50 protein-coding genes (1 of these 50 running past the window's edge) are annotated in these 57671 nt (G+C 69.9%); 22 read left to right on the plus strand and 28 right to left on the minus strand.

The genetic code is table 11. From position 1 onward, the window contains the following. The 9 genes from ABZV58_RS20435 to cofD form a co-directional block, all read right to left on the minus strand. Positions 1 to 566 (minus strand): adenosylhomocysteinase (locus ABZV58_RS20435; protein ID WP_355001732.1); only part of this gene is annotated, 566 nt, incomplete at its 3' end. Between the two features lie 105 nt (positions 567 to 671). Next, complete coding sequence (locus ABZV58_RS20440) at positions 672 to 1727, minus strand: alkane 1-monooxygenase (protein WP_355001733.1); 1056 nt, start codon at positions 1725 to 1727, stop codon at positions 672 to 674. Between the two features lie 340 nt (positions 1728 to 2067). Further along, the gene (locus ABZV58_RS20445; RefSeq protein ID WP_355001734.1) at positions 2068 to 2715 is read right to left on the minus strand and encodes a TetR family transcriptional regulator; all 648 of its coding nucleotides are present in this window, start codon (positions 2713 to 2715) and stop codon (positions 2068 to 2070) included. Between the two features lie 40 nt (positions 2716 to 2755). After that, positions 2756 to 2938 (minus strand): rubredoxin, encoded by a 183-nt coding sequence (locus ABZV58_RS20450; protein ID WP_068061951.1) that lies wholly within the window; start codon positions 2936 to 2938, stop codon positions 2756 to 2758. Next, the gene (locus ABZV58_RS20455; RefSeq protein ID WP_355001735.1) at positions 2935 to 3108 is read right to left on the minus strand and encodes a rubredoxin; all 174 of its coding nucleotides are present in this window, start codon (positions 3106 to 3108) and stop codon (positions 2935 to 2937) included. The genes ABZV58_RS20450 and ABZV58_RS20455 overlap by 4 nt, the downstream gene beginning before the upstream one ends. Beyond that, entirely contained in the window at positions 3105 to 4340 is a 1236-nt protein-coding gene (locus ABZV58_RS20460; RefSeq protein ID WP_355001736.1) for an alkane 1-monooxygenase, read from the minus strand. The genes ABZV58_RS20455 and ABZV58_RS20460 overlap by 4 nt, the downstream gene beginning before the upstream one ends. A gap of 176 nt (positions 4341 to 4516) precedes the next feature. Then, positions 4517 to 5035, minus strand: coding sequence for an NUDIX domain-containing protein (locus ABZV58_RS20465; RefSeq protein WP_355001737.1), 519 nt, complete (start codon positions 5033 to 5035; stop codon positions 4517 to 4519). Then, positions 5032 to 6375 (minus strand): coenzyme F420-0:L-glutamate ligase, encoded by a 1344-nt coding sequence (locus ABZV58_RS20470; protein ID WP_355001738.1) that lies wholly within the window; start codon positions 6373 to 6375, stop codon positions 5032 to 5034. Before ABZV58_RS20470 ends, ABZV58_RS20465 begins: the two co-directional genes overlap by 4 nt. Then, the gene (cofD, locus tag ABZV58_RS20475; protein ID WP_355001739.1) at positions 6372 to 7511 is read right to left on the minus strand and encodes a 2-phospho-L-lactate transferase; all 1140 of its coding nucleotides are present in this window, start codon (positions 7509 to 7511) and stop codon (positions 6372 to 6374) included. Before cofD ends, ABZV58_RS20470 begins: the two co-directional genes overlap by 4 nt. 348 nt (positions 7512 to 7859) lie before the next feature. On the opposite strand from cofD, the gene ABZV58_RS20480 reads away from it, so the two are divergent. The 7 genes from ABZV58_RS20480 (at position 7860) to ABZV58_RS20510 (ending at position 14545) form a co-directional block, all read left to right on the plus strand. Further along, complete coding sequence (locus ABZV58_RS20480; RefSeq protein WP_029901515.1) at positions 7860 to 8093, plus strand: WhiB family transcriptional regulator; 234 nt, start codon at positions 7860 to 7862, stop codon at positions 8091 to 8093. Between the two features lie 62 nt (positions 8094 to 8155). Beyond that, a complete protein-coding gene (locus ABZV58_RS20485; protein WP_355001740.1) occupies positions 8156 to 8641 on the plus strand; it encodes a metallopeptidase family protein in 486 nt (161 codons plus the stop codon). A gap of 157 nt (positions 8642 to 8798) precedes the next feature. Beyond that, complete coding sequence (locus ABZV58_RS20490) at positions 8799 to 9185, plus strand: DUF3499 domain-containing protein (RefSeq protein ID WP_185757013.1); 387 nt, start codon at positions 8799 to 8801, stop codon at positions 9183 to 9185. 230 nt (positions 9186 to 9415) lie between these two features. Further along, entirely contained in the window at positions 9416 to 10792 is a 1377-nt protein-coding gene (locus ABZV58_RS20495) for a phosphomannomutase/phosphoglucomutase (RefSeq protein WP_355001741.1), read from the plus strand. 304 nt (positions 10793 to 11096) lie between these two features. Then, complete coding sequence (locus ABZV58_RS20500; protein ID WP_355001742.1) at positions 11097 to 12320, plus strand: tobH protein; 1224 nt, start codon at positions 11097 to 11099, stop codon at positions 12318 to 12320. Continuing rightward, positions 12320 to 13540 (plus strand): mannose-6-phosphate isomerase, class I, encoded by a 1221-nt coding sequence (gene manA / locus ABZV58_RS20505; protein ID WP_355001743.1) that lies wholly within the window; start codon positions 12320 to 12322, stop codon positions 13538 to 13540. The genes ABZV58_RS20500 and manA overlap by 1 nt, the downstream gene beginning before the upstream one ends. An 84-nt stretch (positions 13541 to 13624) precedes the next feature. After that, a complete protein-coding gene (locus ABZV58_RS20510) occupies positions 13625 to 14545 on the plus strand; it encodes a cation diffusion facilitator family transporter (RefSeq protein WP_355001744.1) in 921 nt (306 codons plus the stop codon). Between the two features lie 206 nt (positions 14546 to 14751). On the opposite strand, the gene ABZV58_RS20515 is transcribed toward ABZV58_RS20510, so the two are convergent. Next, a complete protein-coding gene (locus tag ABZV58_RS20515; RefSeq protein WP_355001745.1) occupies positions 14752 to 16221 on the minus strand; it encodes an NAD(P)/FAD-dependent oxidoreductase in 1470 nt (489 codons plus the stop codon). Between the two features lie 27 nt (positions 16222 to 16248). After that, a complete protein-coding gene (locus tag ABZV58_RS20520) occupies positions 16249 to 16842 on the minus strand; it encodes a TetR/AcrR family transcriptional regulator (RefSeq protein ID WP_355001746.1) in 594 nt (197 codons plus the stop codon). Here ABZV58_RS20520 and ABZV58_RS20525 point away from each other — a divergent pair. Together ABZV58_RS20525 and ABZV58_RS20530 are read left to right on the plus strand one after the other, a co-directional pair. Continuing rightward, entirely contained in the window at positions 16798 to 17130 is a 333-nt protein-coding gene (locus ABZV58_RS20525; RefSeq protein ID WP_355001747.1) for a DUF4267 domain-containing protein, read from the plus strand. The genes ABZV58_RS20520 and ABZV58_RS20525 overlap by 45 nt on opposite strands. An 88-nt stretch (positions 17131 to 17218) precedes the next feature. Next, on the plus strand, positions 17219 to 17437 hold the full coding sequence (locus ABZV58_RS20530; protein ID WP_355001748.1) for a DUF4287 domain-containing protein: 219 nt from the start codon (positions 17219 to 17221) through the stop codon (positions 17435 to 17437). A gap of 151 nt (positions 17438 to 17588) precedes the next feature. Here ABZV58_RS20530 and ABZV58_RS20535 read toward each other — a convergent pair whose 3' ends face one another. Further along, a complete protein-coding gene (locus tag ABZV58_RS20535) occupies positions 17589 to 18953 on the minus strand; it encodes a cation:dicarboxylase symporter family transporter (protein ID WP_355001749.1) in 1365 nt (454 codons plus the stop codon). A 257-nt stretch (positions 18954 to 19210) separates the two neighbouring features. On the opposite strand from ABZV58_RS20535, the gene ABZV58_RS20540 reads away from it, so the two are divergent. After that, the gene (locus tag ABZV58_RS20540; protein WP_355002205.1) at positions 19211 to 20704 is read left to right on the plus strand and encodes a sensor histidine kinase; all 1494 of its coding nucleotides are present in this window, start codon (positions 19211 to 19213) and stop codon (positions 20702 to 20704) included. Further along, complete coding sequence (locus ABZV58_RS20545) at positions 20701 to 21399, plus strand: response regulator (RefSeq protein ID WP_355001750.1); 699 nt, start codon at positions 20701 to 20703, stop codon at positions 21397 to 21399. Before ABZV58_RS20540 ends, ABZV58_RS20545 begins: the two co-directional genes overlap by 4 nt. A 30-nt stretch (positions 21400 to 21429) precedes the next feature. Here ABZV58_RS20545 and ABZV58_RS20550 read toward each other — a convergent pair whose 3' ends face one another. The 3 genes from ABZV58_RS20550 to rfbD form a co-directional block, all read right to left on the minus strand. Further along, positions 21430 to 22509 carry an NDP-sugar synthase gene (locus ABZV58_RS20550; RefSeq protein ID WP_355001751.1) on the minus strand — a complete coding sequence of 360 codons (1080 nt, stop codon included), beginning with the start codon at positions 22507 to 22509 and terminating at the stop codon, positions 21430 to 21432. Between the two features lie 30 nt (positions 22510 to 22539). Then, a complete protein-coding gene (locus tag ABZV58_RS20555; protein WP_355001752.1) occupies positions 22540 to 23445 on the minus strand; it encodes a glycosyltransferase family 2 protein in 906 nt (301 codons plus the stop codon). Positions 23446 to 23664: 219 nt separating this feature from the next. Then, entirely contained in the window at positions 23665 to 24525 is an 861-nt protein-coding gene (rfbD, locus tag ABZV58_RS20560) for a dTDP-4-dehydrorhamnose reductase (protein WP_355001753.1), read from the minus strand. Between the two features lie 184 nt (positions 24526 to 24709). Here rfbD and ABZV58_RS20565 point away from each other — a divergent pair, with 184 nt between their 5' ends. The 3 genes from ABZV58_RS20565 (at position 24710) to ABZV58_RS20575 (ending at position 28344) form a co-directional block, all read left to right on the plus strand. Next, complete coding sequence (locus ABZV58_RS20565) at positions 24710 to 26182, plus strand: LCP family protein (RefSeq protein ID WP_355001754.1); 1473 nt, start codon at positions 24710 to 24712, stop codon at positions 26180 to 26182. 15 nt (positions 26183 to 26197) lie between these two features. Then, positions 26198 to 26920, plus strand: a complete 723-nt coding sequence (locus ABZV58_RS20570; protein WP_355001755.1) for a TIGR03089 family protein — start codon at positions 26198 to 26200, stop codon at positions 26918 to 26920. A 110-nt stretch (positions 26921 to 27030) separates the two neighbouring features. Next, positions 27031 to 28344, plus strand: a complete 1314-nt coding sequence (locus ABZV58_RS20575; protein WP_355001756.1) for a cytochrome P450 — start codon at positions 27031 to 27033, stop codon at positions 28342 to 28344. A gap of 3 nt (positions 28345 to 28347) precedes the next feature. Here ABZV58_RS20575 and ABZV58_RS20580 read toward each other — a convergent pair whose 3' ends face one another. Continuing rightward, on the minus strand, positions 28348 to 29919 hold the full coding sequence (locus ABZV58_RS20580; protein ID WP_355001757.1) for a carboxylesterase/lipase family protein: 1572 nt from the start codon (positions 29917 to 29919) through the stop codon (positions 28348 to 28350). Positions 29920 to 30072: 153 nt separating this feature from the next. Between ABZV58_RS20580 and ABZV58_RS20585 the strand changes: the two genes are divergently transcribed. Continuing rightward, positions 30073 to 30297, plus strand: a complete 225-nt coding sequence (locus ABZV58_RS20585) for a zinc ribbon domain-containing protein (RefSeq protein WP_355001758.1) — start codon at positions 30073 to 30075, stop codon at positions 30295 to 30297. A gap of 12 nt (positions 30298 to 30309) precedes the next feature. Here the strand turns inward: ABZV58_RS20585 and ABZV58_RS20590 are convergent, their stop codons facing one another. The 4 genes from ABZV58_RS20590 to ABZV58_RS20605 form a co-directional block, all read right to left on the minus strand. Next, positions 30310 to 30600 carry a SelT/SelW/SelH family protein gene (locus ABZV58_RS20590; RefSeq protein ID WP_355001759.1) on the minus strand — a complete coding sequence of 97 codons (291 nt, stop codon included), beginning with the start codon at positions 30598 to 30600 and terminating at the stop codon, positions 30310 to 30312. A gap of 105 nt (positions 30601 to 30705) precedes the next feature. Continuing rightward, positions 30706 to 31095, minus strand: a complete 390-nt coding sequence (locus ABZV58_RS20595; RefSeq protein ID WP_355001760.1) for a YchJ family protein — start codon at positions 31093 to 31095, stop codon at positions 30706 to 30708. Between the two features lie 138 nt (positions 31096 to 31233). Then, a complete protein-coding gene (locus ABZV58_RS20600; RefSeq protein WP_355001761.1) occupies positions 31234 to 31449 on the minus strand; it encodes a hypothetical protein in 216 nt (71 codons plus the stop codon). Between the two features lie 52 nt (positions 31450 to 31501). After that, positions 31502 to 31861, minus strand: a complete 360-nt coding sequence (locus ABZV58_RS20605) for a hypothetical protein (protein WP_355001762.1) — start codon at positions 31859 to 31861, stop codon at positions 31502 to 31504. 488 nt (positions 31862 to 32349) lie between these two features. Here ABZV58_RS20605 and ABZV58_RS20610 point away from each other — a divergent pair, with 488 nt between their 5' ends. After that, complete coding sequence (locus tag ABZV58_RS20610; protein ID WP_355001763.1) at positions 32350 to 33111, plus strand: DUF5919 domain-containing protein; 762 nt, start codon at positions 32350 to 32352, stop codon at positions 33109 to 33111. Further along, positions 33098 to 33565, plus strand: coding sequence for an NUDIX domain-containing protein (locus ABZV58_RS20615; protein ID WP_355001764.1), 468 nt, complete (start codon positions 33098 to 33100; stop codon positions 33563 to 33565). Before ABZV58_RS20610 ends, ABZV58_RS20615 begins: the two co-directional genes overlap by 14 nt. A 95-nt stretch (positions 33566 to 33660) precedes the next feature. Here ABZV58_RS20615 and ABZV58_RS20620 read toward each other — a convergent pair whose 3' ends face one another. Further along, the gene (locus ABZV58_RS20620) at positions 33661 to 34143 is read right to left on the minus strand and encodes a hypothetical protein (RefSeq protein ID WP_355001765.1); all 483 of its coding nucleotides are present in this window, start codon (positions 34141 to 34143) and stop codon (positions 33661 to 33663) included. Positions 34144 to 34234: 91 nt separating this feature from the next. Beyond that, positions 34235 to 36667 (minus strand): AAA family ATPase, encoded by a 2433-nt coding sequence (locus tag ABZV58_RS20625; RefSeq protein WP_355001766.1) that lies wholly within the window; start codon positions 36665 to 36667, stop codon positions 34235 to 34237. A 586-nt stretch (positions 36668 to 37253) separates the two neighbouring features. Here ABZV58_RS20625 and ABZV58_RS20630 point away from each other — a divergent pair. The 5 genes from ABZV58_RS20630 to ABZV58_RS20650 all read left to right on the plus strand — a co-directional run bounded on the left by ABZV58_RS20630 (position 37254) and on the right by ABZV58_RS20650 (position 47304). Then, on the plus strand, positions 37254 to 40193 hold the full coding sequence (locus ABZV58_RS20630; RefSeq protein ID WP_355001767.1) for a DUF5691 domain-containing protein: 2940 nt from the start codon (positions 37254 to 37256) through the stop codon (positions 40191 to 40193). Beyond that, entirely contained in the window at positions 40190 to 41287 is a 1098-nt protein-coding gene (locus ABZV58_RS20635) for an AAA family ATPase (RefSeq protein WP_355001768.1), read from the plus strand. Before ABZV58_RS20630 ends, ABZV58_RS20635 begins: the two co-directional genes overlap by 4 nt. A gap of 301 nt (positions 41288 to 41588) precedes the next feature. Then, positions 41589 to 43883 (plus strand): DUF5682 family protein, encoded by a 2295-nt coding sequence (locus ABZV58_RS20640; protein WP_355001769.1) that lies wholly within the window; start codon positions 41589 to 41591, stop codon positions 43881 to 43883. 105 nt (positions 43884 to 43988) lie between these two features. Continuing rightward, on the plus strand, positions 43989 to 45152 hold the full coding sequence (locus tag ABZV58_RS20645; protein ID WP_355001770.1) for a VWA domain-containing protein: 1164 nt from the start codon (positions 43989 to 43991) through the stop codon (positions 45150 to 45152). A gap of 49 nt (positions 45153 to 45201) precedes the next feature. Beyond that, positions 45202 to 47304, plus strand: a complete 2103-nt coding sequence (locus tag ABZV58_RS20650) for an ADP-ribosylglycohydrolase family protein (protein WP_355001771.1) — start codon at positions 45202 to 45204, stop codon at positions 47302 to 47304. Between the two features lie 108 nt (positions 47305 to 47412). On the opposite strand, the gene ABZV58_RS20655 is transcribed toward ABZV58_RS20650, so the two are convergent. From ABZV58_RS20655 to ABZV58_RS20680, 6 genes are all read right to left on the minus strand, one after another. After that, positions 47413 to 51594 (minus strand): TIR domain-containing protein, encoded by a 4182-nt coding sequence (locus ABZV58_RS20655; protein ID WP_355001772.1) that lies wholly within the window; start codon positions 51592 to 51594, stop codon positions 47413 to 47415. 181 nt (positions 51595 to 51775) lie between these two features. Next, positions 51776 to 54325 (minus strand): FtsX-like permease family protein, encoded by a 2550-nt coding sequence (locus tag ABZV58_RS20660; protein WP_355001773.1) that lies wholly within the window; start codon positions 54323 to 54325, stop codon positions 51776 to 51778. A 31-nt stretch (positions 54326 to 54356) separates the two neighbouring features. Continuing rightward, complete coding sequence (locus tag ABZV58_RS20665) at positions 54357 to 55133, minus strand: ABC transporter ATP-binding protein (RefSeq protein ID WP_355001774.1); 777 nt, start codon at positions 55131 to 55133, stop codon at positions 54357 to 54359. 115 nt (positions 55134 to 55248) lie between these two features. Beyond that, positions 55249 to 55635: a hypothetical protein gene (locus ABZV58_RS20670; protein WP_355001775.1), complete on the minus strand. Its 387-nt coding sequence runs from the start codon at positions 55633 to 55635 to the stop codon at positions 55249 to 55251. A 376-nt stretch (positions 55636 to 56011) separates the two neighbouring features. After that, entirely contained in the window at positions 56012 to 56590 is a 579-nt protein-coding gene (locus ABZV58_RS20675) for a TetR family transcriptional regulator (protein WP_067791578.1), read from the minus strand. A gap of 24 nt (positions 56591 to 56614) precedes the next feature. Next, positions 56615 to 57671, minus strand: partial view of an FAD-dependent oxidoreductase gene (locus tag ABZV58_RS20680; protein WP_355001776.1) — the 3' portion only. The gene runs 413 nt beyond the window's last position; only the last 1057 of its 1470 coding nucleotides appear in the window; its start codon lies beyond the right edge, outside the window; its stop codon occupies positions 56615 to 56617.

Genomic DNA, 57671 nt, shown 5'->3' on the forward strand with positions numbered 1-57671 from the left:
AAGACCGTGTACTCCGCGGAGTGGTCCTCGTCGGCGGGCGGAACCACACCGGCCTTCTCGAACTGCGCGCCGCGCAGCACGAGCATGGTGGCGTCGCCGCCGTCGTCGAGGATCATGTTGGCGGGCTCGCCCGGCCAGGTCAGCATCTGCTCGGCCGCCCACCAGTACTCCTCCAGGGTCTCGCCCTTCCAGGCGAAGACCGGGGTGCCCTTGGGCTCCTCGACCGTGCCGTGCGGGCCGACGACGACCGCGGCGGCGGCGTGGTCCTGGGTGGAGAAGATGTTGCACGAGGCCCAGCGCACCTGCGCGCCGAGCGCGGTGAGGGTCTCGATCAGCACGGCGGTCTGCACCGTCATGTGCAGCGAGCCGGAGATGCGCGCGCCCTTCAGCGGCAGCACGTCGGCGTACTCGCGGCGCAGAGCCATCAGACCGGGCATCTCGTGCTCGGCCAGACGGATCTCCTTGCGGCCGAACTCGGCCAGCGACAGGTCCGCCACCTTGTAGTCGACGCCATTGCGGACATCGGGGGTCATGGACGTGCGTGCGGGAAGTTCTGAGGTCGTCATCTGCCTCTCCATGGTCGGCTGTACCGATGCAAGGCTAGTCGCTGAACGCCTCGCGACGTACCGCGTGCCCGTCGGGGCACGCCTCGACGGGCACGGGCGCGGCGCTCAGGCGGTCGCGCGGTAGCTCGCGAGGATCCGGGTGCGCTTGCGCGGCTGGATGTTCGCGCGGGTGATGTCGCCGTCGTAGTGGGCGAGCACCCGGTGGTCCATGATCGAGCGCCACAGCGGCGGGATGGCCGCGAAGACGATCATGCTCGCGTAGCCCGCGGGCAGCTGCGGGGACTCCTGCGAGCTCCGCAGGGTTTGGTACCGACGTCCCGGATTGGCGTGGTGGTCGCTGTGCCGCTGCAGGTGGAACAGGAAGATGTTGGTGACGAGCCGGTCGCTGTTCCAGCTATCGCGCGGGGAGCAGCGGGCCCAGGCGCCGTTGGGCCTGCGTTCGCGCAGCAGGCCGTAGTGCTCGACGTAGTTGACCGTCTCCAGCAGGGCAGCGCCGATCACCGCCTGCAACAGCAGCCAGGGCAGCACCGCGATCCCGAAGACGGCGATCAGCGCGCCGAACAGCACCAGCGTCATCGCCCATGCCTGCAGCACGTTGTTGTGCACGGTCCACCAGGGCAGGCCCTTGCGCGCCAGGCGCTCCTTCTCCAGCGCGAGCGCGGACCGGAAACCGCCCGCGACGCTGCGCGGCAGGAACTCCCACAGCGACTCACCGAGCCGGGCGCTCGCCGGATCCTCCGGCGTCGCGACACGCACGTGGTGACCGCGGTTGTGTTCGACGAAGAAGTGCCCGTACCCGGACTGCGCGAGCGCGATCTTGGCCAGCCAGCGCTCCATGTGCTCCACGCGGTGGCCGAGTTCGTGCGCGGCGTTGATGCCGATGCCGCTGACGAAGCCCAGCGTGGCGGCCAGTCCGAGCTTGTCGAGCGCGCTCAGTTCGTCGCCCGCCCACATGTAGGCGGCGATGATCAGCCCGATCAGCTGGATCGGCAGGAACAGGTAGGTGCACCACCGGTAGTAGCGATCGTTGGACAGCAGCTCGTAGTCCTCGTCGCGCGGATTGCTGCCGTCCTCGCCGACCAGCCAGTCCAGCAAGGGAATGACCATCAGCACGATGATCGGTCCGATCCACCAGAACACCGCGGCGCCAGTGTGCAGCACAAGCTGTGAGGGCAGCAACGCGGAAGCCGGTGCGATCAGGCCGAGAACCCACAGATGGCGTTTGGGATCTGGCGATCCCGCCGGTTTGCCAACCGTTTGCACGTTTGCCCCGCTAATTAAGAATCCTAACTCCGATGTATGAGAATACTTACAGGCTTGAAGTCCGTTACACCGGAGTTCGCGGACTAAACGTGTCGACCGTTACAAGCGTGGTGGTCGGTTTTTCAGGGAGTTCACATGTGACAGCAGTCACCGCACACCTCCCGCAAATCGGGGCTTCGCCCCTAAGGTTCCCCTAACCAGGGCGGTCGGCGGCCCCTATTTCTTGGGGGCCTTTCCCCTAATCGAGCGAATCCGAGGCACTCGGTCGACGCGCCGCACGGGCGGCCAGGATCGCCTCGACGTAGGGCCCGAGCAGTTCGGCGAGATCGGCGGGCGCGTTGCGGCCCGGCGCGGGCGGTGTCGGAATGTAGCTGAGCGCGATCCGGACCAGCGCGGCCGCCAGCACGACCGACTCCGCCTCCGTGGCGTCGACCCAGCTGTCCTGGAACACCTTGGACAGCCGCTCGGTGGCGTGTTCGACCAGTGGCGCGGCGTCCAGGGTGATCAGGCGCAGCAGGTCCAGCTTCACCTCGCCCGCGATCAGCGACTGAATCAGCGGATCGGCGGCGGCGTCGAGGAAGAAGCCGGACAGCGCTTCGCGGAAGGCGGCGCGGACGTCGCCCTCGTTGCCCGCGATGGCGCTGCGGACATGGTCGACCAGGTCGTCGGCCAAGCGCAGGGCGTATCCCTGCGCGAGGCCCGCGCGCGAACCGAACTCGTTGTACAGCGTCTGCCTGCTCACCCCGGCCCGTGCCGCGACGTCGCCGAGCGTGATCTTGGACCAGTCCCGCTCGGTCAGCAGTTCGCGCATGGCGTCGAGGACGGAGGTGCGCAGGAGTTCCCGCGCCGCCTCCTGGTACGGAACCCTTGGTCCATTGCGCGGCATACCCGCGAGGTTGTCACGGGCATCCCCCGCAGTCAAAATCTCACGACCGCTCGATCTCGACCATGAAGAAGTCGGCCTTGGCCGCGCCGCAGTCCGGGCAGGTCCAGTTGTCCGGGATGTCGTCCCACCTGGTGCCGGGCGCGATGCCGTCTTCGGGCCAGCCCTTGGCCTCGTCGTATTCGAAGCCGCACTGGATGCACTGGTACAGCTTGTATTCGGTCACGAGGTCACTCCTACCGGTTCGAAATCGATCTTTTCCCGCACACCGCAGTCCGGGCAGCACCAGTCGTCGGGCACGTCGGCCCACCGGGTGCCAGCCGGAAACCCTTCGCGCGGAGCGCCTTTGGTCTCGTCGAAGATGTAATCACAAACAGGACAACGGTATGCGGTCATGATTCCACCTCCGCGCCGTAGCGCGCGAGGATCCGATCCCGCTTGCCCGGGTGGATGTTGGCCAGGGTGATGTCGCCGCCGTAGTGCGCGAGCACCCGCTTGTCCATCACCTTGCGCCACAACGGCGGAAAGTAGGCGAGCAGGATCATGCTCGCGTAGCCGCTCGGCAGGTTGGGCGCGCCGTCCCAGCTGCGCAAGGTCTGGTAGCGACGGGTCGGGTAGGCGTGGTGATCACTGTGCCGCTGCAGGTGGTACAGGAAGATGTTGGTGACGATGTGGTCGCTGTTCCAGCTGTGCACCGGGGCGGGCCGCTCGTAGCGACCGGTGTCGGTGCGCTGACGAACCAGTCCGTAGTGCTCGAGGTAGTTGACCGCCTCCAGGAGACTGAAACCGATCACGGCCTGCAACACCAGGTAGGGCAGCACGCCGAGACCGAACACCGCGACCAGCGCCGCGTACAGCACGACCGACATCAGCCAGGCCGAGAGCACCTCGTTGCCTGGCGACCACGGCTTCTTGCCCAATCGCTCGAGCCGCACCTTCTCCAACCGCCACGAGGACTTCAGGCCGCCCCACACCGTCCGCGGCCAGAACGCCCAGAAGGTCTCGCCCACACGGGAACTCGCCGGGTCCTCGGGGGTGGCGACGCGGACGTGGTGGCCGCGGTTGTGCTCGATGTAGAAGTGGCCGTAGAACGATTGGGCCAGGGCGATGCGGGACAGCCACCGCTCCAGGTCGACCTTCTTGTGCCCGAGTTCGTGGGCGGTGTTGATCCCGATGCCGCCGATCGTGCCGACCGTGATGGCCAGACCGATCTTGTCCACGACGTGCAGGCCGCCGTCGATGCCGAGCCAGCCGAGGTCGTCGGCGCTGATCAGGTAGCAGGCCAGGATCAGCGAGGCGTATTGGAACGGCAGATAGAGGTACGTGAGGTAGCGGTAGTACTTGTCGTTCTCGAGGTACGTCATCACCTCGTCGGGCGGGTTCTCGCCATCGGGGCCGAAGAAGATGTCGGCCAGCGGGATCACCAGGTAGACCAGGATCGGGCCGAGCCAGAACGGCACCTGCGCCAGGCGATGCCAGCCGATTTCGTTCAGTGCCCAGATCAGCGGAAGCCCGATCGTGAACAAGCCGGTCGGCGCGAACAGCCCCCAGAGCCAGAGATAGCGCTTGCGATCACGCCAGGCCGGGGCTTCGACCGGGCGCTGCGGCGCGTCGGCATCCGTCGACATCGATGTCTCCCATCAGTGCGGCGCACACCGAGGTGTGACGCACAATACTTCTGATATGGACATTAGAACGACAACTGTCACATGTCTATACAAAAGAATCGATTTGTAAAGTTGTTATGACATAACAAAAGGCGTCCGGTCGGGACCGTCGACCGACCGGACGCCCTGCACCTTCTTCAGTACAACAAGACCTCGGCATCCTCCGGCAGCGCGTCCACCGGCCACCACCGCAGATCCGTCGACTCCGCGCTGCGCACCGGCACCGCACCGGCGGGCGCGGTGATACGGAACAGCAGATCGAGGTGGCGGGTCGGCACACCGAGTGAACAGGTGATCGGATGCGCCTGCGCACCGTAGAGGCCGGGCTCGATCCGCAGCCCCGGGATGCCGGACTCCTCGGTCGCCTCCCGCAGCGCGGCGTCGGCGACGGTGTCGTCGCCCTCCTCGCAGTGCCCGCCGAGCTGAATCCAGCGCCCCACCTTCGGATGCAGGGTCAGCAGCACCTCGCGGGCGTCGTGGGAGAACACCACGGCGGAGGCCGTGATGTGACCGGGTGCGTGCTCGCGCAGGCAGCCGCGCGGCGCTGAACCGAGGAAGGCCAGCATGGCCTCCCGCAGCGACCGATCCTGGTCCACCACGGGACGCCAGGTCTCCAGCAGCGATGTCGCCGACGCGTGCAGCGACTCAGCGCTCACAGCTCGACCAACCCTTCCCCCGGCCCCGTGACCGGACGCGGCGTCAGCTCCGTCAACGGATGACCGATGGCGATGGCGCCCAACGGGTTCCAGTCCGCGGCGAGACCCAGCACGTCCCTGGTGATCTCGGGGGCGAAGATGGTCGAGCCGATCCAGCAGCTGCCGATCCCCTCGGTGGCCAGCGCGACGAGCAGACCCTGCACGGCCGCGCCCACCGCCACGGTGAACATGGTCCGCTCGGCGGCGCGGCGGCGTTCGTCGGGATAGTCGTGCGCGCCGTCCGGCACGCAGAACGGGATGATCACCTCGGGGGCGTCGAACAGGATCCGGCCACGCGCCACGCGCCGCTCCACCCGCTCGGGGTCGCGTCCGTCGGCCGTGAGGTCGGCGCGCCACTTGTCGGCCATCGCCTCCAGCAACCGATTCCGCAGTTCCCGATCGCGCAGCCAGACGAATCGGACCGGCCGGGTGTGATGCGGCGCGGGCGCGGTCAGCGCGACGGCGACCGCCGCCCGGACGCGTTCCGGATCGACCGGGGTGTCGGCGAACTCGCGCACCGAACGTCGCAGCAGCACGGCCTCGCCGCGCCCGCGCTCGATGGCCTCGGCGGTGCCTAGCCAGAACAGGTCGTCGGTACCTCGGCGCAGCAGATTCGTCGCGCCCGAACCGTCGTCGACGAACGGCAGGCCGCGCACCACCGCGACCGGGACGCCGCCCAGTTTGCCCTTCACCAGATCCGCGGCGGCGGCAAGCTCGTCGGCGACGGCCACCTGGGTGACTTGCAGTTCATTGCCCTGCCCGTCCACCGAGCCCGCGTAGTCGTGCAGCACCCGCAGCCCGGCCGCGCCGATCGCGGCGTCGATCTGCCCGTTGCGCCAGGCCCGTCCCATCGTGTCGGTGATCACGACGGCGACGGTCACGCCGAGCCGTTCGGCCAGCGCGGTCCGCAGCGCCTTGGCACTGCCGTCCGGATCGCTGGGCAGCAGCACCAATTCGCCCTGCTCGACATTGGAACCGTCCACGCCGGATGCCGCCTGGACGATGCCGAGCTTGTTCTCGGTGATCAGGGTGCGGCCCTTGCGCGCGAGCACCCGCACGGCCTCCTGGTCCACCAGCGCCCGGCGGGCGGCGTCGCGTTCCTCGGGATCCAGTGGCGCGGCGACGATTCGGCCCTCGGCCTTGGCCACGATCTTGCTGGTGACCACGAGGATGTCGCCGTCGGCCAGCCAGGGCGCCCGTGTGGCGATGTGCTCGGCGATGTCGTCGCCGGGACGGAACTCCGGCAGGCCGGTGACGGGCAGGATGCTCAGCTCGCCCGCGGCGTGGTCGATCGAGGTCACGGCTTCACCCCCGCGAGATCCAGTGCCTCGCGCACGATTTCGGCGGTCGTCGGCGGGTCGGTCATGAGCAGCGGCACGCTGCGCACCTCGACGCCAGGCACGTCGGCGGTGTCGGTGCTGTGGATCAGCCAGCCGTCGAGAATGCCGGTGGCCGAGCGGGCGCCGTAGTAGCGGCCGATCGCCTCGGCCGTCGTCTCGACGCCGATCACCGACAGGCACTCGTCGGCCATGCCGCGCAACGGTTTTCCGTCGATCACGCCAGAGACGCCGATCACCTTCGCCTCGGTGGTGCGCAGCGCGCCCCGGATGCCGGGCACCGCGAGGATGGCGCCGATACTCACCACCGGGTTGGACGGCGCCAGCAGCACCGCGTCGGCGGACGATATGATATCCGTCACATTTGGGGCCGGTTTTGCTTCATCCGCCCCGATTGTGGCGAATCCATGGGTGTCGATGTTCGCGCGGTATCGAACCCACCACTCTTGAAAATGGATCGCGCGGCGTTCGCCAGGGTTCTCGGGGTCGCTGACAACCACATGCGTTTCACACCGATCGTCGGTTGCCGGGATCAGTTTCACGCCGGGTTGCCACCGGTTGCAGAGCGCTTCGGTGACCGCCGAGAGTGGATACCCGGCACGCAACATTTCGGTGCGAATCAAGTGCGTCGCGATATCGCGATCGCCCAAGCCGAACCAGTCCGGCTGCGCGTGATATTTCGCCAGCTCCTCCTTGGCGTGCCAGGTCTCGCCGACGCGGCCCCACCCGCGTTCGGCATCGATCCCCCCGCCGAGGGTGTACATGCAGGTATCGAGGTCGGGGCAGATGCGGAGGCCGTGCATCCAGACGTCGTCACCGACGTTCACGATCGCGGAAACGTCGGCTTCCGGCAGCAGTTCCCGCACGCCCTGCAGGAAGCGCGCGCCGCCGACTCCGCCGACCAGTACGGCGATCTTGGGCCCCTTGGCGGGCGCGATGTCCGCTTGTTGTCCAGTCACATCCGCACAGCCTATGCGGTGTCGAAGCGAGCGGTGTTCGGGCCATATTTGCTGGTCATTTGCTATGCCATACACCAAGATCAGCACGGAAATCGGTCGCGGATAGTAACGGAATAGCGTCGGCGGCTTGACCATCGACACGTCCGGCGTGTCTAATCACAGTCATGTCATTCCGGGTTCGCGCGAGAGTGCAAGGCGCGGACGACTTTTCGAACAGATGTTCGAGCCGGGGTGACGCGCTCGGGGATGTCCGCGGGACAACGTCGCGGGGTAGGGCCGTCGGTGTGCGTGTTGGTCCGACGGAAAGAATCATTCTGCGCTAACACACAGTGAGGAGGCGGAGCGATGGCCAACGATATGGTCTCGCAACCCGATTCCACAGCAGGCGCAGCACGTGGCGTCTGCGCAGACATCGGCCGGAGCGAGCAAGACGGCGGTGACGCGGTGTCGACACCCCGGCTCAGCCTGGTCGTGACGGGCTTCGACGAGATGTTCGAAAGCATCGAAGAGCAATGGCAGGAGCGTGCCCTGTGCGCGCAGACCGATCCGGAGGCGTTCTTCCCCGAGAAGGGCGGCTCGACCCGCGAGGCGAAACGGATCTGCATGGGCTGCGAGGTACGCGACGAGTGCCTGGAATACGCACTCGCACACGATGAGCGCTTCGGTATCTGGGGTGGCCTCTCCGAGCGGGAGCGCCGGCGCCTCAAGCGCGGTATCGGCTGACACGTAGGTGTCGCACCGACCTCGATGCGCGGGGTCGGTGCGAGTTCACCTAGATTTTGGGTATGTCCCGTTCCCGCCATCGACGCCCGCCCACCGCCCGGTCGGTGATCCGACGCGGCCGCGGGGTGCGCGGGCCGATGCTGCCGCCGACGGTGCCCGCCTGGCGCACCCGAGGCCAGCAGTTCGACCGGCTCGTGCTGGAGGCGTTCGCCCCGCTCGACAGCCGCTGGCACGATCGGCTCACCAAACTCGACATCGCCGTCGACGATGTACCGAAAATCCGTCCGCTGCACCCTGATTCGGTCACCTGGCCGGACGAGGTGGTGGCCGACGGACCGGTCCCGCTGTCCCGGCTGATCCCCGCGGGCGTCGACCGGCACGGTCAGGCGACCCGCGCGCGGATCGTGCTGTTCCGCAAACCGCTCGAGCTGCGCGCGAGCGATCCGGACGATCTGGTCGATCTGCTGCGCGAGGTGCTCGTGCAGCAGATCGCCACCTACCTCGGCGTCGACCCCGACGTCATCGATCCGGAGGCGGAGGAAGAGTAGGTCCCGAATCGGGCGATTCGCGTCCGACCGGCGTGGCCGGACGAGGTTCGCTCGCGACCGCGCATGCCCGGAGCGAGGGCGGAAGTACGCGTGTGAGCCGCCACTCTTAGCGCGTGTCTGTCCACATCCGGAGGCCAGGGGGGTTACTCTCATCGGCGTGATCCCCATGCGTCGTTGCTGCCGACCCGGCTGCAAGAATCCGGCCGTCGCGACGCTCACGTATGTCTACTCGGACTCCACCGCGGTGGTCGGTCCGCTCGCGACGGTCGCCGAACCACATTCGTGGGACCTGTGCGAAACGCACGCTTCCCGGATCACCGCGCCGAAGGGCTGGGAGCTGGTCCGCCACGAGGGCGGCTTCTCCACCACCCCGGACGACGACGATCTCACCGCACTGGCCGAAGCCGTTCGCGAGGCCGGTCTGCGACGCCGTCCCCCGGAGCCCGATCAGCGCGGCTACCGCGACTACGCACCCGCGCCGCAGCGCACCACGCGTACCGGCAGACGCGGGCATCTGCGCGTGCTGCCCGATCCGCCGAACTGACCTCGCGCGCTCTCGTTCCGAGACACCCAGACGCCTCTCGTCGGAACGCTCCTCCCGGTCCGGTCGCCACAGCTCTGTCGCGCGCCCGGCGAAATCGGTTGCCCGCGGCGTGTTCTCGAGCGCGACGGGGGGCCGGGGCCACAGCCCCACACCAGCCCCGCGGGGTGAAATCGGGGCGGAGGGTAGGGAGCGGTCCCACGGTGTCGGCGGGGCACACTAGGGTAGTGCCCATGACAGTCGCCCGCTCTGCCGAATTCGTGAACGCGGTGATCAAGGCCTACGACGTTCGCGGTGTGGTCGGTGAACAGATCGACGCGCAATTCGTCAGGGACGTGGGAGCTTCCTTCGCTCGGCTGATGCGCGGCGAGGGCGCCGGCCGTGTGGTCATCGGACACGACATGCGCGAGTCCTCCCCCGCGCTGGCCGCCGCCTTCGCCGACGGTGTGCGCGCCCAGGGTCTCGACGTGGTGCACATCGGCCTGGCCTCCACCGACCAGCTGTACTTCGCCTCCGGCCGCCTCGGCTGCCCCGGCGCCATGTTCACCGCGAGCCACAACCCCGCCCAGTACAACGGCATCAAGCTGTGCCGCGCGAACGCGCTGCCGGTCGGCCAGGACACCGGCCTGGCCGCGATCAAGGACGAGCTCGTCGCGGGCGTGCCGGAATTCGACGGCCCGCACGGCAACGCCACCGAAGTGGACCTGCTCGCCGACTACGCGCAATTCCTGCGCGGGCTGGTCGATCTGGAGAACATCCGCCCGCTCACCATCGCGGTGGACGCGGGCAACGGCATGGGCGGGCACACCGTGCCGGAGGTGCTCGGCACGCTGGCGCAGGTGACCATCGTGCCGCTCTACTTCGAGCTGGACGGTTCGTTCCCCAACCACGAGGCCAACCCGCTCGACCCGAAGAACCTGGTCGACCTGCAGCGGCTGGTCCGCGAATCCGGCGCCGACATCGGCCTGGCCTTCGACGGCGACGCCGACCGTTGCTTCGTGGTCGACGAGCACGGCGAGCCGGTCTCCCCCTCGGCCATCACCGCGCTGGTCGCCGAGCGCGAACTGGCCAAGGAGCCGGGCGCGACCATCATCCACAACCTGATCACCTCGCGCGCGGTGCCGGAGCTTGTGCACGAGCTGGGCGGGACCCCGGTGCGCACCAGGGTCGGCCACTCGTTCATCAAGCAGCAGATGGCCGCCACCGGCGCGGTATTCGGCGGCGAGCACTCCGCGCACTACTACTTCCGCGATTTCTGGGGCGCCGACTCCGGCATGCTCGCGGCGCTGCACGTGCTCGCCGCGCTCGGCGAGAAGGACCGGCCGATCTCGGAGCTGATGTCGTCCTACGAGACCTACGCCGCCTCGGGCGAGATCAACTCGACGGTGGCCGACGCCAAGGAGCGGACGCTGGCCGTGGTCGAGGCATTCGAGGATCGCGCCAAGTCGGTGGACCGCCTCGACGGGGTGACGGTCCAGCTGGCCGACGACGCCTGGTTCAACCTGCGCGCCTCGAATACCGAGCCGTTGCTGCGGCTGAACGTCGAGGCCAGATCGCCGGAGGAAGTAGACGCACTCGTGACCGAGATTTTGGGAATCGTCCGCTCCTGACTGGGATAGTGGAATTACGACGGAGTGGAATCACAAGCTCAGGATTCGACCGCGGAAGCAGACGGCTCTGCCTGATGCGAGATTCTGGGCATCGTCCGGTCCTGACTGGGATAGTGGAGTTACGACGGAGTGGAATCACAAGCTCGGGATTCGACCGTGGAAGCAGAGGGTTCTGCTCAGCGCGAGATCCCGAGCGATGCCCGCTCCCGACTGGAATAGTGGAATCACTGACAGTGGATTCGCCCGACCTGGGCTCGGTGTGGACGATCCGGACGCAGCGCGATGAGGGGAGGTGGGACGCCCGATGATCGCTGGAACACCGGTGCTCGACCTCGACGATGCCGCTTCGCTCGAAGCGGCGGACAGCGGCGGCGCCCTGCGCTCGGCCGCCTCGGGTGGCGCCCAAGTGCGCGCCACCGCCGCGGCCATCGGCGAGCATGCGCTCGCCCGTCTCGCCGACCTTCGCCCACGCAGCGTGGTCCTGGTCTCCGGCTCCGGCCGCGCCGCACGCGCCGCCGGTTTGCTCGTCGCCGCGCTCGGTGACCGCGCGGGTCTGCCGGTGGTGTCGGTCGCCGCGCTGCCGCCGTGGGTGGGCCCGCTGGACGTGGTGCTCGTCGCCGGTGACGACGCGGGCGATCCGCGCCTGATCGACGCGGTGGACCGCGCGCTGCGCCGCGGCGCCGAGGTCGTCGTCGCCGCACCGCACGAGGGCCCGCTGCGCGCCGCCGCCGCGGGCCGGGCCGCGCTGCTGGAGCCGCGGGTCCCGGTGCTCGACCACAACCGATTGCTGCGCTTCCTCGCGGCCGGGATCGCGGTGCTGCGCATCGTCGATCCGACGCGCACCGGCGCGGCCGTGCCGGACCTGACCGCGCTGGCCGACGTGCTCGACGCCGAAGCGCTGCGCGACGGACCGCACAACGAGGTCTTCCACAATCCCGCCAAGACGCTGGCCGCGCGCATGCAGCAGCGCGGCATCGTGCTGGCGGGCGACTCCCCCGCCGCCGCGGAGCTCGCCGAGCACGGCGCCGAGGTGCTGCTGCAGGCCGCGGGCAAGGTGGCGACGGCGGCCGATCTCGCCGAGGCGGTCGCCGCGAATCCGCGCATGGTCGAGGCCGCGGGCGAGTCCGCGCCCGACTTCGATCCACTGTTCCACGACGAGGAACTCGACGGCCCCGCGCCGGTGGAGCGAATCCGGGTGTTCGTGCTCAGCGCCGATCCCGATCAGGCCGCCGCACGGCGCCGGGTCGCGGTGTTCGGCGGCGCCGGATCCGGTCTGGTCGACGCCGATCTGGTGAGCGCCGACGTCGACCTGTTACAGAACAGCCTGACCGATCCGGCCGCCCCGACGCCGGTGCGCGGCGAGGAGCCCGGCGGGTCCGGGCGCGGCACGGAACTGGAGCAACTCGCGGTGCTCGCGCTGCGCTTGGAGATGGCCGCGGCCTACCTGCGGCTGATCGGCTCGCGCGGCGCGTCCGCGGACACGTCCCGCGGTTTCGGCGGCGAACAGTACGACGGGGGACGCTACTAGTGCACGAACTCGTTGGTGCACTGCGTTCCTACGCATGGGGTTCGCGCACCGCGCTCGCTCAGCTGTGCGGCCGTCCCGTCCCCTCCGCACACCCCGAGGCCGAACTCTGGTTCGGCGCCCATCCCGCCGATCCCGCGCACGTCAAGACGCCGGTCGGCACCACATCGCTGCTGGAGTTCGTCGCCGCGAACCCGCATCGCGAACTGGGCGCGGCCGCACCGGAATTCGGTGACAAGCTGCCGTTCCTGCTGAAGATCCTGGCGGCCGAGGAGCCGCTGTCGCTGCAGGCGCATCCGTCGGCGTCGCAGGCGCGCGCCGGATTCGAACGGGAGAACCGCGCGCGGGTGCCGCTGGACTCGCCGATGCGCAACTATCGGGACGAGAACCACAAGCCGGAACTGGTGGTAGCGCTGGACCGCTTCGAGGCGCTGGCCGGGTTCCGCGAACCGCACCGCACCGTCGAGCTGTTCCGCGCGCTGGAGGTCCCCCAGCTCGCCTCGTACACGGAGATGCTTGCCTCCCAACCCGATTCGGCGGGCTTGCGAACACTGTTCACCACCTGGATCACGCTGCCGCAGCCGGTGCTCGCCACGTTGCTGCCCGCGGTGCTGGACGGCTGCGTGCGGTATCTGTCCGGAAAGGGCAAGCGCGCTTTCGCCCTCGAGGCCCGCACCGCGCTCGAGCTCGCCGAGGCCTATCCCGGCGACGCGGGCGTGCTGGCCGCGCTCCTGCTGAACCGGGTCACGCTGGAGCCGGGCCAGGGACTGTTCCTGGACGCCGGAAACCTGCACGCCTACCTGCGCGGGCTCGGCGTGGAGATCATGGCCAACTCCGACAACGTGCTGCGCGGCGGGTTGACGCCCAAGCACGTCGACGTGCCGGAACTGTTGCGGGTGCTGGATTTCGAGCCGATCGATCTGCCGGTCGTGCTGCCGGAACCGGCGGGCGACGGCTCGGTGCGGTATCGCACGCCCGCGCCCGAATTCGCGCTGCGCCGATTCGATCTCACCGCGGGTTCCGGACAGGTGCCGCTCACCTCGGCGGGGCCGGGCATCATGCTGTGCACGGCGGGCACGGTGCGGCTGCTCCAGGACGGCGCGGAGCTGCTCGTCGGGCGCGGCGGCGCGGCCTGGATCTCGGCCGCAGACAGCGATATTCGCGCCCAAGCGGTGGACGGACCCGCCCAGCTGTTCTGCGCCTGCCTCGGCGCGGGCAGCTGACCGACGGGCGCACGCACTCGGCCGAGGATCGGCGAACAAGCTAAGTTAGCCGTGATCGGCGAAACGAGAGAGGACCTTCAGGACATGTCTGCTGGCGGTGGCAAGAAGGCGATTCTGGCCGCGTTGACGGCGAACGCGGGGATCGCGGTGGCGAAGTTCATCGGCGCGGCGATCACCGGTTCGGCCTCGATGCTGGCCGAGGCGGTGCACTCGGTGGCCGACACTTCCAATCAGGGCTTGCTGCTGTTCGGCCAGCGCCGCGCCGAACAGGAGGCCGACGAGCTGCACCCGTTCGGTTACGGGCGCAACCGCTACTTCTACTCGTTCATCGTGGCTCTCGTGCTGTTCACGCTCGGCTCGATCTACGCCATCTACGAGGGCATCCACAAGATCCAGCATCCCGAGGATCTCAGCTCGCCGATCGTCGCGATCGTCATCCTGTTGATCGCCATCGGCTTGGAAACCTTCAGCTTCATCACCGCGATCCGCGAATCCCGTCCGCTCAAGGGCGGCGCCACCTGGTGGCGGTTCATTCGCAACTCGCGCAGCCCCGAGCTGCCCGTGGTGCTGTTGGAGGACATGGGCGCGCTGGTCGGTCTGATTCTCGCCTTCCTCGGCGTCGGCCTGACCATGGCTACCGGCAACGCGGTCTGGGACGGCATCGGCACCCTGTGCATCGGCGCGCTGCTCGGTGTCATCGCGATCATCCTGATCATCGAGATGCAGAGCTTGCTGATCGGCGAGGGCGCGACACCGGAGGAGGACAGGGCGATCCGGGAGAGCCTGATCGACGGCGAGCGCATCGACCGCGTCATCCACCTCAAGACCCAGTACTTGGGCCCGGAGGAGATTCTGGTGGCGGCGAAGGTGGCGATCACGCCGGGTCTCGACATCGCGACCATCGCCGCGGCCATCGACGCCGCCGAGGCGCGGGTCCGCCGCGCTGTGCCCGCCGCGCGGGTCATCTACGTCGAGCCCGATCTCTACCGCACGGCGCCCGTCTAGCGAGCACCTTCGCGTGAGCACCGTTGTCCGAGGACAGCGGTGCTCGCGTGTTTTCGGCGCGTGTGTTGGCGGGTAGTCGCGCGGCCTAGGCACAGGTATGCGCTGCGATGCCGACGGTGAATCGCGTTCGTCTGGAACCGGATCTGTTTCGGCCGGTGGCGGCGGCGGAAGGCCGCCCCGACGAGGAGGAACCCGTCCAGGCGAGGTCAGCGGTGCTGTGGCTGACGGTCGCGCAGGAGTTCGAGCGGGTCGGTGTGGATGTCGAATTCGTGCCGGAGCACGTGGCGGGCGGCGTGCATGCCGTTCATGCCGTGCACGCCGGGACCCGGCGGTGTCGCCGCGGAGCACAGGTAGACCCCGGGCAGGGGTGTGGCGTACGGGTTCCAGCGCGGGGCGGGGCGGAAGGCCGTCTGGCGCAACGTCATCGCGCCCGCGGAGATGTCGCCGCCGACGTAGTTGGCGTTGTGCGCGGGTTGTTCGGCGGCGGTGATCACATGCGTGGCGAGGATCAGGTCGCGGAAGCCCGGCGCGAAACGCTCCACCTGGGCGATGACCGCGTCGCTGATGTCGCGATCGGAACCGTTCGGCACGTGGGCGTAGGTGTAGAAGGTGTGCGCGTCGCCGGGCGCGCGACCGGGATCGACGACGCCCGGCTGGATGGCGAGCACGTACGGGCGCTCGGCGTGGCGGCCCGCGGCGACCGCGCCCTCGGCCGCCATCGCCTCGGCGCGGCTGCCGATCAGGTGCAGGGTGCCCGCCTGGGCGCAACCCTCGGCCTGCCACGGCACCGGGCCGGAGAGCGCGAAATCGACCTTGCACGCGGCGCCGCCGTACCTGAACCGGCGCAGCCGCTTGGCGTATCGGGTGGGCAGCCGGTCGGCGGCCAGGCGGAGCAGCCCCGCGGGCGCGAGATCGAGCAGCACGGCGCGCGCACCGGCGAACTCGTCCAGCGAATCCACCCGGTGGCCGGTGTGCACCCGGCCGCCGAGGTCCTCGAGTTCGGCGATGAGCGCGTCGGGAATGGCCTGGCTGCCGCCGCGCGGGATGACCCAGCCGCCCGCGTGGCCGAGCGTGGCGAGCAGCAGGCCCGCGCCGACCGCGGGGACGGCGCGCGGTGAGGTGATCGCGTGGGTCGCCACACCGGTCAGCAGCGCGGGTGCGATGTCCTCGTGGAAGCGCGCGTTCCACAGGGGCGAGCCCTGTTCGACCAGCCGCAGGCCGAAACGCACCGCGGTCGGCAAGTCGTCGGGTAGCGCGCGCATATCGGACATGGCCACGTCGACGACGCCCTGCCACTTGCGAACGAGCGGCGCGAACAGCCGCCGCCACGCGTCACCGTCGCGGCCGAGATCGGCGACGGTCCGCTCCAGATCCAGCCAGGCGAGTCCGGCCCGGCCGCCGTCCATCGGGTGCGCATAAGACACCTCGGGAGTGAGCAGCTCGACGCCGCGCGCGCCGAGATCGAACGCGCGAAAGAAGGGCGATGCCAAGGCCATCGGGTGCGCGCCCGCGCATACGTCGTGGTGGAAGCCCGGCAGTGTCAGCTCCGCGGTGCGCGAGCCGCCACCCGGCTTGGCCTCGGCCTCGAACACCTCGACCGACAGTCCCGCCGAGGCGAGAACCACCGCCGCGGCGAGTCCGTTGGGTCCGGAGCCGACCACCACAACATCAGCCATGAACCCACGCTACCTGCGCGCGAGAACTCAGCGACGCGCCTCGGCCCCGACCCCGGCCAGCCACTCGTCGACCAGGATCCGCAGCCGCGCCTCCCAGAGTTCCGGCACCAGCCGACCGCCGCGCGCGAGGGTGGCCATGCCGTGGATCGAGCTCCAGGCCACCTCGGTGCGCGCGCCGAGATCGGGTTCCTCGACGTACGGGCGGAACAGACGCTCCAGCTCGGCCCAGCCCTCGCGCAGCGCCTGCGGCGCGTCCGGCCCGAAGGTCAGGTCGGTCTTCATCAGGAACATCGCGTCGTAGAGCGCCGGGTTGGCGGCCGCGAAGTCGAGGTAGGCCCGCGCCACCGACTCCAGCGCAGCGGCCGGAGTCTCGGCGGTGGCATGCGCCGCGCGCAGTGCCTCGGTGAGTTCGGCGAAGCCCTGCTCGGCGACGGCCGTCACGATGGCGGTCTTGCCCGCGAAGTGGCTGTAGAGCACCGGCTGGCTGTATTCGATGCGGTCGGCGAGCCTGCGCACCGTCACCGATTCCCAGCCCTGGGACTCGGCCAGTTCGCGGGCGGTCTCGATGATTCGCCGATGGCGTTCGGCCAGTTCGCGTTCCTTACGAGTCTGGGTGCTCATGGCCGAATTCTAGCACCGCTAGACAATCTATCCAGGCTCCGCGATACCGCCTCCGGGCTGGTCATCCTGGCACTGCTCGTCGCGAAGCAGCGGTACGCGCTCGGCATCGCCACGCTGGTGATCGCGCTGATCCCGTTCGGCGACATGCTCATGGTCCTGCGCTGGGACGGTTCGGCGGGTGCCGCCTTCGGCATCCATGGACTCACCGCGCTGCTGGTCGCGGTCACCGGTGCGCTGCCGATCAGGGAGCGGTCGGTGGCCAAGGGCGCGGCCGTCCCCGCGGTGTGATCCAGGGCACAAACTCCAGCCCGCCGATGAGTCCCGCGACGAGGTCCCGTCTTTACCTGTGAACGCACTTCGAGCAGAGGAGACGACCATGGCGACCAAGCCGCACGGCCCCGCGTCCTACTTCCCCAACATCGAGGCAAAGTACGGCCGCGGCATCGACGAGTGGTTCACCGTGCTGCGCGATTCGGGTCTGGCCGGGCACAAGGCGCTGGTCGAGTTGCTGAAGACCGAGCACGGCATCGGCCACGGCCACGCCACCGCGCTCGTCCAGTACCACCTGAATCCGGAGAAGTGGGCGGTCGCCTGACCACCGGAAATACCTGAGCACCAACGAAAACGAACGAAGGGCCCGCGGGATAACGCGGGCCCTTCGTCGATCGCCAGGGCGGCACCGTGCGGAGGGGGTGGATGGAGCGATGCCGCCCGCGGCCCCGGCGTTGGCCGGGACGTCTCAGGGGTCAGGCCGAGACCAGGCTCTTCTCGGCGGGTTCGGCGGGTTCGGCGGACTCCGGCGCGCCGTGCTCGTCGACCATGGTGCGTTCGTCGAACGGCAGCTCGCGGTCGAGCACCCGCCGGACCTGGTCCACGTCGATGGTCTTGGTCCAGGTGCCGATCAGCACGGTCGCGACGGCGTTGCCGGAGAAGTTCGTCAGCGCGCGGGCCTCCGACATGAAGCGGTCGATGCCGACGATCAGGCCGACGCCGTCGAGCAGTTCGGGCCGGTGGCTCTGCAACCCGCCCGCGAGGGTGGCCAGACCCGCGCCGGTGACCCCCGCGGCGCCCTTCGACGCGACGATCATGAACAGCAGCAGGCCGAGCTGTTCGGGCAGGCTGAGCGGCTTGCCCATCGCGTCGGCGATGAAGATCGAGGCCATGGTCAGGTAGATCGCGGTGCCGTCCAGGTTGAACGAGTAGCCGGTGGGCACGACCACGCCGACGGTGGTCCGCTCGACGCCCAGGTGCTCCATCTTCGCGATCAGCCGCGGCAGTGCCGATTCCGAGGACGAGGTGCCGACGATGAGCAGGTACTCGCGAGCCAGGTATCGGACCAGCTTCAGGATCGACACGCCCGACACCACCCGCACCAGCACGCCGAGCACGCCGAACACGAACACCAGGCAGGTCAGGTAGAACGCGATCATCAGGGTGGCCAGCTGCACCACGGCGTCCAGGCCGGTCTTGCCGACCACGTTCGCGATCGCGCCGAACGCGCCGATCGGCGCCAGCCACAAGATCATCGACAGGATGCGGAAGACCAGCTTCTGCGCCAGCGTCACCGCACGCAGGATCGGCTCGCCCGCGCTGCCCATGGCCTGCACCGCGAAGCCGACGAGCAGCGCGACGAACAGCGCCTGCAGCACGCTGCCCGCGGTGAGCGAGGAGACCAGCGTGGTCGGGATGATGCCGTTGATGAAATCCCAAGTGCCGCCCGCGCTGTGCGCCTGATCGGCGTACTTGGCGCCCGCGCCCGCGGTCTTGGCGATGTTCATGCCGCTGCCCGGTTCCAGCAGGTTGCCGACCACGAGGCCGATGCCGAGCGCGATCGTCGACATGACGAGGAAGTAGCCGAGCGCGAGCCCGCCGACCTTGCCGACGGTGGCCGCGGTGCGCACCGAGCCGATGCCGAGCACGATGGTGCAGAAGATGACCGGGGCGATCATCATCTTGATCAGGTCGACGAACATGGTGCCGAGCGGCGCGAGCGAGACGCCCACGTCGGGCGCGAGCCAGCCGACGAGGATGCCCGCGCCGACCGCGGCGATGACCGCCAGATACAGCCAGTGGGTGCGGTCGCGCCGAACAGCGCGAGGTGTATCGCTCATGGCGAATCATGTCCTCCGAGTGGTACCGGAATGCGAGCCGTCCCGGCCGCCTGTGCAAAATGATGACGACCCGCGTGACGCGGGTCACTGTTTGGTGCATAACGTTCAGTGGAGGTCAGCTCGTGCGACGTCGTCGCTTCACAGACGCCGCCGGGTCCGGGTCGCGCGCGCGTCCTCGCCGGGACGAGCGGCCGCGCCGCCTCCGGCTCTCCCTGGCGGGTCAGGCCTTCGTCCTGCAACTCGTGGTGCTCGCGCTGATGATCGCCGGCGCCGCGGTGCTCGCGGTGTTCGACGCCAGGCACACCAGCGACGTGACCACCGAGCACGAAGTCACCGACGTGGCCGTGAGCCTGGCGCAGGCGCCGTCCACCCGCGCGGCGGTGCTCTCGGCCGATCCCAGCGCGCAGCTACAACCGGTGACCGAGCGGATCCGGTTGCAGACCCGGATGGATTTCATCGTGGTGATGGCGCCGGACCGGACGCGGTTCACCCACACCAATCCCGAACGCATCGGCCAGCCGTTCAGCGGCAACATCGACAGGGCGCTGGCCGGGGAGACGTTCACCGAGACGTTCACCGGAACGCTCGGGCCGTCCATCCGCGCGGTGACTCCGGTGTACGACGGCGACCGCATCGTGGCGCTGGTGTCCGCGGGCGTCACCCGGGCGCGCATCGGCGATCAGGTCGCCGCGCAGCTGCCGAAGATCCTCGGCGTGGCGGGCGCGGGTCTGGTCGTGGCCGCGCTCGGCTCGTTCCTGCTGAGCCGCCGGTTGCGCCGCCAGACGCACGGCCTCGCGCCGGACGAGTTGCGCGTGATGTACGAACACCACGACGCGGTGCTGCATTCGATCCACGAGGGCCTGGTGGTCTTCGGCGCGGGCGCGCGGGCCGAGGTCGTCAACGACGAGGCGCGGCGGCTGCTCGATCTGCCGGAGGGCGACGTGCACCGCGAGGATCTGCCGATCTCGTTGCAGCGCATGAGCTGGGGCGTGGTCCGCGACGAGATGCACGTGACCAACGACCGGATTCTGCTGGTCAACCAGGACGTGGTCACCTCGCAGGGCCGCACCCTCGGCACCGTGATGACCATCCGCGACCACACCGAATTGCGCGGCGTCCTAGGCGAACTCGACTCGGTACGCGGTTTCGCCGAATCGCTGCGCGCCCAAGCGCACGAGTCGGCCAACCGGTTGCATACGGTGGTCACCATGGTCGAGCTCGGCAAGCACCGCGAAGCGGTCGAATTCGCGACCGCCGAACTCCAGCTCTCCCAGTCGCTCATCGACCGGATGATGGGTGCGGTCGGCGATCCGGCACTGGCCGCGCTGCTGCTCGGCAAGGTGAACCAGGCCGCCGAACGCGGTGTGGAGCTGACGATCTCGGAGGACACCGCCCTCGACGCCATCGCGCCGCTCTCGGCGCGCGAGGCGGTCACGCTGGTCGGCAACCTGATCGACAACGCCATCGACGCCGCCGCGGGCAGCGCGGGCGCGTGGGTGGAAACCACGCTGCGCCAAGCCGATTCGGACCTGTTCCTGCGCGTCACCGACAGCGGGCCCGGTATGTCGGCACAGATCTTCGCGCGCGCGGCCGAGCGCGGCTACACCACCAAAGACGATCATCACGGGCTCGGCCTCGCGCTGGTGCACCGCGTGATCGCCAGGCACGGCGGGGCGATCGACGCCCGCCGCGAGCCGGAAAGCGCGGTGACCGTGACGATTCCGCGCGGCGCTGGAAAGGACGCATCGTGATCCGAGTGTTGATAGTCGAGGACGAGCCGCTGATCGCCGAGGCGCACCGCGCCTACGTCGAGCGCATTCCCGGCTTCACACCGGTCGGCATCGCGCAGACCGGACGCGAGGCGATGCGGGCGACCGCCGCGGCCGCGGCCGAGGGCACACCGGTCGACCTGGTGCTGATGGACATCGGCCTGCCCGACACCAGCGGTTTGGACGTCGCGGCGGCGCTCAGCGGGATGGCGCCCAGTCCCGACGTCATCGCCATCACCTCGGCGCGCGACCTGGCGATGGTGCGCACGGCCGTCGCCAACGGCGTGGTGCTCTACCTGTTGAAGCCGTTCACCTTCGCCGCCTTCCACGACAAGCTGGAGCGCTACCGGGAGTTCCGCACCGCGCTGCCCGCGGGCGAGTCCGCGCTGACCCAGCTCGACATCGACCGCGCGCTCAGCGCGCTGCGCACTCCGGACCAGCGCGCCAACACCCCGAAAGGCGTCGCGCCGCAGACACTCGAGGAGATCTCGCGGATCGTGCGCACCGCCGAGGACGGCATCACCGCCGCCGACACCGCGACCGGCATCGGCGTCTCCCGGATCACCGCATGGCGCTACCTCGAGAAGCTGGCCGACGACGGCCTGGTCGTCCGCCGCTCCGACTACGGCCGCGCGGGCCGCCCCAAAACCCGCTACGTCTGGAAACGCACCGACTGACCGCGAACTCTCTGGCGTCCGGTGCGGATCTCAGACGTCGGTGGAGAAGCGGATACCGCCGTCCGGGATCTCGACGCCGGGCCAGACGCGCGCGCCGCGCAGCAGCTCGCAGCGGGCGCCGACGTTCGCGCCGTCACCGATGACGCCGTCGCGGACCAGCGCGCGCGGGCCGATGCGGGCGCCGAAGCCGATGATGGAGCGTTCCACGGTGGCGCCCGCCTCGACGACGGCGCCGTCGAAGATCACCGCGCCGTCGAGGCGCGCGCCCGCGCCGATCTCCGCGCCGCGGCCGACCACGGTGCCGCCGATGAGCAGCGCGCCGGGGGCGACGCCCGCGCCGGGGTGGACCAGGGATTCGCCGCGCTGACCCGGCAGCGCGGGCGAGGGGGCGATGCCGCGGACCAAGTCGGCCGAGCCACGCACGAAGTCCTCGGGAGTGCCCATGTCACGCCAGTACGACGAGTCGACGTGGCCCTGCACCCGCGCGCCCTCGGCGAGCAACGCGGGGAAGACCTCGCGCTCCACCGACACCGGACGCCCGGACGGGATCTTCTCGATGTACTCGCGGCGGAAGACGTAGCAACCGGCGTTGATCTGGTCGGTCGGCGGATCCTGGGTCTTCTCCAGGAACGCGGTGACCCGGCCGTTCTCGTCGGTGGGCACGCAGCCGAACGCGCGCGGATCGGAGACGCGCACCAGGTGCAGCGTCACATCGGCGTTGGTGGACTCGTGCGTGTCCAGGATCGCGCCGAGGTCGGTGCCGCCGAGCACGTCACCGTTGAAGACCATCACGTTGTCGGCGCGCAGCTTGGGCAGCACGTTGCGGATGCCGCCGCCGGTGCCGAGCGGTTCGGTCTCGGTGACGTACTCCAGCTCGAGACCGAGCTCGGCGCCGTCGCCGAAGTGCTCCTCGAACACCTCCGCCTTGAAGGAGGTGCCCAGCACGACGTGGGTGATCCCGGCCTCGGCGATGCGGGCGAGCAGGTGGGTGAGGAACGGCAGGCCCGCCGTCGGCAGCATCGGCTTGGGCGCCGAGAGGGTCAGCGGACGCAACCTCGTGCCCTGGCCGCCGACCAGAATCACGGCGTCGGTGCCTGGATGTCCTGCCATCAATATTCCCCTAGTTCGTCGGCCGCGCTGCTACGCCTGTCGACCCTGTTCCCGAGCCAACTCACGCAGCGCAGATCGAACCGCAATCCGGGAGCGAATCGCAAGTCCGGCGCGCAACGCGAGCCGCAGCGGCGCCTGCCACCAGTGCGGATGCCGGTCGGCCTGGAACCGGTACGCGCTGGCGTGGTGCGCGGGCAGCATCACCTCGGGATGGCGTCCCGCAGCGTGGCCCTTGGCGTGGGTGACCTCGGCGGTCGGCACGAACACGTTGTGCCAGCCCGCCTTGCCCATGCGGTCGCCGAAGTCGACGTCCTCCATGTACATGAAGTAGCGCGAGTCGAAGCCCTCGATCGAGTCGAAGGCGGCGCGGCGCACCAACAGGCACGAGCCGGACAACCAGCCGACGGTGCGCTCGGAAATCTCCTCGTTCTCCTGCCGGTAGCGGCGGGTCCACGGGTTGCCGGGCCACACGGTGCCCAGGATGGCGTGACCCGCGCCGTCCAGCAGACCGGGCACCGAGCGCGCCGACGGGTACACGCTGCCGTCCGGCTCCAGCACCATCGGGCCGAGCGCGCCCGCCCGCGGCCAGCGCTTGGCGGCCTCGAGCAGCTTATCGATGGAATCGGTGCCCCAGCGGATATCGGGGTTGGCGATGACGACGAACTCGATACTCGGGTCGATCTCGGTCACGGCGCGGTTGATCGCGCCGCCGTATCCGATGTTGCCGCCGGTGCGCAATAGCCGCACGTGCGAGTTGGCCTCGGCCACCAGCTCGGGCACGCCGTCGACCGACCCGTTGTCGGCCAGGATCACCTGCGGTTTCTCGCTGGTGGCGTCGGCGAGGGTGGTGATGAAGTGCTCGAGGTGCTCGCCGGGCGAATAAGTCACCGTGACGACGGCAAGGCCACCGGAAGCCAAGGAATCGGAAGCGCTCACGATGCCGCCTCGCTGACGCTCGGCTGCATCGTGCGCGAAGGCGCGCTGTGTCGTCGGTTCGCTCGCTGACGCTCGTTCACAACACGCGAGCCTAGTCGGAACGACGCGACCGCGCGTGCCCCGGTGCAGGACCGATGGCAGACCGATCGGTCTTCCGAGCCGGTCGGCGACGGACCGCCGAGCGCGTCGAAAAGGGCACGGGCCGAGCGGTTCTCGCCGTCATTCCCGGCTCGCGCGCAGCGCGTCGTGCAGCGCGGCGCGCCAGTCCCGCAGCGGCGTCAACCCGGCCGATCGCCAAGCCCGGTCCGACAGCACCGAATAGGCCGGGCGCCGTGCGGGTCTGGGGTAGGCCGTTGAATCGCACGGTCGCACCCGTTCCGGGTCGGCGCCGACCTCCGCGAAGACCGCCCGCGCCAGGTCGAACCAACTCGCCACGCCCGCGTTGGTCGCGTGCAGCAGCCGCGGCGCGTCCGGCCGCGCGACGAGCTCGAGCAGGCCTGCGGCGAGGTCCGCCGCGTAGGTCGGTGACCCGATCTGGTCGTCCACCACGTCGACGGTCTCGCGCTCGCGTTCCAGCCGCAGCATGGTCGCGACGAAATCACCGCCGCGCCCGCTGTACACCCAGGCCGTCCGCACCACATGCGAATTCGGCGCCGTTTCCAGGACCGCCCGTTCCCCCGCCAGTTTGGATAGTCCGTACACCGTGGCGGGCCCCGTCGGATCGTCCGTGTCGTACGGCGCGCGCTGGGTACCCGGGAAGACATAGTCGGTGGAGAGATGGATGAGCCGGGCCTCGACGGTCGCGCAGACGGCGGCGAGCACGGCCGGGCCGGTCTCGTTGCCCGCGAAGGCGGCATCGGGCTCGGACTCGGCCTTGTCCACCGCGGTGTACGCGGCGCAGTTGAGCACCACGTCACCGGGGGCGATCGCGGCGCGCACCGCGTCGGCGTCGGTGATGTCGAGGTCGGCGCGCCCGTATCCGCGAGCGCGCGGCGCGAGGCGCAGCAGCTCCCTGCCGACTTGTCCACCGGCCCCGGTGACGACGAGACGAGCGGCGGCGGGCGGTACGGCGGCGGTCACGGTCGCAAGTCTGGCACGCCGTGACACTCGCGGGTGCCGTCCCGTGGGGTAACCGTTGGTTAGCCTTGAGCGACGGCTCCGGGGCTGCGGGATCTACGGATCGGCCGCGGGAGCCGCGGGGGTGGTCGGGGTGAACAGTGGGGCTTGTCGAGAGGATGCTCAGTTGCAGCGGAGGAGCACATCGATGCCGTCGCGACCAGCCGGCGCGCAGACCGGCGACGGTTCGTGGGGCCCGGTGCACGCCTTCGTCGCGGCACTGGCCGCCGTGGTGCTCGTCATCACCGGATTCGCCTGGCACAGCGTCGACTCGCTGATCTCCAACATCCAGCGCATCGGCGACCTCGGCCTCGGCGGCGGCCGCGACGGCGCGGTCGACATCCTGCTCGTCGGCGTGGACAGCCGCACCGACGCGCACGGCAACCCGCTCACCGACGCCGAGCGCGCGATGCTGCACGCGGGCGACGAGGTGGGCACCAACACCGACACCATCGTGCTGGTCCGGGTGCCCAACGACGGCAGCTCCGCGACCGCCATCTCGCTGCCGCGCGATTCCTACGTCGACATCCCGGGCATCGGCACGGGCAAGATCAATTCGGCGTACGGCGCGACCAAGGAGACCGAGCGGCAGAAGCTCATCGAACAGGGCGTCGCGGAGGTCGAGGCCGAGCAGAAGTCGACCAAGGCGGGGCGGCAGGCGCTGATCAAGACCGTCGCCAACCTGACCGGCATCACAGTCGACCACTACGCCGAGGTCAGCCTGCTCGGCTTCGTGCTGCTCACCGACGCCGTCGGCGGCGTGGAGGTGTGCCTGAACAATCCGGTGGACGAGTGGATGTCGGGCGCGGACTTCCCCGCGGGCCGTCAGCGGCTGGACGGCAGACAGGCACTGAGTTTCGTGCGCCAGCGCCACGACCTGCAGCGCGGCGACCTGGACCGGATCGTGCGCCAGCAGGTGTTCATGGCCCAGCTGGTCGGTCAGGTGCTCAGCGCGAAGACGCTCAGCAGTCCGGCGCGGCTCAGCCACCTGAGCGAGGCGGTCGGGCGCACGGTAGTGCTCGACGAGGGCTGGGACGTGGTCGCGTTCCTCCAGCAACTCCAGGATCTCTCCGGCGGCCAGGTCGAGTTCGAGACCATTCCGGTGGCCGATCTCAACGGCACGACCAGCGACGGCGAGTCCGTGGTCCGGGTGGAGCCGAAGGCGGTCAAGTCCTATGTGGCCTCGCTCGTCGGGGAGAAGGCCGAGGAGTCCGCCCCGCCCGCGGTGGATCCCGCGACGGTCACGGTGAACGTGCTCAACGCCAGCGGGGTCGGGGGTCTGGCCGGTCAGGTGTCGCAGGCCTTGACGGCGAAGGGTTTCCAAGCGGGCCGGGTGGGCAATTATTCCGGTGGAAGTGTCACCGGTAGCCGCGTGCTCGCGGCGGACAGCGCGGATCCGAAGGCCAAGGCGGTCGCCGAAGCCCTCGGCAAGCTCACGGTGGTCGCGGATCCGTCGATGTCACCGGACTCGGTGAGCGTCGTGCTGGCGAGCGACTATTCTGGGCCGGGCTCGGCCGCGAGCTCCACGTTCGACTTCTCCGGAACGTCGACGACCGCGACGCCGGTTCCGCCCGCCCCACCGATCGACGCAGGCCAGAATGGACCGAAATGCGTGAACTGAAGCGTGAAGCCACTGATGCGTGACAAGACCCATGCACTGACCCTCACCGAGGCGGTGCTCGATCCGATCCTCGCCCGCGAGCCCGCGGGACCGCGCGTCACCTACTACGACGACGCCACCGGCGCCCGGATCGAGCTGTCCGGCCTGACGCTGGCGAACTGGGCGGCCAAGACGGCCAACCTGATTCGCGACGAATTCGGCCTGAGCCCCGGCGCGCGGGTCGCGGTGCTGCTGCCCGCGCACTGGCAGACCGCCGCCGTACTGCTCGGCTGCTGGTGGGCGGGCACCGAGGTGGTGCTGAGTCCCGATCCGGACGCCGATCTCGCGCTGGTGACGGCCGACCGCATCGATGACGCGGACGGCGTCGCCGAGGTCGCCGCGCTCTCGCTGGACCCGCTCGGCGCGCCCGTCCGTGACCTGCCGGTCGGCATCACCGATTTCGCCACCGCGGTGCGCGTGCACGGCGATCAGTTCTTCCCGCGCGGCACCGGCGTCGCGCTGGACGGCATGCAGGTCGCCGAGGTGCTCGCCGCCGCACGCAAATCGGCCATGCGCCAAGGGTTCGCGGAGGGCGACCGGGTGCTGTCGAGCGCGCCGTGGGACACCGCGGACGAGCTGATCAACGGTTTCGTCGCCGTGCTCGCCGCGGGCGCTTCCCTGGTGCAGGTCGTCAATCCGGACCCCGACCGTCGGGAGCGCCGCATCGAGAGCGAGCGCGTCACCGTCCAGGTCGGCTGACGCCGCGTTCTCCTACCCGGGTAGGAGAACGCATCCGACCGGAGCACGTTCCAGAATCGGCCTCGAGTCCGTACGGTGGACATATCGCACAACGATGAGGTTGGTGGGATATGAAGCCGCAGTATTCGTTCCGTTGGTTGTCGCAGCAGGGCACGCCGAGGCTGGTCCTGCGCACCCAGGCGCGTCGCGGTGATCCGTTCGCGCGGCTGATGGGCGGGCCGGACGGCATCTCCGATCCCTATCCGCTCATCGAGGAGCTACGCGCCCGCGGCCGGATCGTGCGCACGCCGCTGTCCTGGGCCACCTTCGACCACGAACTGGCCAGGGCCGTGCTGCGCGACACCCGCTTCGGTGTGCGCACCCCCGAGAGCTTCGACATCCCCAAGCCGTTGCGGCTGCTCGGGGGCCGTGCGCCGATGCCACCCAATCCGGTCGACCCGCCCTCCATGCTGGTGATCGATCCGCCCGACCACACGGCCATGCGCAAGCCGGTCGCCTCGGCGTTCACCCCGCGCGCCATCGCCAAGCTGCGCGACCGCGTCGAAACGGTCACCGAGGAACTGCTCGACGCGCTGCCCTCCGGCGGCTCGGCCGATCTGATCACTTCGTTCGCCTCGCAGGTGCCGATCGCGATCATCTCCGAGATGCTCGGCTTCCCCGATTCCGACCGCGCCCGCTTCCTCGCCTGGGGTGACCAGCTGACCCCGCTGCTGGACGTCGGCATCTCGTGGCGCGCGCACCACCGCGCCATGAAGGCGATGGAGGTGATGAACGACTACTTCGACGGTCATATCGCCCGCCTGCGCCGCGAGCCCGGCGACGACATCCTCAGCACTCTCGTCACCGCGGGCGAACTGGACGACTACGCGCTGAAGGCCACCGCGAGCCTACTGATGGGCGCGGGTTTCGAGACCACGGTGAATCTGATCGGCAACGGCGTCGTGCAGCTGCTCGGTCATCCCGACCAGCTCGCCAGGCTGCGCGACGAACCGGAGCTGTGGCCGAACGCGATCGAGGAAGTGCTGCGCATCGACTCGCCCGTGCAGACCACCGCGCGCACCGCGCTGGCCGACATCGAACTCGACGGCAGGCAGCTGCGAAAGGGCGACACCCTGGTGCTCTCGCTGGCGGGTGCGAACCGCGATCCGAAGATCTTCCCGGATCCGACCCGCTTCGACGTGGCCCGCGCGAACGCCAAGGATCACCTGTCGTTCAGCAACGGCGTGCACGCCTGCCTGGGCGCCAGCCTGGCCCGGATGGAAGGCGTGTACGCGCTGCGCGCGCTGTTCGAGCGGTTCCCCGACCTGCGCCTGGACGGCGAGCCGCGGCGCAGGAGCCTGTTCACGCTGCACGGTTACGAGCGGATGCCGGTGCGGCTTGGCCGCCGCGCGGTGGCCAAGGCGCCGGAGCCGACCTCCGTCTGAGGCTCAGCTGAAGCCGACGGCCTGATCGCCCCACGCGGTGTGCAGGTCCCGGTTGGGATCGTCGACGACGCGGTCGACGGCGTCGACGAGCAGCGTGGTGCGGGTGGAGGGCCGGTACGGCGGCCAGTGCTTGGAACCGTCCAGCGCGGCGGGCACGCCGTGTCGCGCGAAGGCCAGCCAGCGGCGCATCATCCGCCCCGACACCTCCGTCGCCTGCTTACGGCCGCCGAGCCAGAACGTCGGGTCGTGGTTCAGCGTGCCGAAATTGCCGAAGACATACGGCAATTCGGTGGCGTGCCCGGCGCCGACGCGGGCCGCGCGCAGCATCGGTGTGGCGTGGTCGAAGCGATAGGCCCAGGTCATCGAGTGGGCCGCGTGCGCGTCGGCCACCCAGTGCGCGGGCATGCGGAACGCCGCGTCTGTGGACATGGCCAGCGCGCCGCGGGTCTTGGCCAGATCGGGGTAGGCCGAGGTGATCTCGGCGATCCGCTCGGCCGACAGCCCCGGGTGACCTGCCGCCACGTCCCGCAGCATCAGGTTCACCGCGTCCGGCGTCACCGGCATGATCGGCGAACGGAACAGCCGGAACAGCGAGGCCTCGTCCTTGTTGGTGCCGACGATGAGCGGCACCGGGTGCGAGCGACCCCGCTGGAATCGGTCGATCGGATAGCCGGGCAGCAGATCGCCGTCCACCACCGGCGCCGCGGCGAGGCGGCCTGGTTCCTCGAGCGGGATCTCGTCGAGCAGCACCCCGGCCGCCTGCACCACGCGCTCGATCGGCAGGTCGATCAGGTCGAGGGCCTGCGTCGGGGACATCCCCAGCAATTCCAGGTAGCGCCGCGCCACGATCGCGGCCCGCTCCGGACCGAAGACGGTGGTGGCGGGCGGGCTCTGCGCGATGGCGCGATGGACCAGCCCCGCCGCCCGCGGCGCGGTGAGCAGCGCCGTCACACAGCCCGCGCCGGAGGACTCGCCGAACAGCGTCACGTTGTCCGGATCGCCGCCGAACCCGGCGATGTTGTCGCGCACCCATTCGAGCGCGGCGAGTTGATCGTGCAGGCCGAGGTTCGGCGTGAAGCCGTGGAACAGCGAGGACAGGTCGAGGAAGCCCAGCGCGCCGAGCCGGTAGTTGACGCCGACCACGACCACGTCGCCCGCCTCGGCCAGCCGGCGGCCGTCGTAGATGGCCTGTGCCGCGGTGCCGAGGCAGTAGGCGCCGCCGTGCAGCCAGACCATGACCGGGCGTGGCTCCTCCGAGCGGGCGCGCGGCGCCCACACGTTCAGCCACAGACAGTCCTCGCCCATCCGTAGCTCCGAATCGACCGGCACCATGGTGCCCATCGTCTGCGGGGCGATCGCGCCGAAGGTCAGACAGTCCCGCACGCCGTCCCACGGTTCCGGCGGGGTCGGCGGACGGAACCGCCGCGTGCCGGTGACGGGCGCCGCGTAGGGAATGCTGCGCCAGGCGGCGACCGGTCCGGCGAGGAAACCACGCACCCGGCCGGACGTCGTCTCGACTATGGGCTCGGCGCCGTCCACATCCCAGCCCGGCTCGATCTCGAACTGAGTGCTCATCGTTCCGCACCTCCTGCCCACGACCCGTCGGTGCGCTGCGGGTTTGCTACACCCCGGGTCCGCACGTCGTGATCTCTAATTCGAGGGTACGTGCGGTTACGGAGTGCCACAGGGCGGACGCGTCATCCGTGATCCGCGCGCTACCCTGGGCCGGTGCCGAATTACAGCTTCCGGTGCCGCAGCTGCGGTGACACCTTCGAGGTGAATCGCCCCATGGCCCAGTCGTCGGACCCGGCGGCCTGCCCGCAGGGCCACGACGACACGGTGAAATTGCTGACCACGTTCGCCACGGTCGGTCGTGGTGGCGGTGGTGCGCCGCAGGTCTCGGCGCCGCCGCCGAGCGGTGGCGGCTGCTGCGGCGGGGGTTGCTGCGGCTGACGCCTTTACGGCTCAGTCGGAGTCACCGGTCTCGCGCCGGTCGGCGTGGCCGAGGTCACGGTCCGGCGCGACGCGATCGCGCACCCGCTGCTTGAGCACGGCGATGTCGGGGAAACCGCCGTCGGCCTTGCGTTCCCACACCTGTTCGCCGTCGACGGTGATCCGGAACACCCCGCCCGTGCCGGGGATCAGCGCTACTTCGCCCAGGTCGGTGGCGAACGTGCTCAGCAGCTCCTGCGCCATCCAGCTCGCTCGCAGCAGCCAGCGGCACTGGGTGCAGTACTCGATCGCAACACGTGGCATAGGGGTGGACGCTACCGAAGCGTCGTCGGGCGCGCGCTTCGACCGCAGCTGATGCCGGGCGCGCGGCTCACGCCCCGCACCGGCGACGATGCCCGACGCCACCGCTCACGGCTCGATGACACCGTCCAGGTAGACCCACGCACCGTCCTCCCGCACGAACCGGCTGACCTCGTGCAGCGAGCCGCGCCCACCCTCGGCGCGGTAGTGCGCGACGAACTCGACGGTCCCCGTATCGTCGAACGGCCCGCCGCGCTCGGTGCGCACGATCTCCAGAAACAGCCACCGCTGCCCGGGATCGAGCTCGAGCCGCTTCGGCCTGGTCCGCGAATGCCACGACCGCCGCAGATAATCGACGTCGCCCACGGCGAACGCGGTGTAGCGCGAACGCATCAGCGCCTCCGCCGTCGCCGCCGGGCGCACACCGGAAAGCGCCGGACCGCAACACTCCTCGAACGGTTCCCCGCGACGGCACGGACACTGTTGCGTATCAGCCATACCCGGATTCTCCGCTACCCGCGTCCCGCACCCTGCATTGCCCGCGCTGCCGCGCCGCATCCCGACCGTGACCGTGCAAGCGAGGAATGCATAGCTCTGTCCGGCCATGACCGATGGACGTGGCTCTCGAGTGGGCGATCACGGTTGGAGGTACAACCGCTCGTTCGGCAACCGTGGATAGCCCTCAGCGCAGGGGTCGACAGTGACGGCGTCGAAGTAGTGGCGGCTGCGGTGCTCGCTGACGAACACGAGGGCGGCGGTCAGGCAGGCGGCGAAGTCCATGCGCACTCCGTGCAAGAACACACTCAGGTGCACGTCCGGTTCGCCCGGCAACGGCGAAGCGGCAGAGGTCACCGACCGTCGACGGCCCCCGGCAGCGGTAGCCTCCCGCGTGGTGAATGTTCGGTCAGCCACGGCCAGCGACCGCCAACCATTCAGCGCGCCGCCTGATCGACTCCACCAGTTCCTCCCCGGAAGGCCGCAGCGCGTTGGTCGGCTGCACCACCCACGTGCGGAACGCGTCGCTGAGCACCGAGGGTGTCGGGAGGGCGACGTGGGCGCCGAGGCTCGCGATTGTTGCGTTCAGGCGGAACATTTCGGTGAAGTACAGCGACGTGTCCGGAAGGTTCGGCTCACAAAGAAACGTCCACCGCTTCGACCGCGGATGCGACACGATCGGCACTCCGGGAAGCCCTTTACCCCGCAGAGCAATTCGGACCTGCGCTCCCAGCTGCGCAGGCATGGAGATCGCGCCGACCGCGCCCACCGAGAAAACGATACGTCCGTAGTCGGGTTGCACGAATGCGGGCAACCCGCAGACTCGGCGGTAGAACTGGCAACGCGTCGCGAGCGTATCGTCGGCCGCATCGGCAGCTCGCCTTCCCGCGCCCGCCGTCGCGATGACGTCCGCATCCGGCTGCGCGACAGCCGAATCCCGTTCAGGACCTCTCATCGAGCTTCCTCCCTATGTCCTGTCCCTGGTGACGCTGCCCAGCGCGCGATGGCAAGCGCGTACCGCCTCACCAACTCGGCGGGGAGCGGTTGGTAGCCACCCATCGGATCGGCGGCATCGCCCGGAATCCGCTGCGGCAGAGCGGCATACTTCTGCTGCTTCGGGGAAGCACTGCTGATGTGACTTGATGGCACAGGTCAAGGGTTCATCGCGGCTGCGGTCGTTCCTACTGCGTTTGCGGGACGTTTCGGACGTTTCGCAGCTAATGTCCGTACTGTCCCGCACGTGCAGGAGGGAGTACGGTGAACGAGTCCCTACGGCAAGCGATGTCCTTGGCCAAGGTCACGGACCAACAGCTTGCAGAAAAGTGTCACGTCGATATCAAGACCGTTCACCGATGGATCGCCAATCCGACGCGCCTGCCGCACGCTCGGCACCGATGGACGGTCTGCGAAACCCTCGGAGTCGAGGAGGCAGATTTGTGGCCTTCAGCCGTGCGAATGACCATCAAAACAGGCGCAGATCGTGAGATCGTCTCGGTATTCCCATACCGATCGGCCGCACCGGCCTCGCTGTGGCGAAACCTCATCACCAAGTCGAAACATGAGCTGACCTTCGCGGGCTACACCAACTACTTCTTGTGGCTGGAGCACGCCAACCTCGGTAATCTGCTGCGCCGCAAAGCGACACAGGGGTGCCGCATCCGGTTTCTGATCGGCGACCCGAACAGCGAAGTGACCCGCGAACGAGAGCGCGAGGAGAGCGTCCCGCTCACCCTCGCCACACGCATAGCCGTGACAGTCGGCGAGTTGCAAAAGCTTCGCGGGATCGACGGCATCGAGGCCCGGTACGAAATCGGGCACGTCAACCTGTCGGTCTTCCGATTCGACAACGACATGATCGTGACGCCGATTCTGGCTCGTCGCGTCGGCCACGACTCGCCCATGCTGCATATCCGGCGGGAGCAAGACGAGGGAATGTTCGACCGCTTCCACGATCACGTGGAGGAGCTCTGGAGCCGCGGGCGAAGCATCTGGGAGGAGACGCACAGTGGGACGCCGTGACTACGAGGACGACCCGGACGCGCCAGAGCCGAACAGTTTGGTCCCCGCCGCATCTGTCGTGGTGGTCAACGACGCGGGCCAGCTGCTGTTGCAGCGCCGGCTCGACAACGACATGTGGGCGTTGCCCGGCGGCAAGATGGAACTCGGCGAATCCCTCGCGGGCTGCGGGATCCGGGAGACGCGCGAAGAGACCGGGATCGATATCGAGATCACCGGCATCGTGGGCACCTACACGAACCCGGGCCATGTCTTCGCCTACGACGACGGCGAAGTGCGCCAAGAGTTTTCGATCTGTCTGCTCGGTCGGCCCGTCGGCGGTGAGCTGGCCGTCTCGGACGAGTCGCACGAGGTCGCGTGGTTCTCGCCGGAGGAGATCGATGACCTGCCGATGGTCGCGAGTATCCGGCGCCGCGTCGATGACTGGCGCTCCGGGCAGTTTCCGGTCGTTCGCTGATCGAACATCTGTGGCCGCATATCCGGCGTCCGGGCGCTGGTGTGCGGACGATCTGTACGCACCTCGCACAACCAGCCCGTACCTGTGGGGGCCGGTCAGTCCGGGGTGATCTCGGTACGCACCCAGGCGGAACCACCGTCGCCGACTCTGGCCAGCACGCCCGCGATGGCGGCGGTCTGTTCGCGCCAGCGGCGCAGTTCGGTGACGCTCGGGGCGAGTTCGTAGTCGTGGTGGTGGGCGGCGCGGGAGAGTGCCGCCCAGACGGCGGCCACCTGGGCGCCGGTCTCCGGTCCCGCGTAGACGCGCAACGCGAGCAGTTGGGCGCGCATCGGGCAGCGCGCCAGTTCCGGGGCGCGGCGCGCCCACAGTTCGTCGACCGCCTGCTCGAGCGCGAGCCGCAGAATCCAGGCCGTCGCTCGCGACCACACCCCGCCAGCGGCGGTCACCTCGCCGTCCAGCAGGCGGTCCACCGCGTCGAGCCGCTCGGCGACGGTCGGTCGCGGCGCCCTCGGCTTGGCTCGGTGCGACCGGGCAGGCGGACGCCTCCGCGGGTCCCGTTGCCGCCGACGCTCGTTCACGACTCGGCCTCGCTACCGACCGCGACGCGCTCGCACACAACTTCGCCGCGCCCGCTGCGCTGCCTCGCGCGCGACGGCGCGCTGCGCTCGCTCACCGGCCCATCCAGGCGATGAATCGTTCGGTGTTCGAGATCAGTTCGCGCATCCCCCGATCGATCGGCACGTGTGCGCCCGCCGTCACGTCGCGCAGCGCGCCGACCAGCCACCTGCCTTCGCGCGCAAGGTGTTTGTTGAGGTTGTCGACGTTGTAGCCCACGCCCATCGTCGCGAGCGCGACCATCGCGCGGGTGGTCTGCGCGCCCTCGATGTGCCGCTCCACCTCGCGGTGGTTCATGCCGCGCGCCAACAGCTCGCGCCGGGCTCTCGCCAAGCTGGCCGCCTCCAGCGCGGATCGGCAGCACGTCGCGACGAGTTCGTCCGCGATGGCGGGCGGCAGCTGCGGGGTACGCACCAGCGACCGCGCGTCGTCCAGGTAGCGGCGCACCGGATCGCTGGACGTGCGCACCTCGATCACGGAGCGTTCGCGCCGCTGCACCTCCAGCACGCAGGCATCCAGCTGCATGCGGCGCACCGCCTCGGCCAACCGCTCGTCGTGGGTGAATACCACCACCTGCCGCGTCCACGCGACGAACGCCAGCACCCTGGCCAGACCGTCCACCTTCGCCGGGTCCATGGCCTGCACCGGGTCGTCGATCATGACGAAGCGGAACGGGCTGTCCTCCACCGTCGCGCGCGGCAGGAACAGCGAGAGGCCGAGCGCGTGCAGCTCGCCCTGGCTCATCACGCCGAGCGCCGCGCCGTCCACCTCGTCGACGGTGACGTCCAGCAGCACCCGGCGCGCGGTTCCCGCGTTGCCCTGCAACCGAATCGCGCCGAGTTCGACGTTGCTCTGCTGACGCAGGGTGCGCCAGACCCAGCGCGCAGTGGTCTCCAGCGGAGCCATGCGCTCATCGCGCAGACCCGCGGTGGCCGATTTGAGCCAGTCCTCGGCGCGCTTGAGGGTGCGCAGTTCGCCCGACCGCATCGCCACCTCGCGCGCGCCGTCCAGCCAGGCCGCGATCCGCGGCACCAGCGGCGCCCACACCTCGTCCAGCCGGTCCAGCTCCTTGCGGGTGCCCTGCTGGACGAGTTCCAGCTCGTCGACGAGGCGAGTGTGCGCCCAGCGCAACCGATCCGGCAGCTCCGGCGAGTACTCCGCGCCGCTCAGCGCTGCCCATTCCGTCCACGCCCTGCGCACCGCGGTGGTGTCGACGGTGGGCGGATTGCGCGGATCGAAGTCGAGTTCGGGCGGCACGTGCTCGGGCAGCGCCCGCGCGGCGCGCACCGCGTTGCGCAGCTCGTCGCGTGCGTTGGTGAGCGCGTCGACCCTTGCCGAGAGCCGCGCGATGGAGACGTCCGCGTGGCGCGACCACTCCTCGTCGAGTCGGCCGCGCCCGCACACCGGGCAGGCGCAGTCCCCGCTCGCCGCCGCGTGCTCGCGGGCTCGGCGCAGCAGCTGCAACACGCGCCAGTCGGCCTCGGCGTCGGCGGTGGAATCGCGCGCCAGCGTGGCCGCGCAGGCTTCGAGACGGGTGGCGACCGCGTCCACCTCGGCCTCGGTGGGCAGCGCGAGCCGCACGATGGCGCGCAGCCCTTCCGGGCCGTCCGCGCCGTCGGTGGTGCCGAGCATGTCGCGGCCGACGGCGGTGAGGTCGGGTTGCGCCGGGCGCAGCAGGGTCGCCATCCGCACCGCGCGATCGTCGGCCAGCGTCTCCATGGTCGCGAGCAGGTCGATCCGCTCCTGCCGGGAATCCCTTGCGGCGCGCTCCAATTCGAGCCGGCGCGAGCGAATCCGATCCTGCGCCAAGGTCAGTTCGTCGAGGCCGAGCAGCTGGTGCAGCGCGTCGAACAGGTCGCTCGGCTTGCCGTCCACGAGGGTGCCGAGTTCGCTGTAGGACAGGAACGGGCGGTACAGCTCGAGCACCGACGTCCAGCGTCCGGCGTCGAATTCCTTTGTCGCGCCACCTTTTCGCCGCTCGCTCCAGCGCGCGTCGGTCAGCTCGGCCGTCGGCGACCACTCCTTGGCGATGATCAGTTCCGGATCTTCGCCGCCGGTGAGCAATTCCAGTTCGATGCGCGCGGTGTCACCGTCGTGCAGGTTGCGCCAACCCTCGCGCCACGAGGCAGAGCGACCCTCCCAGCGGCGGTTGCCTCCGGTCAGCGCCAGCTCGGCGGCCTCGGCGAAACTGGACTTGCCGCTGCCGTTGCGCCCGACCACCAGGGTGAGGCCGGGACCGGGCGGCAGATCCAGCGTCACCTCGGGGCCGATACCGCGGAAGCCGCGCACCCGGATCGCGCGCAGGAAGATGCCCGAGTCGTCGAATTCGCTTGCCCGATCGTGGGAATCGATGGCGCCCAGCGCGCGCAGCACGGCGTGCGCCACGTCCGGAGTGACCGACGGGTCCTCGTTCAGCCGACGCGCCACCACCTCGGTCAGGCGCGGTACGGCCTCCGCCGTCGTGTCGACCGCGGGCTTCGGGCACACGTGAAAAACCCCCTACACACCGCACCGCGACGCGCCCCTCCCGCATTCGCGCGCGGTGTCACCGTCGAAAGCTGAGCGAAACGCTACCCGATCACATCGGGTTTGGCCCACCGGCGGTGGACGAACGGAAGGGATGCGAACCTGCCCGGCGGGGATGGATATGGCCATCGAACGGGCTCGGCCGCGCCTCGATGTCCACCCCTCGGCCAACCCCGGCGGGCAGCTCGATGGTGTGTCACCCGATTTGGGTGGCTCGGACGGAGCCGAACAGAACAGGATGCCAGACAACGCAATTCGGCGCAATACTTCGATGGCCACGAATCCGGCGTCGGCGCAGCGACTTCCGGGCAATAGAACCTCCACCTGCGCTCCCGTCATGCGCGCGGCTTCGAGCGAACTCGTCCGGCTACGCACACAAGGGCGTACCTCCGTCTCCGCTTCGGCCGCGCCTGGAGTTTTGGGCGGGCGGCATCTGGTTGGCGTACAGGGATAGGCACCTGTGGAGCTGTCGGCGGGCTCGGGTAGAAATCGAACAACGAGGAAAACGGGAGACGAGGATGACGCACGGACGTTCGGGCGCCGCCCGATGAACGCACCGTGGCCCGAGGAGCGGGTCGGCGCGCTCGCGCCGGACGCGAGCTCGCTCGGGGCGGCGCGCGCCCTCGCGGACCGCTGGCGCGACACCGGGTGCCGTGCGGATGCCGTGTGGGGCCGGTGCCGGGGCAGCGGGCCCGAACCGTACGCGACGATCGTCGATCTGTCCGGCCCCGCGTATTCGTGCAGTTGTCCGAGTCGCAAGACGCCGTGCAAGCACGCGCTCTCGCTGCTGCTGCTCTGGTCGCGCGGCGCGGTGGCGCCCACCGCCGAGGTCGCGGACTTCGCGGCGGAATGGCTGGCGTGGCGCGCGGCCCATCCCCCGAAGCCCACCGCGCAACGCACGGCGAATCCGGCCACCGCGGAGCAGCGGCGGGTGCGCGTGACCGCGGGCTTGGAGGAACTCGACATCTGGCTCGGCGACCAGGTCCGCACCGGTCTCGCCCAGGCCGACCGGTCCTACCAGGCGTTCGAGACGATCGCGGCGCGCATGGTGGACGCGCAGGCCCCCGGCGTCGCCGGTGCGCTGCGCAGGCTCCCGCTGATCATGGCGACCCGCGCCGACTGGCCAGAGCCGGTGCTGCGCGAATACGCCAGGCTGCACCTGCTCGTCGCCGCGCACCGTCGCCTCGACGATCTGCCGCCCGCCCTGCGCGCCAGTGTCCGCACCCACATCGGCTATCCCAACCCGGCCGAGGCGGTGCGGGCCGAACCGGTAGTCCGCGACCAGTGGATGACCCTCGGCGTGCGCAGCACCGAGGACGACCGTCTCTACACCCGCCGCACCTGGCTCTACGGCCGCCGCACCCACCGCTGGGCGCTGCTCGTCGACCACGCCTTCGGCGTACCCGCCTTCCCCTCGACCGCCCCCGTCCTCGGGCACATGGCCGAGGCGACTCTGCACTACTACCCCGGCGCCGCGCCCCTGCGCGCTCTGTGGGGCGAGCGCCACGGCACCGACGAACCGTTCACCACCATTCCCGCCGGTCCGACGGCCGACGCCTTCGCTGCCGCCGCTCCCACTACTCCCCCTGCTCCTCCCACTGCGGACGGCGCGACGGCGGGAACCACAGCCGGGCCGACCACGGAAAGCACCGTCCGCCAGGCGCTGGACGCCCACGCCACGGCCATCGGCGCGGACCCTTGGCTGCGTTCGTGGCCGATACTGCTGCGCAACGTGATTCCGGTGATCACCGACGCGGGCTGGCAGGTGGTCGACGCCCAGGGTGCGGCGCTGCCCCTCGCGCCCGGCGAACAGCCGTGGTCGCTGCTCGCGGTGTCCGGGGGGCATCCGGTGACAGTTCTCGGCGAGTGGACCGTGGACGGACTCGTCCCGATCTCGGTGTTCGCCGTGGGCGAGATGACCGATCTCGAGAGCGAGCCAGCGCTGTACCGGGACTCCACAGCGCCGAGCGGCGCGACCGACGACCTGATCTCGGCGGCGCTGCTCGGCACCGCGCGCCGGACGTTCGATCCCGCGCGGCTGCCCGCGCCGGTCGCGGCCGCCGCCACTCGCCTGCGCACCGACCCGGCCTTCCTGCTGCTCGAATCCGCCTCGCTGCGTGACACTTTCGCACGCGGCGGGATCGCCCCGCCGAAGGCCACCGTGCCGCCACCCGCCCCCGACGACGATCGCGCGCAGCTCCCCCGCGCCGCCGCCGTGCGCCTCGCCGACATGCTGCGCGACCGGTCTCGCTTCCTGCCCGAATGGTTCGAAGCGGCCGCGCCGCACGATTTCCGCGCGCCCGACGCGCTGGCCGCCCAGTTGCTGGAATCCGCCGACGCGCAGTCCCTGCTGCGCGAACCTCTGCTGCGACTGGCGGGCGAACGCGGGCGCTGGCTCGCGCAATGGCATCCCGAGTGGCGAAACCTGCTGTCGAAGTTCGTCGTCGACACCGACTCCGAGGAGATCTGGCGCTACGGCTCGACCACGCAACGGCGCGACTGGCTCGCCCGCCTGCGCACCCGCGACGCCGACGCCGCGCGCGCGGCGCTCACCGACACGTGGGCAACGGAAATTGGCCAGGTGAAGGCCGAATTGCTCGCCGTCCTCGCCGACGGCATCGGCGCGGCCGACGAGCCGCTGCTGGAGACCGCGTTGGACGACCGCCGAGCCGAAGTGCGCCGTACCGCCGCCGGATTGCTTGCCCTGCTTCCCGATTCGGCCTTCGCGGAGCGAATGCTGCGGCGCGCCGCCGACTGGATCGCGGTGGACGCCGACCGCACGCGGCTATCGATCGAGTTGCCCGACCCGCTGGACGCCGACGTCCGCCGCGACGGAATCACCGATCGCGCCGTCGAATTCAGCTACCGATGGAACGGCGTCCCGGACGTCACCGCGGGACGCCTGCGTCAGCTGGTCGCCGCGACACCGCTGCGGCACTGGGCGGCCGCGCTCGGCGCGCCGGAGCAGGCCGTCCGGGTCGCGGTGGACGACCGGTTCCGCCAGCCGCTGTTCGACGGCTGGGTGGATGCCGCACTGGCGCAACAGGCTTCGTCCTGGGCGGCGGCACTGTTCGCCAACGGCGTGCCCTCGGATACCGCGCTGTTGCGCCGCCGCGAGCTGTTCGCCCTGCTTCCGGTCGACGAGCGCGTCCGGCACTTGCTGCGCCTGGACGGCGCCTGGCTGTCCGAACTGGAGGCGCTGCTGCCCGCCCTGCCGCACCCGTGGCCGCAGCCGCTGGCACAACACGTGATCCTGCTGCTGTTCGAGCGCGCCCGCCTCGCCGCCCAGCGCGCGGGCAGTCACGGCACCGGTCCCACCGCGCACCGATCGCTGCTCACCGCGGCGGCGGTGCACCTGCCGGTCGACGCGGCGGCCACCGTCGCCTCGATCGCCCAGCGCTGCGACGATGTGGCGTGGGCCCGCGCCTTCGACCAGCTCGCCACCGACCTCACCCACCGCTCGGACATGCTCGAGGAGTTGCCGTGACCAGCACCGAAGCCAGCACCCTGCTGCGCCCGCACGCCGAACAGGCCTACGCCGAAGAGCTGCGCGCGCTGGCCGCCGCCGACGACCGCCCGCGCCCGCCCTCCTGGCGGCTCTCGCCGTGGGCGGTGGTCACCTATCTGCTCGGCGGCACGCTCGACGACGGCACCGTGATCACCCCGAAGTACGTCGGCCCGCGCCGCCTCATGGAGGTCGCGGTCGCCACCCTGGCCACCGACCGTGCGCTGCTGCTGCTCGGCGTGCCCGGCACCGCCAAAACCTGGGTGTCCGAACATCTCTCGGCCGCGATCTCCGGCTCCTCCACGCTGTTGGTGCAGGGCACCTCCGGCACGGCGGAGGAGTCCATCCGCTACGGCTGGAACTACGCGAGACTGCTCGCCGAGGGCCCGAGCGACGCCGCACTCGTCCCGTCACCGGTGCTGACCGCGATGCGCACCGGAGCGCTGGCCAGGATCGAGGAACTCACTCGCATCCCGTCCGACGTGCAGGACGCGCTGATCACCGTGCTGTCCGAGAAGACGCTGCCCATACCGGAACTCGGCCGCGAGGTGCAGGCGGCCAAGGGCTTCAACGTGATCGCCACCGCCAACGACCGCGACCGCGGCGTGCACGAGCTGTCCTCCGCGCTGCGCCGCCGCTTCAACACGGTGGTGCTGCCGCTGCCCGCCGACGAGGAAGACGAGGTCGCGATCGTGACGCGGCGGGTGGCCCAGCTCGGCGCGGCACTGGAGCTGCCCGAGGTCCCCGCGGCGGCCGAGGAGGTGCGCCGCGTGGTGCGGGTCTTCCGCGAATTGCGTTCGGGCATGACGGCCGACAACCGCACCAAGCTCAAGTCGCCCTCCGGGACGCTGTCCACCGCCGAGGCGATCTCGGTGCTGACCAACGGCATCGCGCTGTCTGCCCACTTCGGCGACGGGGTGCTGCGGGCCACCGACATCGCGGGCGCGCTGCTCGGGGCGGTGGTCAAGGACCCGGTGGCCGACGCCGCCGTGTGGACCGAATATCTGGAAGCCGTTGTGCGCGAACGCCCGGACTGGGCGGACTTCTACCGCGCCTGCCGCGAGGTCACCGGCTGAGGTCATGGACGAGCCAGCGAACGACCGAGCAACCGAGGACGGCGCACCCCTTTCGGGAACCGGCCCGACCGATTCCGAGTGTGGGGCAGGCGCCGCATCGGATGTGTCCGCGGGCCCCCGGAGCCGGAATGAAAGCCCGGTCTCGAACCCCGCGGCGTCGCGGCCGTCCGACGCCGGTGCGACCGACACGGCGACGCACAGCGCCAGGCCGATGGATGCGATTGCACCAGGCACCGCTGGGGCGACCGACGGGACGGCGCGCCGGGCACGTGCGCGGGGAAGTCGAAGCGCCGACGACGCGGTGACGCGGGTGTTCGGCATTCGGCACCACGGCCCTGGCTCCGCCCGCTCACTCCGCTTGGCGCTGGAGGACTTTCAGCCCGACACCATCCTCATCGAGGGTCCCGCCGACGCCGATGCCCTGGTCGGGTTCGTCACGGCCGAAGGCATGGCCCCGCCCGTGGCGTTGCTCGCCTACGTGCCCGATCAACCCGCCCGCGCGGCGTTCTGGCCCTACGCCGTGTTCTCGCCCGAATGGCAGGCGCTACGCTACGCCGCCGAACACGAAGTCCCCGTGCGCTTCTGCGATCTGCCGGGCAGCGCGGTGCTGGCCGCCGAGGCGGAGCCGGGCGACAGCGTCGACCCGCTGGCCCACCTCGCGGCCGCCGCCGGTTACGACGACGCCGAACGCTGGTGGGACGCGGTTGTCGAATCGACCACGGACATCGATGTTTTCGACGCGCTCACCGAAGCCATGGCCGCGCTGCGCGAGACGCCCGACAACGAGGCACAGGAAGTCGAGCTCCTCGAACCCTCGGACGAACAGGTCGAGCTCGAAAGCGCCGGTCCCGCCGACGAATTCGGCGGATCCGCCGCACCGATCGCGCGCCGCCGTCGACCGACCCCGGCCGCGATCGACGCGCACACCCTGCGCCGCGAGGCGTACATGCGCCAGACCATGCGCAAGGCGCTCAAGGGCGGCTCGCGTCGCCTCGCCGTGGTCTGCGGCGCCTGGCACGCGCCCGCGCTGGCGGGCAAGCTCGGCCCGGCCGCGCCGGATGCCAGGCTGCTCAAGGGCATGCCGAAGGTGAAGGCCACCGTCACCTGGGTGCCCTACACCCATTCCCGGCTCGCCGCGTCGTCCGGCTACGGCGCGGGCGTCGACTCGCCCGGCTGGTACCACCACCTGTTCACCGCACCCGACCGGCCGATCGCGCGCTGGCTCACCAAGGTCGCGGGCGTGCTGCGCGCGCACGATCTTCCGGTGTCCAGCGCGCACGTCATCGAGGCGGTCCGGCTCGCGGAAACCCTTGCCGCGCTGCGGCAACGACCGCTGGCCGGACTCTCCGAGGTCACCGAGGCGGTGCGCGCGGTGATGTGCGGGGGCGACGAGACCATGGTGCACGTGGTGACCACCGAGCTGGTCGTCGGCGAGGCGCTCGGCGCGGTGCCGGAGAACGCGCCGACGGTGCCGCTCGACGCCGACCTGCGCGCCAGGGTGCGCAGGCTGCGGATGAAGCTGGAGCCGACCGCGCGCACCGTCGATCTCGACCTGCGCAAGGAGCGCGAGCTGGAACGCTCGCGGCTGTTGCACCGGCTGCGGCTGCTCGGTGTCGAGTGGGGCACGCCGACCACCGGGGAGGTGCGCAGCACCGGCACCTTCCGCGAGACGTGGACGCTGAAGTGGCGCCCGGAGTTCGCGGTCGCCGTCATCGAGGCCTCGCGCTGGGGCACCACGTTGCGCACCGCCGCCGAGACCAAGATCCTGGACACCGCGCGGCGGCCCGACCGCACGCTCGCCGACCTCGCGGGCGCACTGGAACTTGCCTTGCTCGCCGACCTGGGCGGCGCGACCTCCGGGCTCATCGAGCGCCTGGAGACCGTCGCGGCGCTGGATCACGATGTCACCCACCTGCTCGCGGCGCTGCCCGGCCTGATCAGAACGCTGCGCTACGGCGACGTGCGCGGCACCGACACCAAGGCGCTCGCGCACGTGGCCGACGGGCTGCTGGTCCGTATCGCGGCGGGTCTGCCCGGCGCCGTCACCGGCCTGGACGCCGATGCCGCCGCCGAACTGCGCACCCAGCTGGACGCCGCGCACCTGGCGATCCACACTCACGACGACGCGTGGGCCACCGAGACCTGGCTGGCGGCGCTGCGCAAGCTGGCCGACCGCGAGGACGTGCACGGCGCGCTCGTCGGCCGCGCGGTGCGGCTGCTCAGCGACGCGGGCATCATCGACGACGCCGATTCCGGACGCCGCCTGTCCGCCGCGCTGTCGGTCGGCGCGACCCCCGCTTCCAAGGCAGCGTGGATCGACGGCTTCCTCGGCGGCCGCGGCCTGCTGCTGGTGCACGACCGAGAGTTGTTGCGCCGCATCGACGAATGGCTGCGCGGCCTCGACGACGAGCAGTTCCTGGAGACGCTGCCGGTGCTGCGCCGCACCTTCGGCGCCTTCGAATCCGGCGAACGCCGCGCCATCGGCCGTGCGATCCACGACACCGCAGGTTTCGTGGCACCGGAGCAGGCGGGCGTCGATGTCGAACGCGGCCGCCGCGCCATGCGTACCGCCGCCGAGATCCTCGGAGTGGCCTGATGATTCCCCATATCGGCCCCACCGCTCGCCATCGAATCGATCGACGTGGCGGTCACCTTCGGTCGTCATCCGGAGCGACGGGAAACGGTCGGAAGGAGGCGGGACATGAGTGAGGCCGGGGAGGATTTCGCACGCCGGTGGCGACTTGTGCTCGGGGCCGCGGCCGAGCCCGAGGTCGGCGGACTCGGCGGCGCCGACGACGTGGCCGTCGATCGTGCCCTCGGCGCCCTCTACAACACCGGCGACGAGCCAACCTCCGGGAAACGTTCCGGCAGTCTCGGCGATTCGGCCCCGCGGGTGGCGCGCTGGCTCGGTGACATCCGCACCTACTTCCCGTCCACCGTGGTCGAGGTGATGCAGCGCGACGCCATCGACCGCCTGCAACTCACCGAACTGCTGCTGGAGCCGGAGCTGCTCGCCGCCGTGGAACCCGACGTGCATCTGGTCGGCACGTTGCTCAGCCTGAACCGGGTGATGCCGGAGACGACCAAGGCGACGGCGCGCACCGTGGTCGAGCGGGTGGTGCGCGAGATCGAGCAGCGCATCGCCACGCACACCCGCACCGCCGTCTCCGGCGCGCTCAACCGGGCGGCGCGGGTCAGCAGGCCGCGGGCCCGAGACATCGACTGGGACCGCACCATTCGGAAGAACCTGGCGAACTACCTGCCCGAGCACCGCACGGTCGTCCCGGAGCGTCTGGTCGGCTACGGTCGCAACACCCAGAGCGTGCGGCGCGACGTCGTGCTGGCCATCGATCAGTCGGGGTCGATGGCCGCGAGCGTGGTGTACGCCTCGGTGTTCGGCGCGGTGCTCGCGTCGATGCGGGCGCTGCGCACGTCGCTGGTGGTCTTCGACACCGAGGTCGTCGACCTCACCGATCTGCTCACCGACCCCGTCGACGTGCTGTTCGGCACCCAGCTCGGCGGCGGCACCGACATCAACAGGGCGCTCGCCTACTGCCAGACGCTGATCGCCCGCCCGGCCGACACGCTCTTCGTGCTGATCTCCGACCTCTACGAGGGCGGCATCCGCGCGGAGATGCTGCGCCGGGCGCACGCCATGCGGGAATCAGGTGTGCAGGTGGTCGTCTTGCTCGCCCTCTCCGACGACGGCGCACCGGCTTTCGACCACGACAACGCCGCCGCCCTCGCCGCGCTCGGCGTTCCGGCCTTCGCCTGCACGCCCGACCGCTTCCCCGACCTGCTCGCGGTGGCGCTGGATCGCGGCGACGTCCGATCCTGGGCCGACGTGAACGCCGGAAAGCCATGAGGCCGTTCTAGACTCGTCGAGGTCTCGGCACGCTGGATGGGGGGCACGGATGTTGCGCCGTGGTGAGGTGTTCGCGGGCTATGTGATCGAACGCGAGCTGGGACGCGGCGGCATGGGCGCGGTGTACGCGGCGCGCCATCCCCGGCTGCCGAAGACGACCGCGCTGAAGCTGCTGCACCGGGAGATGTTCGACGACGCCGAGATTCGGCGGCGGTTCGAGCGCGAGGCAGACCTGGTCGCGCAGCTGGACCACCCGAACATCATCACCGTCTACGACCGCGGCATCGAGGACGAGCGGCTGTGGATCTCGATGCAGTACGTGGACGGTCAGGACAGCGCCGCGGCGCCGCCGAGCGACATGTCGCCGGAGCGGGTCGCGCAGATCGTCGTGCAGACCGCGGGCGCCTTGGATTACGCGCACGCCAGGGGCGTGCTGCACCGCGATGTGAAGCCCGCCAACATCCTGCTGTCCCGTTCCGCGGGCGTCGGCACGGGCTTCGACGAGCGGGTGCTGCTGACCGACTTCGGCATCGCCAAACTGCTCGACGACACCGCCGGGCTCACCCGCACCGGCAACCTCACCGCGACCCTCGCCTACGCCGCGCCGGAGCAGCTGACCAACGCGCCGCTGGACCACCGCTGCGATCAGTACGCGCTGGCGTGCACGCTGTTTCGTTTGCTCACCGGCGCGGGACCGTACGACGGCCCGAATCTGCCCGCCGTGCTCTTCGGGCATCTACACGGCCCGATCCCGTCGCCGCGCGCGACGCGGCCGGAGCTGCCCGCGCGCCTGGACTCGGTGCTCGCGAGGGGGATGGCGAAAGACCCTGGCGACAGGTACGACTCGTGCGGGGAATTCGCCGAGGACGTCGTCCGCGCTCTGCGGGACAGGGGTCCCGGCGTCGCGTTCGACCGGCCGACCTCAGGCTCGGCCGCCCACCTGCACGCGCGGCCCACCGCACCCGACGTGACCATGCACGCGGCCGAATACCGCAGGAACCGGCGCACCCAGGACGACGTGGTGCACGGCTGTCTGCTCGGCGGCGCCATCGGCGACGCACTCGGCGCGCCTGTGGAAAACATGCTGCTGCACCACATCCGGCAGCGATACGGCCCACGGGGTATCACCGGCTCGCCGGAAACGTACGAGGGCAGAATCTCCGAGGAGACCCAGCTGACGCTGTTCACCGTCGAGGCTCTCGTCAGAGGCTCGGTACGGGCGCGGTCACGCGGTATCGGCGGCGCGACGCTCGGCATGATGCAGCAGGGCTTCCTGGTGTGGTTGCAGGGGCAGGGCGTCACCATCCCGGAGCAGGAGTTCCGGCCGCACAGCGCGCTGGCCGCGCACCCGGAGTTGATGGGATACCGCGGCATCACGCAAGCCGCCTACACCGCATTGCAGAAGGCGGCGGCGCGGCGCGAACCGGCCCGCCCGCTGGGCACCCGGACCGAGCCGATCAACGATTCCAAGGGCTGCGCCGCCGCGGTGCGCGTGGTGCCCTGCGGCTTCGGCTATGCCGTGGACCGGGCAGGTGACGCACTGGAGCACGTCTTCGAGTTGGGTTGCGACGCTGCGGCCCTCACCCACGGACACCCCAGCGGCTGGCTGCCCGCCGGAGCGGTGGCCGCGCTGATCTATCTGCTCGGCCGCGGCGCTGAACTCGACGCCGCGCTCGACCGGGTCCGCGCCGAACTGGCCCGCCACGAGCACCACGAGGAGACCTCCGCGGCGCTCACCGCGGCCATCGAGCTGGCCGCCGCCACCGCGCGCCGCACCAGTGCGATGCCGCAGCCGGAGGACTTCGACGCACTCGGCCGCGGCTGGATCGCGCCCGAGGCTCTCGGCATCGCCGTCTACGCGGCGTTGTGCGCGCAGTCCGTCGGCGGGACGCCGGAGGACATCTTCCGCCACGGAGTCCTGCTGGCGGTCAACCATTCCGGCGACAGCGACTCCACCGGCGCGTTGTGCGGCAGCATCCTCGGCGCCCGCCTCGGGCGCACCGCGATTTCCGAACCTTGGCGCACCGCGCTCGACGCCGCGCCCATCATCGACCGCCTGGCCGCCGACTACTGCACCGAGTTCGGCCCGACCCCGCCGCGCGACGCGCACGGCGAGCCCACGGCCGAATGGCACGCCCGCTACCCGGGTTGACGGCCCGCTCCGGCACGAAGCCGGATATCTCCAATTCCTCTGGAGTCGTCGTCGATTCAGTACACCGAATGCCGGGCGCTGAATGGGCCCGATGCGGGCGGTCGTGGTTTACCCACCTTCTTCGCCCACGATCGGGAGATCCGGGCAGACCTTTTCATACTCGATGTCGGGCGAGACCCATTCGTTCCATGTCGCCCGGCTCATGTTGTAAGTCATCTTGGCGCAAAGCTTGTCGGTGTCGAACGTCGACCCCGGCCAAATTCTGATCGTCTTGTCGGCGCTCGCGGAGAAGATGCTTGCGCCGTCCGGTGTGAAGTCGACGTCCGCGATCATTCCTGCGTGGCCGATCATCGCGGGGCCGATCTGCCGCTGCGATGCGACATCCCACAGCCGGACATTTCCGTCCACACTGCCACTCGCCAGTATCTTTTCGTCCGGGCCGAACTCGACATCCATCACCCAGCCGTCGTGCCACATCGGATCACCGATCTGTTCCCCGGTGTCCACGTTCCACAGCCGCACCGCCTTGTCGAAGTATCCGACCGCGAGCCGACGACCATCCGAGCTGAAGGCGATAGCGGACACCCACCCCGCGCCCTCCATCGACTTCCCGACCCGCAGGCCCGTCGTCGCATCCCACAATCGCACCACCCAGTCCGCGCCCCCGGCCGCGAGTACCTTTCCATCACGACTGAACTCAGCGGACAGGACCCCCGTGGCTTCGTCCAGTGACGGGCCGATCGGTCGCATCGACGGCAGGTTCCACAGCTGACCGGACGATTCCGTGAACGACGCCGCTATGCGATCACCATTGGTGAGAGCTGCCTTCGTCTCGGGCGGGAAAGGAATCGGCGCACCGACCGGCGCACCGGTATTCGCATCCCACATTCGTAGATGGCTCGTGCTGATCGACTCGAGTCGCCTGCCGTCGGCGCTGTAAACCGCACCCTCGAGGGCATCGCCGCGGACAACGGGACCCACCTGTTTGCCGGTGTCGATCTCCGACTGGCTGATCGTCCCGTCCACCGTGCTCGACACGATGCGCCTGCCATCCGGGCTGATCGCAACCCCGATCACCGGGCCTTCGCGGTACACGGTGCCAGTGTTTCCGATCCATTCCCGCACCGTGGCATCGAGACCGCCGGAAACGATCCGTCGCCCGTCGCGGTGGAAAGCGACACTGGTGACCGCGGATTCGTGCCCGCGCAGCGCTTCACCCACCGGGTGCCCGGACGCCGCATCCCACGTTCGGATCGTCTTGTCCTCGCTCGCGGAGGCGAGTCGAGCGCCGTCGGGACTGAACGTCACATCTGCGATCACCGCGGTGTGTCCGCGCATCGGTTCGCCGATCGGCAGGCGGGTGCGCGGATCCCAGATCTGGATCGTCGTGTCCGTGCCCGCCGAGGCGAGCCGGGCGCCGTCCGGACTGAACGCGACACTGTTCACATTGAACTGGCCAGTCGGGATCGCACCGACCGGCTGCCGCGATGTGGGGTCCCACAGCCGGATCGCGCCGTCCAGGCCACTCGAGGCGATCAGACCGGCGGCACCGAACGCAACCGATATGACCTCTTTCTCGGATCCGGACATCGGCTCGCCGATCGGTCGCCGTGACTCGGTATCCCACAACCGCACGGTCTTGTCCACGCCTCCCGAGACAAGCGCGCTCCCGTCGGGACTGAACGCGACACTTGTGACTGGCCCGCTATGCCCACGCATGGGCTCGCCGATCGGGTGTTGCGTTTCCGCATCCCAGAGTCGCACCGTCGCGTCGCGGCCGCCGGACAGTATGCGCCTGCCGTCCGGGCTGAAGGCGAGTTCGTTCACCTCGCCCTTGTGCCCGGTCATGACATCGCCGATTCGCTGCCAGGTTCCCACGTCCACCAGTTCGATCGCGTTGCCGCGAGTGGTGACGATCCGACTGCCATCCGGACTGAACTTCACGCTGGATGTACTAGCGCCGTTCAAGCCGTAAATCTTGGTTACGTTGCGCGTCTGGTGGATCGCATTGAGTACGGCGAAGCGGTCATCGGACTTCGACGGAAAGCTGCTGGCGGCCAAGGCCATCTGCATTCCCAACACGTCGTCGCTCATGCCCGGCCACGATTCGCTCAGCATGAGCTGAGATTGCGCGCCCAGCGACGCCGCCGACGCATCTCGCGCATTCGAGCGTGCCCGATCCTCCGCGCGCAACGCCCGCACGAATCCGACCGCCGCCACCACCGCCACGACGACCACGACGATCAACACCGCCCGCAGAATCCTCGACCGTCTGCGCAACATGCGGGCATTGCGCTCCGCGTCCTCCTTCGCGCGACTTTCCGCCGCCGCCAACGCTTCCGCCGCCTCCTGCCGGTCCCTGGCCGCCCGCAGCTCGGCCTCCCGATGCTCCTGTTCTTCGGCGAGTAACCGGTCTTCGTGCTTTCGCGAGGCCGACAGGAACTCCCGCACGTCCTCGAGCCGGTCCCGGAATCCCGGTTCGACGACCAGCGATTCGGCGTCGGCGAGCCTGCTGCCCGCCAGCAGCCACTCGTCGTGGCGTCCGTTGCGATCCCAGGCCAGCGCCGCTCGCTCCAGATTGACGGCATCCTTCAGGTCGGCGGCCTCGATCCGCAGCCACTCGGCCAACGCGTCCCATTGCCGCAGCAGACTTTCCAGGGCGACCTCGACCACGATCTCACCGTCGCGCTCGTCCCGGACGAGCAGGCGCCGGGCGATGAAACTCTCCAGCAGCGGACGACTTGGCGCGGGTAGATCGAACCAGCGCGCGACCCGGCGCATCGGCTGGTCGCTGTCGGGGTCGACAGTGGCCAGCCACGGCACGAACGCCGTCCGCAGCACCGCGAGTTGTTCCTGTCGCACCACGGGATCGACCGCGAGCAGCTCGTCGACCTCGCTCTGCACGACGCGGCGCAAGCCGCCCATCGCCTCGTATTCGGCGAGCGTGATCTCGCCATCGCCGTAGTCCTGGTACAGACGGGCCAGCGTCAGCGAGAGCAGCGGGAGGGTGTCCGCGCCGTGCGACCAGTCGTCGAGCAGCCGGTCCACCAGTTCCGGGGCGAAGGCGAGCCTGCTGCCCGCTTCTCGCGCCCGCCGCGCGGGGCCGCAGATGACCTCCTTGAACTGCGCCTGCGGCATCGGTTTCAAATCGTCGAATGGGCGGACCGCGACGTCGGCCAATTCCGGCGCGGTTTGCAGCGGCTCGTACCGGTCGGCCCGAATGGTCGCGATGACGACCATCGACATCGCGGTGTGCGGGTCGAGCAGCTCGCCGACGAGGACGAGCAACGCCCGCGCCTCCTCGTCGGCATCGACCCCGAAGAGCTCCTCGGCCTGGTCGAGGGAAAGCACGAGAGTCGGCGGCTCGTCGTCGGTGGGATCGACTATTCGCTCTTGCGCCGCCCGCTGCGCCTCGGCCAGCCAGTTCCGCACCCGCGCCACATCGCGGATGCTCTCCTTGATGACACCGAGACTCGGTTGGCGCAGTCCCAGATCGACGCGGAGCCGGTGAATCGTATGCGCGAGGCCGCCGTCACCGGTCAGGGCATAACGCTGGGGCCGCACGATTCCAGCGGGTAGGTAATGGCGATCGTCGCGTTGCAAGCGCGGCAGCAAACCCGCCCGCAGGAACGACGACTTCCCCACCCCGGACGGTCCGAGCACGACGAACAGCTGACCGATGCCCAAGTTGCGAAGCGCTCGGATGGCGGTCAGGGCTCTGCCGATCTGCGCGTCGCGGCCGAAGTACACGGCGGCGTCCACCGCTTCCAGCGGCTGCCAGCCGCGATAGGGCGCCCGTTCCGGGTCGTCGGGCGGCGGCCAAGCGAAGGTGTCCGCGCCGATGCCCGCCGCCCGCAGTCCGTCACGCAGCCGCAGCAGGCCTTCGGTGCGGAATTCGACCGGCGGACCGTCGTCGACGGAGATCGAGGTGTGCGGCCCCGCGCCGAACAGATCGCACCGTTGCCATTCGCTGGTGATGTCCCGGCCCTTCAGCGGCTGCAATCGAACCGCGAAGATCGGCTTGCCCAGCGTTTCGGCAGACCGATACTCGACCTTGCACTCGTGCGAGGCGTCCCAGTTCTCGGACAGCAAGCAGATGACGGCCTCGCAGCGCTCGCTCGCTCGCCGCAGGGCATCCTTCCAGCGGACACCGGCGCGAATCCCGGTCCGCCGATCCAGATCGAGGAAGATCTCGTCGGCGAGGCCCGGGTCCGCCTCGACGAGCCACGCCTTCAGCGCGACCGCTTGCCGCGTGTCCCGGCTCGAATGACTCAGGAAGACCCTGGACATACCGGAATCATGCGGCGCCGCTGGGCGCGGGGCGCGAGTAGTTCGCTACTCGTCTCAGCCTTGGCAACTATGTCGCAACCTGCGGACTGGCCCGGCTCGAAAGCCGGGACCAGGCCTAGGCGTATCTCCGCCTTCGCTCCGGCCATGCGCAGGCTATCGGCAGAGCGTCCGGCTGTGTCGGCTAGATGTCCGCGATGGCGGCCAGCGGTGGGGTGCGTGCGGCCCGGATGCCCGGCCACAGCGCGGCGAGCACGCCGACGACGGCCGAGGAGATCAGCACCAGGACCAGCTGGGTCCACGGGATGTCGATCTGGTCGATGCCGAAATCCCGTAGCGTGCGCAGGAATCCGATGCCCAGACCGATGCCGAGGACCACGCCGACGAGGGCGCCGAACACCGCGATCAGCATGGACTCCAGGTAGATCGTGCGGCGAATCTGCGAGCGCATGGTGCCGACGGCGCGCAGCATGCCGATCTCCCTGCGCCGCTCCACCACCGAGAGCGCGAGCGTGTTGATGATGCCGAGGATGGCGATCACCACGGCCAAGGCGAGCAGGCCGTACAGGATGGCGAGCAGGGTGTTGATCTGGCGGCCCTGCGCGCCCTTGAACTGCTCGCGGTCCTGCACCTGAACGACCGCGAATTGATCGGTCGCCTTCGCCAGGTCGGCGCGCATCGCGGCCACGTCCGCGCCCGGCTTCGCGTTGACGAGGACGTAGAAGTTGTTGCGGAACGCGGTCGGCGTCACCGCTTCGAAGATCGCTGGCGGCACCACCAGGTCGCCGAGCAGCGGCGTCTTCTTGTACACGCCCGCGATGGTGACCGGCACCTTCTGGTTGCGGTCCAGCGTGGTGAGCTCGATCTGCTGACCGGCCCGCCAATCGTGCTGGGCCGCCTCGTCGTCGGAGACCAGGATGCCGCGCTCACCGAGGGTGCCCGTACCTTGCAGGATCTCGTAGTTCAGCGCGCTGTCGATCGGACCGTCGGGCGCGACGCCCGCCAGCCGATCGTCACCGACCTTCACCGCGACGCCGCGGAAGCCGATCACCTCGGCGGCCTCCGGCACGCCGGCGCGCACCGCGTCCGGCACGCCCAGCGGCAGTCCGATCAGCTGGGACTGCTGCGGGCCCGCGAGCACGTACTCGGACTTGACGCCCTTGTCGACCAGCACCGCGACGCTGGCCTTGGCCGACGTGCCGAGCATGCTGATCAACGACACCAGCATCAGGCCGAGGGTGAGCGCGAAAGCCGTCGCGGCCGTGCGGCGCGGATTGCGCGCCGCGTTGTTGCGCGCCATCCGGCCGATCGGCCCGAACGGGCGGATCAGCACCCCGAGGCCGCCGACCACGGGACGCGACAGCGCGGGCGAGGCGAGCAGCACGGCGAGGATCAGCGCCAGCGCTCCCGCACCGACCGTCGCCGCGGCGCTGCCGCCCGTCGAGCGGGAGCCGAGCAGCACGAGCACAACGCCGACCACGGCGAGCACCGCGCCGACGGCGGTGCGGATCCGCAACGATTCACCGGCGGAAGCGAATTCCTCCCGCATCGCCTCGACGGGCGGGATCTTCGCCGCCCGGCGCGCGGGCGCGTAGGCGCTGATCACGGTGACGACGAGACCGACAACCAGTGCGACGACCACCGTGCGCGGCAGCACCGCCATGGAACCGGTGGGCAGGCCGAGATCGAAGGCGTTGAGCACCGCCGAGAGCCCGAACGCCAAGCCGACGCCCGCCGCGAGGCCGATCACGCTGCCGATCGCGCCGATGACCAGCGCCTCGGCCACCACCGAGCCGCCGACCTGCCCGCTGCTCGCCCCGACCGCCCGCAACAGCGCCAGCTCGCGCAGCCGCTGCGCGACGATCATCGCGAAGGTGTTGTAGATGATGAACGTGCCGACGATCAGCGCGATCGCGCCGAACGCGAGCAGGAAGTAGTTGATGAAGTTCAGCGCCTGGGAAACCTGGGCTTTCATATCGGCGCGCACCTGCTCGCCGTTCTGCACCTTGAAGTCCGGCAGCGCGGCGGCGATCCGGTCGCGCAATTCGTCGCCCGAGCCGGAGGCGGCGATGTCGATCCAGGCGACGTGCGTGCCGTCGGTGAACAGCTGCCTGGCCTGCGCGTCGTCGAAGTAGAGGCCGATGAATCCACCGGTGTCCGAAGGCAACTCGTAGATGCCGCTGACGGTGACGTCGAGGACCGGCCGCTGCTGGGTGCTCTGCGACGGGATCAGGAGCTTGGTCCGATCCCCCACCTTCAGACCGGCGACCTCGGCGCCCCCGCTGTTGATCGCGACCTCCCCCGCCTTCGTGGGCGGCGTGCCCGCGACGAACGTCGGCGGTTCCGCGACCGCGTGTTCGGGCGGGACGTAGGACTCGCCCCAGCTGGGCGCGCCGCCGGTCTGCACCGGCTTCTTGCCCTCGGGGTCGAGCAGCACCAGCGGGCCGTTCACGCTCGGCGCGACCGCGCGCACGCCGTCCATCCCCGAGACCATGTCCACCACGCCGAGCGGGACGCCGAAGGACTGCTGTTCCTTCGGGCTCACCCGCACGTCGACACCTTTCGCCTGGCTGGCGAACAGGCCGTCGAAGGTGCGCTGCAAGGTGTCGGTGAAGACGAACGAACCCGCGATGAAGGCGGTGCCGAGCACCACCGAGAGCAGGGTCAGCGCCAACCGGACTTTGTGCGCGGCGAGGTTGCGGAGCGCGACCTTGCGCATCGGACTGCCGTTCATCACGCTTCCCCCCGCCCGACGACCGCGGTCCTCATGCCTGCTCCAGCGACTTCATCCGGTCCAGCACCGATTCCGCGGTGGGATCGCGCAATTCGGAGACGATCCGGCCGTCGGCGAGGAAGATCACCCGGTCGGCGAAGGACGCGGCGTGCGGCTCGTGGGTGACGATCACGACCGTCTGGCCGAACTCGTTCACCGCGGCGCGCAGGATGGACAGCACCTCCTCCGAGGCGCGCGAGTCCAGGTTGCCGGTCGGCTCGTCGCCGAAGATGATCTCGGGCTTGCCCGCGAGCGCCCGCGCGCACGCCACCCGCTGCTGCTGGCCGCCGGAGAGCTCGCTGGGCCGGTGATCGAGCCGGTCGCCGAGCCCGAGCCGCTTGATCACCGTGTGGAGCCAGTCCTCGTCGGGGTCGCGGCCCGCGATGTCCAGCGGCAGCGTGATGTTCTCCAGCGCGGTCAGCGTGGGCACCAGGTTGAACGCCTGGAAGACGAAGCCGATGCGGTCGCGGCGCAGGCGGGTCATCTGCTTGTCGGTGAGGTCGGTCAGATCGGTCTCGCCGATGCGCACGGTGCCGGAGCTGGCGCTGTCCAATCCGGCCAGGCAGTGCATGAGGGTCGATTTGCCGGAGCCGGAGGGCCCCATGATCGCGGTGAACTCCCGCTTCGCGAACTCGACCGACACCCCGTCCAGCGCCTTGACCTGGGTATCACCCGACCCGTACACCTTGGACAGGTCGGCGGCGCGCGCCGCGATCTCGGTCGGAGTCACCGTCTCGGCGGTCTCGGCCCCCACAGCTTGCGAAGTCATGCCCTCCAGTCTGTCTGCGAACCCCGCCCCGCGCCATCAGGGATTCCCCCGAATACCCCGGTCGTACGGCTCAACCGATCGGCGCGGACCGCCACCACTTCTTCAGCGTGCGCGGTCAGGGGGCATCCAACACGCTCGCCGGAACGCCGTAGGGCAGGAACCGCACCCGACGCTGTGGATCGGTGTTGTCGCGGTGCGCGCGTAAGGCCTCGAGTTCGCTCGGGAAGACCTGGTCGACCCTGGCCTCGCCGGTGTCGTCGATGCTGTAGATCGCCCAGACCCCGCTGCCGGTCTCACCCGTGGTCTCGGGTTGCGGTGGACGTGACCGCTCCGGTTGGACGAACTGACCGAGAAACGACGCCACGGAACCGACGCTCGCGTGATCTACGCGATCCAGGTACACGCCTGCTTTCCCGAGCAGGTCGCGGAGCTCGGTTCCCGCCTCACGCAGTGCGCGTTCGATATCTTCCGGATCGATGCCGAAAGGCCCGTTGTCTGGCATCGCATGCTCCTGGGGACGAAGTTGGGCGCTACGTCCTCAGTGTCCTCGCGAAACGCCGACTTCGCCACGCCGACCTCACCCGTCCCCGACCGGCGCCTCGACGCCGGTGGCGGAGCCCGGACCACGAGTGCCGCCCAGGGCGGGTCACAGGTGAGAGCCCACGTCCATGCGCTGGTGGAGGATCCGGATGACCTCGAGGTCGGCGTCGGCGTCGATCCGGTAGCGAATGACAATGGGAGGCCGCGGTCGCTAGTTTGCGGTAGCCGGGGCGGATCTCGTCGCAGGCGTGACCGACGCCGGGTGTCGCGGCGGCGGTTTCGATCGGATGCGCCGCACCTAGCTGTTGGGCTGGTCGGCGTCCCACGTCTTGCTGTGTCTACTTCAGGATGAGGAGCGCGGATTTCTCTATGCGGTCGGCGATTTCGGAGTAGGAGGCGTAGCCCATGCCCGCGCGGACGAGGGCGCCGGCGTAGAGGAGTTCGAGGGATTCGACGATGTCGGGGTCGGCGTCGGGGCCGAGGGCGCGCAGGATGCGTTTGCGGATCTCGGCGCCGATGCGGTCGCGCAGGTGCGCGACGTCGGGGTCACGACCGAGGAGTGCGCTGGTGACGGCGCCGGAGAGTTCCTGCTCGTCGGCGACGAGCATGGCGATGTTGCGCAGTTCGGCGACGACGCGGTCGTGCGGGTCGTCGGATTCGCTCGCCGGTGACGGCGAGGCGACGAGCCGCCGCCAGAAGATCTCCGCGACCAGGTGTTCCTTGGAGGAGAAATAGGTGTAGGCCGTGGCGGTGCCGACACCGGCGGCCGCGGCGACCAACCGGATGGTCATGCCCGCGAAGCCCTCGCGGGCCAGCACCTCCACGGCCGACTTGGTCAGTTTGTCGACAGTGTCGGCCTGTTTCCCGCTGAGGCGACGCCGGGTCGCCTCCAGCATGATGGAATCACCTTCGGACATGTGTCCAGACACTATCAGTCCCCATCAGTTCTTGGCGGACGCCACCCCGGCCCTGCGACCGTAGAAGCTGCCGTCGCCGAGCGAGGCCCCGCTGACGTATCCGCCCGCGCACAGCCCCGAGGTACAGCGACCCGCCGCGTACAGTCCGGCGATCGGTTCACCGGAGACGTGCAGCACCCGCGAGTCCAGATCCGTGCGCAGCCCGCCGAGGGTGAATCCCGCGGTGAAGTTGCGCATGTCGAAGGCCGCCAACGGCGTACCGATCGGGCGCACCCACTCCGGCTTCTTGCCGAGCAGCGGATCCTTGCCGTCGGCCGCGTGCCGGTTGTAGGTCTCGACGGTCGATTGCAGCGCCTTCTCCGGCAAGCCCATGTCGGCCTCGAGCTCTGCGACCGATTCCGCCACCCAGGTCGGTGGCTGCCGGAAGAAGGGCGTCGCGGTCACGGTCTTCAGCGCCGCCTCGTAGGACGCCTCGTCGATCACCAGGTACGCCTGGTTCTCCTGCTGGATCAGCGTGGCCTGTCCGATCCGGCCGGGATAGGTGTCCTCCGGGATGTAGCGCTGGCCGCGCCCGTTCACCAGGATGCCGCGCACCAGCAGCTGTGGATCGCCGAAGAAGGCGACCTCCGTGGCGTCCATGTGCGCCAGGTCCGCGCCGAGCGCCTGCGCCACCCGGATGCCGATGCCGTCGTGCTCCTCGATGGCGGCGGCGGGCCTGCCGATCAGGCGCGGCGCGTATCCCTCGATCATCTGCGCGGCGTAGGCGAAACTGCCGGTGGCCAAGACGACGCCGCGTTCGGCCCGGATAGCGACCTCCTTGCCGAAGTGCGCGGCGACCACGCCGACCACCCGATCGTCGTCGTCCACGATCAGCCGACGGATGCGCGTGTCGTATTCCACTCGCACACCGAGCTTTTCGGCCGTCTCGGCGAGCGGCTTCATGAGCATGTAGCCGCCGCTGCGCTGCCCGATCCGCTTGTCGGCGTACTGCGGGACGTGTCCGCGCGGCGCGGGCGTGGCCAGGGTGTTGAACGGCGCGGCGTTCTCGCCGCCGGAGTACATCAGGCCCTCGTCGTGCGGC

The organism is Nocardia sp. NPDC004654, assembly GCF_040609595.1.
Classification (GTDB): Bacteria; Actinomycetota; Actinomycetes; order Mycobacteriales; family Mycobacteriaceae; genus Nocardia.

Coding starts and splice junctions, on each gene's coding strand:
- ABZV58_RS20580 (WP_355001757.1), bottom strand. CDS start 29,919: ATGAGCACTCAGTTCGAGATCGAGCCGGGCTGGGATGTGGACGGCGCC.
- ABZV58_RS20550 (WP_355001751.1), bottom strand. CDS start 22,509: ATGGCAGGACATCCAGGCACCGACGCCGTGATTCTGGTCGGCGGCCAG.
- ABZV58_RS20520 (WP_355001746.1), bottom strand. CDS start 16,842: ATGAGCACCCAGACTCGTAAGGAACGCGAACTGGCCGAACGCCATCGG.
- ABZV58_RS20570 (WP_355001755.1), top strand. CDS start 26,198: ATGCGTGACAAGACCCATGCACTGACCCTCACCGAGGCGGTGCTCGAT.
- ABZV58_RS20575 (WP_355001756.1), top strand. CDS start 27,031: ATGAAGCCGCAGTATTCGTTCCGTTGGTTGTCGCAGCAGGGCACGCCG.
- ABZV58_RS20530 (WP_355001748.1), top strand. CDS start 17,219: ATGGCGACCAAGCCGCACGGCCCCGCGTCCTACTTCCCCAACATCGAG.
- ABZV58_RS20460 (WP_355001736.1), bottom strand. CDS start 4,340: ATGTCGACGGATGCCGACGCGCCGCAGCGCCCGGTCGAAGCCCCGGCC.
- ABZV58_RS20455 (WP_355001735.1), bottom strand. CDS start 3,108: ATGACCGCATACCGTTGTCCTGTTTGTGATTACATCTTCGACGAGACC.
- ABZV58_RS20480 (WP_029901515.1), top strand. CDS start 7,860: ATGTTCGAAAGCATCGAAGAGCAATGGCAGGAGCGTGCCCTGTGCGCG.
- ABZV58_RS20445 (WP_355001734.1), bottom strand. CDS start 2,715: ATGCCGCGCAATGGACCAAGGGTTCCGTACCAGGAGGCGGCGCGGGAA.
- ABZV58_RS20655 (WP_355001772.1), bottom strand. CDS start 51,594: ATGTCCAGGGTCTTCCTGAGTCATTCGAGCCGGGACACGCGGCAAGCG.
- ABZV58_RS20515 (WP_355001745.1), bottom strand. CDS start 16,221: ATGGCTGATGTTGTGGTGGTCGGCTCCGGACCCAACGGACTCGCCGCG.
- ABZV58_RS20630 (WP_355001767.1), top strand. CDS start 37,254: ATGAACGCACCGTGGCCCGAGGAGCGGGTCGGCGCGCTCGCGCCGGAC.
- ABZV58_RS20535 (WP_355001749.1), bottom strand. CDS start 18,953: ATGAGCGATACACCTCGCGCTGTTCGGCGCGACCGCACCCACTGGCTG.
- ABZV58_RS20645 (WP_355001770.1), top strand. CDS start 43,989: ATGAGTGAGGCCGGGGAGGATTTCGCACGCCGGTGGCGACTTGTGCTC.
- ABZV58_RS20495 (WP_355001741.1), top strand. CDS start 9,416: ATGACAGTCGCCCGCTCTGCCGAATTCGTGAACGCGGTGATCAAGGCC.
- ABZV58_RS20540 (WP_355002205.1), top strand. CDS start 19,211: ATGATCGCCGGCGCCGCGGTGCTCGCGGTGTTCGACGCCAGGCACACC.
- ABZV58_RS20510 (WP_355001744.1), top strand. CDS start 13,625: ATGTCTGCTGGCGGTGGCAAGAAGGCGATTCTGGCCGCGTTGACGGCG.
- ABZV58_RS20650 (WP_355001771.1), top strand. CDS start 45,202: ATGTTGCGCCGTGGTGAGGTGTTCGCGGGCTATGTGATCGAACGCGAG.
- ABZV58_RS20525 (WP_355001747.1), top strand. CDS start 16,798: ATGGCGTTCGGCCAGTTCGCGTTCCTTACGAGTCTGGGTGCTCATGGC.
- ABZV58_RS20665 (WP_355001774.1), bottom strand. CDS start 55,133: ATGACTTCGCAAGCTGTGGGGGCCGAGACCGCCGAGACGGTGACTCCG.
- ABZV58_RS20590 (WP_355001759.1), bottom strand. CDS start 30,600: ATGCCACGTGTTGCGATCGAGTACTGCACCCAGTGCCGCTGGCTGCTG.
- ABZV58_RS20485 (WP_355001740.1), top strand. CDS start 8,156: ATGTCCCGTTCCCGCCATCGACGCCCGCCCACCGCCCGGTCGGTGATC.
- ABZV58_RS20670 (WP_355001775.1), bottom strand. CDS start 55,635: ATGCCAGACAACGGGCCTTTCGGCATCGATCCGGAAGATATCGAACGC.
- ABZV58_RS20675 (WP_067791578.1), bottom strand. CDS start 56,590: ATGTCCGAAGGTGATTCCATCATGCTGGAGGCGACCCGGCGTCGCCTC.
- ABZV58_RS20565 (WP_355001754.1), top strand. CDS start 24,710: ATGCCGTCGCGACCAGCCGGCGCGCAGACCGGCGACGGTTCGTGGGGC.
- ABZV58_RS20500 (WP_355001742.1), top strand. CDS start 11,097: ATGATCGCTGGAACACCGGTGCTCGACCTCGACGATGCCGCTTCGCTC.
- ABZV58_RS20660 (WP_355001773.1), bottom strand. CDS start 54,325: ATGAACGGCAGTCCGATGCGCAAGGTCGCGCTCCGCAACCTCGCCGCG.
- ABZV58_RS20595 (WP_355001760.1), bottom strand. CDS start 31,095: ATGGCTGATACGCAACAGTGTCCGTGCCGTCGCGGGGAACCGTTCGAG.